Consider the following 57671-nt stretch of genomic DNA (forward strand, 5'->3'; position numbering starts at 1 on the left):
CCAGATGGGAATAGAAGATGGGCTGTAGATAAAGGGCTATCTAAGGAAAATGGATATATTTCAGGAATAGACCCTGGATTAGAACTTTTTACTTTGTGTAAAAATGCTGGGATAAAAGAAGTAACTTATTATGGTTTTACGGTTGATAATACTAAAAGGCCTGCTGAACAAAGAAAAGCATTTACAGAGGCTTGTATTAATGCTGTACAGATTCTTTCGAATCAAGATGCAGAATTACTTGTAGTAGGAAATACAAAGTCGGATATGTTTCCGCAGGAACTATTGCCTTATACAGTAAGAAAAACATTTGGCAATGGAGGGATGAAAGTTAACTTCTTAGTGAATTATAGTTGGAAATGGGATTTAGACCATCTTAAAGGTGCTAAATCTAGAAGTAATAATATCAATAATCAAATACAATCTTATGATGTATCAAGAGTAGATCTCATAATAAGATGGGGTGGCAGGAGAAGGCTAAGCGGATTCCTTCCTGTACAGTCTATTTACTCAGACTTTTATGTTATTGATGAATATTGGCCAGATTTTAAGCCAGAGCATTTCTACAATGCACTTAGCTGGTATAGTGATCAAGACATAACTCTTGGTGGATAAAATGGAATCATTAGTATAATAATTTGATTTAGAATTAGTAAATTTAAGGATATAAATATACTTAAGTTTATACACATAATAAAGTTGAATAGAGATAAATTTGTGGATAGAAATAAAAAATAGTGTGGATAATCTCAAACATAGGTGAGATTATCTGCACTATTTTACTACCTAGAAGAATATAAAATTTTAAGCTGTCATATCTTAGATATTCCAATAGGTTTATTAGCTACGTAAAAAGCTTATTCAACTGTGAATCTCTTTAATGAATACGAACAATTATGTTATGATCCTGAGCTGTTATTGCTTGTGCCATTGTTTGTGTTATTATTAGAACTATTATTGTTGTTTGTTGCTCCGTTGTTGCTATTATTATTTTGTCTTTGAGGCATATTTGCTCTTACTTTTTCCATAATCTTATCAGCTTGTGCTTGTGTTATTGTACCATCTGAAACTAGTTTAGTAAGTGGATTAAAGTTTCCCCTATTTCCTTTGTTTTGCCCGTTTTGATTATTTGATGCTTGTTGACCATTTTGGTTGTTTTGATTTTGTTGATTATTATTTTGTGTATTGTTATTAGCATTACCTTGACTATTACCATTGTTATTATTCTTCTGTCCGTTAGGTCTTTGAGTAGATGTAGTTAATGCCTCCAGAACCTTAGTTCCTTGATCTTTAGTGATAGTTCCATCAGATACAAGTGAGTTTACACTATCCTCCATTTGTTTCTTTCGTTCTTCTGAATTTGCTCCAAAGTTCCTTCCGTTTTGTTGCCCTTGTTGTCCTTGTTGATTTTGAGTAGCTGCATTAGCCTGTGTATTTTTATTAGAGCTACTACATCCTGTAAGCAACAATCCTGTGATACTTATAGCTGAAATAAGCATCACAAGTTTTTTAGATAATACGTTTTTTATCATGTTTTCACTCCTTAAATTTCCGTTATTTTAATTTGAATATTTTTATATAGACTGCTTGTCTAAAAAAATTATATTTTATTATTGTGTCAATTTGATGTGATGAGTTTGAACAAATTGTTACTAAAGACTAATTTGACGGTATAAAAATGCGGTTTGGTTAGAAAAAATAAATTTGGAAAAATAAAAAATATATATTGACGAACCTGTACGTACAGCATATAATTAAAACATAGACAAACTTGTACGTATAGGTTGTAACCAATGAAAATGTTTTTCTTGTTTTGAAAAGGACTTATTGAATGGATTTTTTATTTAAAGTCTATGTAATCATTTACTAAATTAAATTTTAAACATAAACTTATTTATATTAAGATGTCGGGGGGATTATATTATGGCTAAGTTTTCTAATGATGCAAAGCTTTTATTAGAATATGTAGGTGGAAAAGAAAATATATCAGCTGTAACACATTGTGCTACTCGTATGAGATTTGTACTAGCTGAACCTAAAGAGGCAGATGTGAAGAAGATTGAAAGCTTAAAGAGTGTAAAGGGAACTTTTACTCAAGCAGGTCAATTTCAAGTTATTATAGGTAATGAAGTATCTATATTTTACAATGATTTTGTTGAAGTAGCGGGCATAGATGGAGTAAGTAAAGAGCAAGCAAAAGTGGCAGCTAAGGGAAATATGAACTTTATGCAAAGACTACTAGCAAACCTTGCTGAAATATTTACACCACTTATACCAGCATTAGTAGTAGGTGGTTTGATATTAGGCTTCCGTAATGTAATAGGAGATATAAAGCTGCTTGATGGAGGAACTAAGACCATAGTAGAAGTATCACAATTTTGGTCAGGCGTACACTCATTTTTATGGCTTATAGGTGAAGCGATATTCCACTTCTTGCCTGTAGGAATAACATGGTCTATATCAAAGAAAATGGGTACAACACAAATATTGGGTATCATATTAGGTATTACTTTAGTGTCTCCACAATTATTAAACGCTTATGCAGTTGCAGGAGCAAAAGAAATTCCAGTTTGGAACTTTGGTTTTGCACAGGTTCAAATGATTGGTTACCAAGCACAAGTAATTCCAGCAATACTTGCAGGATTTTTACTTGCAATATTAGAGAAAAATATTCGTAAAGTCATTCCTGAATATATATCAATGATAGTTGTTCCGTTTTTATCACTTGTACCAACTGTATTAATAGCACATACAGTTCTAGGTCCAATTGGCTGGAAGATTGGTTCAGGCATATCATACGTAGTGTATAACGCTTTAACTTCTTCTTTTGGATGGCTATTTGCTGCAGTATTTGGTTTTGCTTATGCTCCTTTAGTAATCACAGGTTTACATCATATGACAAATGCTATAGATTTACAGCTTATGGGCCAATTAGGTGGTACAAACTTATGGCCAATGATAGCTTTATCGAATATAGCACAAGGATCAGCAGTATTAGCTATGATTTTCATAAATAGACATGATGAAGAAGAAAAGCAAGTATCTATACCAGCATGTATATCATGTTACTTAGGGGTAACTGAGCCAGCAATGTTTGGTATTAATCTAAAGTATATATATCCATTTTTAGCAGCTATGACTGGATCTGCAATTGCAGCAGTTATATCTGTTGGATCAGGAGTCATGGCAAACTCTATTGGAGTAGGTGGGCTTCCTGGAATTCTATCAATAAAACCACAATTCATGCTTACATTCGCTTTATGTATGGTTGTAGCAATTGCAGTACCTTTTGTATTGACAATAGCTCTTTCAAAGAGAAAAGCAATAAAAGATAAAGCTAGTTTAAACGGATAATAGAATTTGAAATTAAAGTGAAGATAGAGGTAGGAGGAGACTCCTTCCTCTTTAACACTTATTTTAAAGGAGCAGATTATATGAAGGACTTTAGAAAAAGCGTAATTTATCAGATATACCCTAAGTCATTTAAAGATTCTAATGGAGATGGAATAGGTGATTTAAGAGGAGTTATAGAAAAAATTGATTACCTATGTGAATTAGGAGTAGATTATATTTGGCTTACTCCATTTTATGTTTCTCCGCAGAAGGATAATGGATACGATGTTGCTGATTATTGTAGTATAGATAAAAGATTTGGAACGATGCAGGATTTTGAAAAGTTGGTTGAAGAATGCTCTAAAAGAGGCATAGGTGTTATGTTAGATGTAGTTTTTAATCATACCTCTACTGAACACCAATGGTTCAAAAAGGCTTTAAAAGGAGAACAAAAATATAAGGATTATTATATTTTTAGGAGACCAAAGGACGATGAGGAGCCAACAAATTGGCAATCCAAATTTGGAGGATCAACTTGGAAAAAGGTAAATGACGAATATTATCTCCACTTATTTGATGAAACTCAAGCTGATCTAAATTGGGAAAATAATTCTGTTAGAGAAGAAATATATGATGTAGTAAGATTTTGGATGGATAAGGGTGTAAGTGGATTTAGGTTAGATGTTATAAATTTAATTTCTAAGCCAGATATATATGAAGATGATCTTCAAGGAGATGGGCGAAGATTCTATACAGACGGGCCACATATACATGAGTATTTAAAAGAATTAAATAGTAGGGCTTTTGCAACCAAAGAAGGTATTTTAACAGTAGGGGAGATGTCATCTACTGATATAGATAACTGTGTAAGGTATTCAAATCCTGAGGAAACAGAATTATCAATGGTTTTTAATTTCCATCACTTAAAGGTCGATTATAAAGATGGTGATAAGTGGACACTTATGGATTTTGATTTTTTTAAGTTAAAAGATATATTTAATAGTTGGCAGCTAGGTATGGAAAAAGGTAATGGATGGAGTGCACTCTTTTGGTGCAATCATGATCAACCTAGGATAGTGAGTCGCTTTGGAGATGAAAAGAAATATCATAAGCAATCTTCAAAGATGCTTGCTACGGCAGTTCATATGCTTAGAGGAACTCCTTATATATACCAAGGTGAAGAAATTGGGATGACAAATCCACATTTTAATAATATAGAACTATATAAAGATGTAGAATCTATAAACTACTATCATATACTTAAGAAAAGTGGACGACATGAGAATGAAATATTAGAAATACTAAAAGCTAAATCTAGAGATAACTCAAGAACACCAATGCAATGGGATAGTAGTGAAAATAGTGGATTTACATCGGGAAACCCTTGGATATCCTTAAGTGATAATTATGATACGATAAATGTTGAAGATGCAATAAAAGATAAAAATTCTGTATTTTATCATTATAAGAAGTTGATTGAGCTAAGAAAAAAATATGAAGTTATATCACTTGGAAGCTATATACCTATGTTAGAACAACATGAATTGGTTTTTGCATATATGAGAGAATATGATGGACAAAAGCTTATTGTTATAAATAACTTTTATGAAGATGAATGTGTAGTGGACATGCCGAATATTTGCAATATAAAAGATTACCAAGTAGATATATTACTTTCAAATTATGATGATTCACAGGATTTAGATGAGCAAATAAAATTAAGACCATATGAATCTATAGTTTATCATTTGAAAAATAGGAATTGATTAAATAAATTTCGACATAGGGACCTCTTAGCAGTGTATACTTGTTGAAACTTGTATGTATAAGTGCTAAAATATTTACGGTGATATATATGGATAGTAAATACTTAGCTATATATAATGATATAGTTAATAAAATAGAAATTGGCAAGATGGAGCCAAACTCAAAGCTTCCATCTGAGAGTGAACTTATGGAGGCTTATAGTGTATCAAGAGATACCATAAGAAAAGCTTTAGCACTTTTAGAGACAAATGGATGCATACAAAAGATAAAAGGAAAAGGATCTTTCGTTCTTGATGTAAATAAGTTTGACTTTCCTATGTCTGGATTAACTAGTTTTAAAGAGCTTGCAGGAAAGATGGGAAGTGGCTCTAATACTGTATTAAGGGAATTAGAACTTGTAAGTGGAGATAATTTTATAATGAAGCAGCTGGAATTATCAGAGGCTGATGAAGCTTGGAAGGTAGTAAGAGTTAGAGAAATTGGCGGTAAGAAGATAATTCTAGATAAAGATTACTTCAACCAAAAGTATGTTCCAGAATTAACGAAAGAAATTTGTGAAAACTCTATATATGAGTATTTAGAAGGAATTCTAGGCCTCAAAATCAGCTATGCTAAGAAGGAGTTTACAGTTCAGCAAGCAACAGAAGAAGATAAAAAAGTATTAGATTTTGAAAACTTCAATATGGTAGTTGTTGTTAAAAACTATGTTTATTTAGAAGATACTAGTTTATTTCAATATACAGAGTCTAGACATAGGCCAGATAGGTTTAGATTTGTAGATTTTGCTAGAAGAAGATAAATGTGAGTAGTAAAAAAAGAGGTTCTGATTGCTCAGAACCTCTATATTTAAGTTATGAAATATTATTTGAATATTGTATTTACATAAGTTTTAATAAACTAAGGTAATTATCTTATTGCAACGCCTGCGCTAGCATTTCCTGTTATTACTGTAGCAAGTGCTGTAGAAGTTGCGTAGAATACCATTAATAATCGAGTTTGAGCTGTTACTGTCTCAGATAAAGTAACTATTCCGCTTGCATTTGTTCCTATAGTAACTATTCCAGTAGTAAGATCTGGCTTTAATTGTACAATTGCGCCTGGAACAGCAGTAAAAGTATTTGAACCTATAGGAGCACTAAATAGCTGAGCTGTAACGGTTGCTGGAGCTGTAAGAGTTAATGCAGCTGTAGTACTAAAATTTGCAGCCAAAGAAGTAATTAGTCCATCACGAGGAACTGTAAAAGCTTCGCTTAGAGTGGTGCCAAGCAATGGTAAGGTGTTACCAACAATTGCAACTCCAGGAGTTGAAGTTCCAAAGCCTATAAGTGAAGTTGTAGTAATAGCTCCAAGTAAAACAGTTGAAAGTACAGCAGGTATTAGACCTGATGAAAATGGAATCATACTTCCCCCAGTAGGTCTAGTATTTGTTTTGCGAACACGGGTAAGTGTAGGACAAGGACAACAGTGATGTTGATGATGATGATCATCTGGACAACCATGATCAGTTGGACAAAAATCAGATCTATTATAATCTTTATACATTGACATATCAAAAATCCCTTCCTTAAAAATATAATGATATAAATATATGAATGGAGTTTTATATATTTATATGTTTATATAGATTATGCTATATTATAGTATATAAATAGGAAGGCGAATTGGTGTATTAATTTGTCAGATAATCGTGAAAATAGTCGTTTTATTCATTCTTTAGGTATTTATCAAACCATTGCGTTATTTCTGTAAGCCTTCTAACTCTATGTCTAGGTTTGCCGCTTCTACTCAATTCATGATTTTCTCCCTTAAACATACAAAGCCTTGTTTCTACTCCATGGTATTTTAATGCAGTAAACATTTGAAGAGCTTCAGGAATCCAGCATCTATAATCTTCGTTTGAATGTAGGAATAGTGTTGGTGTTTTTACCTTATCTGCATATTTTAGTGGGGAGTGAAACCATACTTTTTCATAATCGCTCCAAGGTGTTGCTGCAGTTTGATCTGTTCCAAAGAAATAACCTATATCTGTAGTTCCAAAAAAAGAAGTCCAGTTTGAGATGCTTCTTTGAGAAGCAGCAGCCTTAAATCTATCTGTGTGGCCAATTATCCAGTTAGTCATAAATCCGCCATAAGAACCTCCAGTTACACCAACCCTTGACGAATCTATAAAAGGATATCTTTTTAATACCTCATCAGTAAATTTCATAATATCTTCATAATCTATAGTTCCATACTTTCCTCTAATATCAGCAAACTCATCGCCTTTTCCATCGCTTCCTCTAGGGTTACAGAAAAATACTGTATATCCTTCGCTAGCTAAGTATTGCATCTCGTGGAAGAATACTGTGCCGTATACTGTTTTAGGGCCGCCATGTATATCTAATATTGCAGGATATTTTTTGGTTTCATCAAAATCTACAGGCTTAATAACCCAGCCATCTATTATTATGCCTGGCTCTGTTTCAATACTTACCTTCTCTGGAGAAGAAATAGACTTTTCTGATTTAACCCAATCATTAAAAGTAGTCAATTTTTCAGCAGTATTATTAGCTACAGTATAAATTTCTTGAAGAGAATCAGTAGTCATTCCTATGAATAATACATCATCGTTATTTATACTTATGCCGTCAACAGTTCCATTTCCGTTAGTTAGAGTTTTTATATTTCCGTTAACATCTATCTTATTTAATAAAGAGTTATCATTTTCTGTTGTTATAAAATATAAGGATTCTCCTTCGATTTGCATTGTTACTGAACCAGCATATCTACAGTCTGAGCCTACAGAGTTATCTAAAGCTTTATCAAAATCAGGTGTAATACATTTTTGCACAAAATTATCTAATTCAATAGTATAGAACTTTGAATTTTCATTTATACCGTATTTAGACATATCTGTTGCTGCCACTATAAGTTTATTAGTAGATATAAAGTTTGCAAACCTATTGCTCATAGGCAATGTTTGAGGAACTACAGTGAACTTTTTTTCTTTTAAATCATATATCGAGATTATGTTTGTAAGTGGCATTTTATCTTTAAAATTATAGCTTAGTATTACAAGCTTATTTTTGATTGCATCTAAGTCAAAGAAATCAACATTTGTAGCTTCGTCTGTAATAGCTTCAACTTTTTGTGTTGCAGCATCAAATAAATATAGTCTTGTTCTTTGATTTCTAGTGAATCCACCTCCATTTAGCCAAAATGGTATTTCTTCAAGTATTTCATAATCTTCTTCTTCTTTTCTTCTGTTTAATTCTTTTTGTTTTTCATCAGAATTTAAATAAGCTAAATCAGTTTCATTAGGGCTATAATCTGAAGTAAATACGTAAAGGTTCTCATTAATTTGTTTTATAGAGTTTACAGATTTAGGGATAGTAAATAGTTTAACTGCTTCTCCACCATGGATATTAATCTTATAATATTGAGTGAACTCTTCTCCACTCTTAAGCTTTTCTTTATCCTTAGAATCTCTTTGGCCAGGGAAAATTATATTTTCAGAATCAAGCCATAAAAAGCTCTTTTCAGAATCAAAAGCTGTAAGTCTATATTTAGAATTGTTTTTTAAGTCAAGAACCCATAAATTTGACAGATATTTGTTATCCTCAAGATCTGCTTGGTGTACTACAAAGCAAGCATGGTTACCATCAGGTGAATGCTTTAATGAAGATAAAAAAGTATACTTAGTGAAATCATCAATTTTTATTTTTTCCATATATTAATCCTCCATTCAATTTATACCAGTAATACTTGCGAAAAAAGGGGAGAGTTACAGTAACCCTGCCCTTAATAAAATACTTTATTTAACTTCTACAATCCATCCTTCAGGTGCTTCTTTGTCACCAAATTGAATTCCCGAAAGGGTGTCGTAAAGTTCTTTAGTAATTGGTCCTACTTCTGTTTCACTATGGAATACATGAAGTTTATCTTTATAGAAGATTCCACCTATTGGTGTTATTACAGCTGCAGTTCCGCAAGCTCCTGCTTCTTTGAATTCATCTATATTATCTATAAAGACATCTCTTTCTTCAGCTTCTAAGCCTAAATATTCTTTAGCTAAATGAAGCAAGGAATACTTAGTTATGCTAGGAAGTATGGATGGTGAATCAGGTGTTATAAATTTATTATCCTTTGTTATACCAAAGAAATTAGCAGCTCCAACTTCTTCAATCTTAGTATGTGTTGCTGGATCTAGATAAATACAATCTGCATAACCACCCTTGGCTGCTAGTTCATGAGGATGTAGACTTGCAGCATAGTTTCCACCAACCTTAGCTGCACCAGTACCGTAAGGTGCTGCTCTATCATAATCTGAAATTATAAAGTTTACAGGAGTTATTCCACCTTTGAAATAAGCACCTACAGGTATGCAAAATACGCAGAATATATATTCAGGTGCAGGTTTTACCCCAATGTTATTGCCAACACCTATTACGAAAGGTCTTAGATATAATGTTGCACCAGTGCCATAGGGTGGAACAAAATGTTCATTTGCTTTAACAACTTGAATGCAAGCATCTATAAACTTTTCTTCAGATATTTCTGGCATTAATAATCTGCTACAGCTTGCAGCCATTCTTTTTGCATTTTGATCAGGTCTGAAAAGTTGGATTTTTCCTTCTTTAGTTCTATATGCTTTTAATCCCTCAAAGCATTGTTGACCATAATGTAAAGCTGTTGAAGCTTCGCTTATTGAAAGCATGTTATCCTCAACAAGTGCTCCATCATCCCATTTTCCGTCTTTCCATTTAGAAACATAACGGAAATCTGTTTTGATATAATTAAACCCCAATGTACTCCAATCAATATTTACTTCTTTAGACATTAAAAAGCCCCCTGTTCTATAAATTATACTTTTAAGTTCCTGTGATATAGATGAACTACTTAACACTTAAATTCATATTTTCAAATTATCTTACTAGAAACCGTAGGAGTTTTGAAAATATTTTTAGCATTGAAGCAATTCATCTTTAATTTTATCACTTTTAGTTACAATGTAAAATAAACTTTTTCCTTTCGAAGTAATTAAGATAGTTTTTGTCTAAATATGTAGTATAGTTACCAAAGCATACATTTTTTTAACTTAAAATAGGGATATTTCAACTAAACTGCGTGTTTTTTAACTGATTTGTAGTAAAAGTAGTTAAATTGTTTATTAATTATCAAAAAATATATTGATTTCAAGTAAATCCTCTAATATACTTAATTTAATAAAATAAAACTTATCGGAATAGTTGGTAATTTAAATTAATAAATTACAGAAGGTCTACGATTCATGGTTTTCGGTACTTATTGGCGAGCTTACTCAGCTAATCTGAGCGTAAATGTTAATTTCATAACAAAAATAATTTTGGGGAGGTCTAGCTATGAATATTAACAATAATGCTAATATAGTCTGGCACAATACCAGTATTAGCAGAGAAGACAGGGAACAGCTATTAAATCAAAAAGGCATTCTACTATGGTTTACTGGATTTTCAGGTTCTGGTAAATCCACAGTTGCAAACGCATTAAGTGTAAAGTTGCACAATGATTCTTATCTAACCTATTTATTAGATGGGGACAATCTAAGACATGGATTGAACTCAGGACTTGGGTTTTCTAAAGAGGATAGAATTGAAAATATAAGAAGAGTAAAGGAAGTATCTAAACTCTTTGTTGATGCAGGTGTTATAACATTAGCTACCTTCGTTTCTCCTTTTCGAGAAGATAGAGATGGTATAAGAGAGTTACTAGGAAAGAGGTTCATAGAAGTTTTTGTAGATTGTGATTTAGAAGTTTGTGAGGACAGAGATCCTAAAGGGTTATATAAAAAGGCAAGAACTGGACTTATAAAAGATTTTACAGGAATTGATTCACCTTATGAGAAGCCTAATAATCCTGAAATCACTATATATACACATAAGTCTTCTATAGATCAGTGTGTAGAGCAAATAATTGCTTATCTAAAAGAAAGAAAATATTTAATAACGAGCTAAAGTACTTGGGGGGCTAAAAAATGAATATTAAAAAAATCCTTGCTTCTGTAATGACATCTGTAATGGTATTGGGGCTTTTCGGATGCTCATCAAAAAGCGAAGACACGTCTAAAGTCAGAATTGGCTTTTTCTCTAATATTACTCATGCTCAAGCTTTAGTAGGAATGAATAATGGTGAATTTCAGAAGGCTATAGGAGATAAGTATAGCATAAGCTGGAAGTTGTTTAATGCTGGTCCAGATGAACTTCAGTCTCTTCTTGCAGGTAGCATAGATATAGGGTACATAGGCCCTGGACCTGCTCTAAATGGTTATATAAATTCTAAAGGAGCCATTCAAATTATTGCTGGAGCTTCTAGCGCAGGAGCAGTTCTAGTTGCTGCGAAAGATTCCTCTATAAAGAATGTAAAAGATTTATCAGGGAAAAAAGTTGCTATTCCTCAATTTGGTAACACTCAGGATTTATCCTTAAGAGCACTTTTAAAGGAAAATGGATTGAAAGAAAAGACATCTGGGGGAACAGTGGATATAGTACAGGCAGAAAATTCATTAATTAAAACTCTTATATCACAGCATAAGATAGATGCAGCTTTAGTTCCAGAACCATGGGGATCCAGATTGGAAAAAGAGGCTGGTGCTAAAGTGGTTGTTGATTATAAAGATGTTTGGAGAGGTGGAAACTACTCTGTAGCTGTGGTGGTTGTAAGAAAAGATTTCATGGAAAAACATCCAGATGTGGTTGAAAACTTTTTAAAGGCGCATGTTAAGATGTCTGATTATATTAGCTCAAATCCAGAGAAGGCTAAAACTGAGATAAATAAGGAGTTAGATAAGCTTACGAAAAAACCTCTTAAAAAGGATGTGCTTGATAAAGCTTTTACAAGGTTAGTGATTACTAATTATCCTATACAGGATTCTATAACCGAAATGGCGGCTATATCAAAAGGAATTGGATTTATAAGAGAAGAACCAGACTTAACTAATCTATATAATTTAGATACGTTAAATAAAGTTGTTAAGGAAAAGCAATAAGCGAAATAAATAAGAAGGGGGAAAAATGGTTGAGTCTTGTAATTGAAGGAGTAAATAAGAAGTTTAAAACTAAGCATAAAGAAACTTATACCTTAGATGATATTAATCTCACTTGTAATAAAGGTGAATTTGTGTGTATATTGGGGCCATCAGGTTGCGGAAAATCTACCTTACTAAATATCATTGCAGGCCTTGAAAGTCCAACTGAAGGAAAGATAAGTTTAAATGGTAATGAGATAAAAGGGGTGGGAGTTGACAGAGCTGTAATGTTTCAAGAATCAGCACTGTTTCCTTGGTTAAAGGTAATAGATAATGTTGAATTTGGAATGAAGATTGCTGGTGTTCCAAAAAAAGAGAGACGAGAGAGAGCTCTACATTATCTTAAAATGGTTCATCTAACTAAGTTTCAAAATTCATATGTTCATGAACTTTCAGGAGGTATGAGGCAGAGAGTAGCTCTTGTAAGAGCATTGACTTTAGATTCAGAAGTGTTACTTATGGATGAACCTTTTGCGGCTTTAGATAGTCAGACTAAGAACATACTTCAGACGGAACTTCAAAAGGTTTGGCTTGAGACCCAAAAAACAATAATATTCATAACTCACAGTGTTGAAGAAGCGGTGCTTTTAGGTAATAGGGTGATTGTTATGTCTGCAAATCCGGGGAAAGTTAAAAGAGAGTTTAAGATAGATCTCGCAAGACCAAGAAAAGTTGAAGATGTAAACTTAACTTATATAGCAGCACAGGTTATGGAGGAACTTAGAGAGGAGGTTGAGAGAATTGCAAGAGCTGAATACGACAATGATTGGAGTATTGAAAAAGGTAGCATTTTATATTCTTCTACTAGCGATATGGGAACTGGTATATAAGCTTGGAGTTGATGTTTTTGCTATATGGAAGCCATATACTTTTCCTTCACCTTTTGAGGTGTTTAAAAGTTTATTTAATTTAGTTAAGGATAATACCTTATTTACAGCAATATTAGCAAGTATGGGGAGACTTTTATTAGGTTATTTATTATCAGTAGTTATTGGTCTATCATTAGGGTTATTTATAGTTCGATTTAGGTATATAGGAGATAATATCAAAGCTTTAATTCTCGGATTACAGACTTTACCCAGTATATGCTGGGTGCCTTTTGCAATACTTTGGTACGGCATAAGTGAACAATCCATCATATTCGTTATAGCAATGGGATCAATATTCTCAATATCTATAGCAACTGAAGGAGCTATAAATAATGTATATCCTCTGTATATAAAAGCAGCAAAGACTATGGGTGCTAAAGGTCTTAAGTTATACATTAACGTAATTATACCTGCAGCACTTCCTGGAATTGTTGCTGGTATGAAACAAGGCTGGTCCTTTGCGTGGAGAGCTTTAATGGCAGGAGAAATGATCTCTTCTTCAAAAGGGCTAGGTTATGTGTTAATGGTAGGAAGAGATGTGGGAGATATAAGTCAAGTAGTAGCTGTTATGGTAGTAATAATTGGGTTAGGGCTTCTGCTAGATAAAATAGTATTTGGTAAGATTGAGGCAAACATAAGACAAAAGTGGGGACTTAAAACTGAAATATAGGCAATAAGGGAGGCTAAAAGTTGGAATTTAGAAAGGAAATACTTGAGACAGATGTGTTAGTAATCGGTGGGGGAACTGCAGGATGCTTCAGTGCTCTAACCATTACTGAAAAGTCTGATTTAAAAGTTATAATTACCGATAAAGCTAATATAAAGAGAAGCGGATGCCTTGCAGCAGGGGTTAATGCACTTAATGCATATATAGGAAAAGGTGAGACTGCTGAATCCTTTGTTGAGTATGTAAAACGAGATTCAGAAAATGTCATAAGAGAAGACCTGGTTTATAGTATTGCTAAAAGATTGAATGGTGTAACTAAGAAGATTGAAGATATGGGCCTTCCTATATTAAAGGATGAAGCGGGTAACTATATTCAAAGAGGTAAGAGAAGTGTAAAAATAAATGGTGAAAATATCAAGCCTCTTTTAGCTGATGAAGTTAATAAGATAACTAATATAACTGTTTTAAATAGAGTGAATATAGTTGACTATCTTATTAGAGATAATGAAGTAGTTGGTGCTATTGGATTCTCCTTAGATGAAAATGTTATATATAGTATTTATTCAAAGTTTGTAATATGTGCCACAGGAGGTGCAGCAGGAATATATAAACCTAATAATCCCGGTTTCTCAAGCCATAAGATGTGGTACAGTCCTTTTAATACTGGCTCAGGTTATGCAATGGGGATAAAAGCTGGGGCAGAAATGACATCTTTTGAAATGAGATTTATAGCTTTAAGATGTAAAAATACTATAGCTCCTACTGGAACAATCGCACAAGGAGTAAAAGCAGAGCAAATAAATTCTCTTGGAGAAAATTACGTATCAAAGTATGGAAGACCTAATACCCATATAAGACTATATGCAACAGTTATGGAAAACAAGATCGGAAATGGACCGTGCTATTTAAAGACTGAGGGTATCTCAGAAGAATTAGATAAAGATTTATTTAAGGCTTATCTAAATATGGCTCCAGCTCAAACCTTAAGATGGCTTGAGAGATCCACAGGCCCATCTAAAGAAAATGTAGAAATTGAAGGGACTGAACCTTATATAGTTGGTGGACATACTGCAGGTGGTTATTGGATAGATAAAGATAGAAAGACAACCGTAAAAGGTTTATATGCTATAGGTGATGTAGCTGGAGGAAGTCCTAAGAAGTATGTTACAGGATGTTTTGCTGAAGCAGAGATAGCAGCTGAGTCTATAATTAAAAATATTGAGGGCAAAACAACCTATAAATTAGATAGTGAAGATATAGAAGAAAAAATAAGTGTTATAAAGAGTTTCTTTGAAAATGAATATTCTGGGCACTCAATAAAAGAAGTTGAAGAAATGATGCAAACTGTGATGGATGAGTATGCTGGAGGTATATCAAAATCCTATATCTATAATGAAAATGAACTAAATATTGCAGGAGAGAAGATAAAAGAATTGATGAGCTTAGCATACACTCTAAAGGCTGAAGATTTACATCAGTTAATGTTTATCTTTGAAATAATAGATAGGTTATATGTTTCTAGAGTTTTAATTGAGCATCTAAGAGCAAGAAAAGAGACTAGATGGAGATGTTATCAGGAAAATGAGGATTATCCAAACAGAGATGATAAGCATTGGATGAAGTATGTAAATTCCATCTATAAAAACGGCACAGTAAATATTATATTTAGAGATTTAATTGGAAGGGATGAATCATATGAGCATAAGAATTGATAAAGACAAATGCATAAGATGTGGAAAATGTATAAAGGTTTGTCCTGGAAGTTTAATCTATAAAGATGAAGATAAAAAAGCTTATATAAAATATGAAGATGCCTGTTGGGGATGTACAGCTTGTTTAAAGGAATGCGGCAGTTCTGCGATCACATATTTCTTAGGAAATGATATTGGTGGAGCAGGTGGAGTGATGAAGGTAAAAAGAGATGGGCAGTACTGGCAATGGGAGATTACAGATATTGAAGACAACAATCATGTTGTAAGGATAAATACAAAAGAGTCCAATAAATATTGATACGAAGCTAATAAGTTTAACAAGTAGACTAGGGGGTTATTACATTGAATCATTTAGATAAGTTAGAAAATAAAAGTATTCATATATTAAGAGAGGCATATAGTGAGTTTAAAAACTTAGGAATGCTGTGGTCCATAGGTAAAGACAGTACTGTACTTCTTTGGCTTGCAAGAAAGGCTTTCTTTGGACATGTGCCAATTCCTCTTGTACATGTAGATACACATTATAAAATACCTGAAATGATACAGTATAGAGATAGATTAGCATTAAAGTGGAAACTTGATATGATATACGGAGAAAATAAAGAAGCTCTTGATAAAAAAGAGACATTTCCAGATGGTAATGTGACTAGATTAGAGTGTTGTAAAAGGCTAAAGACTGAAGCTTTAACTAACACTCTTAATGGAAGCTGGCCAAGATATAGAATGAATCATGATATCGGTAAATATGAAATTGATAAGAATACAGAACCTTTTACCGGAATAATTGTTGGGGTAAGAGCGGATGAAGAAGGAAGTAGATCAAAAGAAAGATATTTCTCGCCAAGAGATAAAAACAATGATTGGGATGTTGCAGAGCAGCCACCAGAATTCTGGAATCAGTATAAGACTGATTTTGCTCCAGGTACTCATGTAAGAATACATCCATTATTAGACTGGACCGAACTTGATATATGGGAATATATAAAAAGAGAAAATATTGAAATGGTATCACTGTATTTTGATCAAGGGGAAGGCAAGAGATATAGATCACTAGGATGCTATCCATGTACTACTCCTGTAGAATCTACAGCAAAAAATGTTGATGAAATCATAGAAGAGCTTAAGACTGGAAAGTTTGCAAATATAGCAGAAAGATCAGGAAGAGCTCAGGATAAAGAAGATGGCGGCGGATTAGAAGAATTAAGAAAGAACGGCTATATGTAGGAATGGGGGCTATTAAATGAGTTTTGTCAGAGAAGATATGAATATAGTAATTGTTGGACACGTTGATCATGGAAAGAGTACTATTATAGGAAGACTTTTAGCAGATACAAATTCACTGCCAGAAGGAAAGCTTGAACAGGTCAAGGAAAGATGCAGAAGAAATTCAAAGCCTTTTGAATATGCTTTTTTACTTGATGCATTAAAAGATGAACAAGAGCAAGGTATAACGATTGATGCAGCAAGATGTTTTTTTAAGACTGATAAGAGAGACTATATAATTATAGATGCACCAGGACATATAGAGTTTTTGAAGAACATGGTAACAGGTGCATCAAGAGCAGAAGTTGCTTTACTAGTAATAGATGCTAATGAAGGGATTCAAGAGAATTCGAGAAGACATGGATACTTGTTGTCTATGTTAGGCATAAAGAATGTAGTTGTATTAATTAATAAAATGGATCTAGTAGATTATAGTGAAGAAGTTTTCAATAATATAGTTAAGGAATATACGGAATTCTTAAACAAGATAGATGTAGAACCAAGATATTATATTCCTGTAAGTGGCTTCTTTGGAGAAAATATAGTGTCTGCATCTGAAAAGACCCCGTGGTATAACGGACAATCAGTATTAGATATTCTAGATGGTTTTGAAAAGGAGAAGCTTCCAGATGACAAACCTTTTAGAATGCCAGTTCAAGCTGTTTACAAGTTTACAGGTGATGGAGATAATAGGAGAATTGTAGCTGGAACTATTGAAACAGGACGCATTAAGGTTGGAGATGAAGTTGTATTCTATCCTTCTGGTAAAAAGAATAAAGTTAATTCCATCGAACTTTTTAATGCAGAGGCACCAGCAAGTGCAGGATCTGGCTCAGCTATAGGATTTACTTTCACTGAGCAGATTTATGTAAAAAGAGGAGAAATGGTTACTTTAGCAAGTGAACCTAAACCTAATGTTGGTAACAGGATAAAGGTTAATCTATTTTGGCTTGGTAGACAGTCAATGGTAAAAGGTAAAGACTATCTTTTAAAGGTAGGTACAGCGAAAGTTCCGGTAAGAATTGAAGAAATAACTAAAGTCATTGATGCATCAAATCTAGAAAATGAAGTAAAGGATTCTATAGATAGACACGATGTAGCTGAATGTATACTTAGAGCACAAAAACCAATAGCATATGATTTGTCTCATGAAATAGCTCAAACAAGCAGGTTCGTAATAGTAGATAACTATGAGATAGCTGGAGGAGGAATAATACTAAAGGATCTTGAAGATGATAGTGCATGGTTAAGAGATAAGGTTATAGTTAGAAATACTAAGTGGGAAAATAGTAGTATTTCAAAGGAAGAAAGAGCAGAAAAGTATGGACAAAAACAAGCTTTAATATGTATAACAGGACAAAAGGATGTAGGCAAGAAAGCCATAGCAAAAGAACTTGAAAGAAAACTGTTTAATGACGGCAGAATTGTTTATTTCCTTGGTATAAGTAATGTGTTATATGGAGTAGATGCAGATATTAAACACACAGAAAATGATAACAACGAAGAACACTTAAGAAGATTATCTGAGGTGTCAAATATTTTAGTTGATTCAGGGGCTATTCCTATTGTGACAGCAGTAGAACTTGGCAGAGATGATATTGAGATAATTGAAACAGCTGTTGATTCTGATAAAATAATAAAGGTTTGGGTAGGAGAAGAGGTAACTACAGATATTGAATACAATCTTCATATAAAAGATTATGATACAGTGGATGTAGCGGTTATAAAGATAAAAACACTTCTACAAGATAGAGGCATAATATTTAAACCTTTTTAAGCAACATATCTAAAAATGCAAAGGATATTCATCTTTTGCATTTTTATTTTATTGTACTAATAAATACCACATGTTAGACATGGGTTTCTAAAAAGCTTATAGCTATGGCGAGAATAAATAATAATGACTTTATAGGAATTATTTTGAGAAAACATCACTTTCATTTATAATATAAATAAATGATTTCATAAGATTAATGATGACATAATATTGGGTGAGATAACAGTATTTATATATTGGGGGCTGTTTAAAATGATAAAAAAGATGATTTCCACAATGGTTAGGCTTTTTTTTGGGCTTTTTCTATATGCCTTAGGACTAGTCTTGGCTATAAACTCTAATATTGGACTATCCCCATGGGATGTTTTTGGTCAAGGAATATCAAAAACCTTAAATATTACTATGGGACACGCAACCATATCGGTGGGTTTTGTTATCGTACTGATAAACTTTATCTTAGGAGAAAAAATAGGTTGGGGAACTATATTTAATATGATATTCATAGGAGAGTTCATGGATTTGTTAATGCTTAATAGAATAATACCAATTAGTACTAATTTAGTTGTTTCAGTTATGATGATGTTTTGTGGTGTTATGGTTATAGCACTAGCTACTTTTCTTTATATAGGGGCAGGATTAGGTGCTGGACCAAGAGACGGCCTCATGGTTGCGTTGACTAGAAAGACAAGAAAATCAGTTAGAGTAGTAAGAAGTGTTATAGAAATAAGTGCACTAGTGGTTGGATATTTACTAGGAGGCTTTGTAGGAATTGGTACACTGATAATGGCATTTTCGGTTGGTCATGCAGTTCAGTTTATTTTTAAGTTATTTAAATTTGATGTATCTAAAGTAGAGCATAGATATATTGTAGACGATATTATTTTGGTAAAAAATAACCTTTAATAAAAAATAAGTAAAAAATTAAGGTAATACAAATATGCAAAAACATGAAAATTTATGCATAATACTGATGATTTAAGCTTTTTTAGGATGATTATATATATCATCCTTTTTTATTTAGATTTTAATATAGTAAAATATACAATAAATCAGGGTTATACAAGAAAAAGTACACTTTGTAAATAATTAGTATTTAGAGTAGTAAATAAAAGAATTTTTGAGAATCAGTGATTAAAAGTTAATAAATAAGATATAAATTATATTAATTGGCATATATGAATAGAAAACGACAAAAATATATAAGATTTTCATTTGTATAATTATAATATAGTATTTATAATTTATGAGGTGCTTTAATCAATTATACTGATAAAGTATTTAAATAACATGTTATATTTGAAAAATTTATTGAGTGTAAAATATATAAATGGGGGTATGGACTTGAACATATTCAGACGTAAAACAATTAATGATTTTAATGAAGCAACAGAGCATAGTGGTCTTAAAAGAAAACTTACAGCTTTTGATTTGGCTGCTTTAGGTATTGGTTCAGTAGTTGGAACTGGTATATTTGTAGCTACAGGACAAGGTGCTAAGATTGCTGGACCAGCTGTCACAATATCTTATATAGTTGCAGCTATAGTTAGTGCTTTATGTGCACTTACTTATTCGGAATTGGCATCAATGTTTCCTGTTTCAGGTAGTACATATTCATACTCCTATGTTGCTTTCGGTGAGATAATAGCTTGGATAATAGGATGGGATTTGATATTAGAATACTTAGTTTCTGCATCAGCAGTTGCTTCAGGGTGGTCGGGAACCTTAATTGGGATACTAAAGGATTCAGGTATCGTTATTCCCACTGCATTAACAAAGGCTCCAATAAGTGGTGGTATAGTTGATTTACCTGCAGTGATCATAACTCTTGTAATTACTTGGGTTTTATATATAGGAGTTTCTGAAAGTGCTAAGATAAACAATATAATAGTAGGAATTAAAATATTCGTAATACTTGTGTTTGTAGTATTAGGTATAACTCATATAAATGTGGCAAACTATCACCCTTTTGCACCTTTTGGAACAAAAGGAATAATGACAGGGGCATCAATAATATTCTTTGCATTTATAGGATTTGATGCTGTTTCAACTGCAGCTGAGGAAACTAAAAATCCAAAGAAGGATGTACCTATGGGACTTGCTATATGTTTAATAGCGGTAATTGTTCTATATATTGCAGTATCCTTGATACTAACAGGGATAGTACCATTCAAGAGTATAGATATTAATAACGCTTTACCAGGTGCATTATCTACTATAGGGATAACTTGGGGATCTGCTTTAGTTGGTGTTGGAGCTGTAATAGGAATGATTTCAACTTTACTTGTAACTCTATATGGACAAGTAAGAATATTCATGGTTATGTCTAGAGATGGATTACTTCCAAAAAGATTCGCAAAGGTAAATAAGAAGTTTGGAACACCAGGCCTTTGTACTGTAATAACAGGTATAATAACTGCTATTATGGCAGGGTTCTTACCGCTAGATATTATAATGGAACTTTGTAACATAGGAACTTTATTTGCATTCGTTCTAGTTTCTATAGGGGTTGTAGTTTTAAGAAAGTCTATGCCGGATATAGAAAGAAAGTTTAAATGTCCAGGAGTGCCATTTACTCCGATATTAACAGTTATATTCTGTGGATATCTTATGTCTTTCTTACCTATCCAAACATGGATAAGATTTGTAGTTTGGCTTTTGTTAGGATTAATCATATACTTCATTTATGGATATAAGAACAGTAGTTTAAATAAATAGTTATTCAAAATACACTATATCAATACTTAAAACAACAAATTAGTATTGGATAGTGTATTTTTATCCAATAAAATTCAGATTGAGACAAGTAAAATTCAGTATATAAAAACAATTAAATGATATATTTTCCATTGTAAAAATTGCTAAATGTCTTGAAATAAAGTAAAATTAATAAGGACATATTAAACTCTTAGAACAAAAAAGAAAGTAGCATATAGGGGGAGAAAAATGAAAAAATTAATTGCATTCTTATTTACATTTTTATTAGTTTCTTTTGGATTAGGACACAATGCTTTTGCAGCAACAAATGATGATAATTCAGACATTCTTGCAAAGATTCAGCAAACTAATCAACAAATTCAAGTTTTAATTGATAATGCTCAAATAAAGGGTTCAGAAATAAATCAAGAACTCGATAAAAAAGTAGTAGAGTTAGAGAACCAAAAGGCTAATTATGAAGGACAACAGGATAAGATAGCTGAAATTGATAAAGAAATTGTTAAATTAAGAGAAGAAGCTAACAAAGAGATAGACAAGCTTTGTTTAGATTTATATAATGAAACTGAGGACTTAGCTAATGCAATGGTATCAGAGGCTAGAGCTGCAGGAATTGATGTTGAGAAGGAATACTTTGACTATAATATTGGCGGGAAAATTATTGCTATAGATCCTGTTCAGGTAGTTGATTAAATATTAATAATAAGTTAGGCTATTTAGTCACTATCTAGTATTTATATGGAACTAATTTTGGGAGGAATTATGTCTGGAATATTTTTTAATTATAAAGGTGATTATATAGAAAAAGTTTTAAGTAATAAAAGTGAACTGGCTCTATTAGCAAATGGTGGACAAACAGAAATAATGCTTCAACGAATTGAAAAAAATACTACCTTTTATATATATCCAGGTGATAATTCTGAACTTATGGAATTCTTTTATTTATTAGAAGGTGAAGTAGCACTACAGCTAGAAGATAAAATAGTTAAGCTTACAGGAGGCGATTATTTTATCTCTAAAGATTTAAAAGATAAGGCCTTTTTTAGAACTGAAACTGATGTATCTATGCTTTATGTTAGTAATGAGCAAGTTTTTCATCTTATGAGTGTTAAGATGAAAAAGTTGTCACAGATGAGAGAAGCTGTTGAAAAGAAAGATATGTATACACATGAGCATGGCGAAAGAGTAAAAGAATATGCTATCAAAATAGGTGAAAAACTACAATTATCCAATACAAGAATGACTTGTCTAAATTTTGCAGCTGGTTTCCATGACTTAGGAAAAATAAATGTTCCAGATGAAATTCTTAAAAAACCAGGTAGACTTACAGCAGAAGAGTTCGAATATATAAAAAAGCATCCTAAGGATGGTGAAGACATAGTGAAGGGCACGTTCATACAAGAAGCTGCGCTTGCAATCGGCCAGCATCATGAGAGATTAGATGGAAGTGGTTATCCTTTAGGGTTAAAGGGCAAGGAGATTTGTATGGAAGCTCAAGTTGTAGGTGTCGCAGATTCTTATGATGCTATGACCTCTGATCGTCCTTATAGAAAAGGGATGGAGCCAGGTGAGGCTTTAAGGGAACTTAAAGCCTTGGCAGGGAAACACTACGATGAGTTGATTATATCTAAGTTAGAAGAGGTACTTAAAGAAGAAGGTTTAATATAAAAAATACATCTAAGAGTTTAATAAAAAATTTTGCTTAATAAATAATAGAAAGGCAGTTTAAGCTGCCTTTCTATTATTTTTACTTTATAGAGAGATTGAATTGATAATTACTAGTTAAAAAGAGTTCTTTGTGGTAATATAAGCATAGAAAAATTGAAAGGGTTGTTGATATGAGTAAGATAGTAGTACTAGCAGAAAAACCATCAGTAGCTAGGGAAATTGCAAGAGTTTTAAAGTGTGGGAAAAAAGGTAATGGATATTTAGAAGGAGAAAAATATATAATTACTTGGGCATTGGGACATTTAGTTACCCTTGCAGATCCAGAAGCTTATGATGATAAATATAAAAGTTGGAAGCTAGAAGATCTTCCTATGCTTCCTGATCATTTAAAACTTGTGGTTATAAAGCAAAGTGGTAAGCAGTTTAATGCCGTTAAAGAGCAATTAAATAGAAAAGATGTAACTGAAATTGTAATAGCAACTGATGCTGGACGTGAAGGTGAATTGGTTGCAAGATGGATTATAGAAAAGGCTAGAGTTAACAAGCCTATAAAAAGATTATGGATATCATCGCAAACAGATAAAGCTATATTAGAGGGCTTTAGGAGTCTAAAACCAGGATCTCAATATGATAATTTATATAAAGCAGCTGCTTGTAGAGCAGAGGCAGACTGGGTTGTAGGTCTTAATATAACCAGAGCACTTACATGTAAGCATAATGCACAGCTTACTGCAGGTCGAGTTCAATCAGCTACTTTAGCTATGATAGTAAATCGTGAAGAAGAGATAAAGAGCTTTAAACCAAAGGATTATTTTACTATAAGTGCAAAAGCTAAAGGATTTACTCTCAGCTGGAGAGATAAAAATAACAATGGTAGTATTTTTGAAGAGGATAAGGCAAATAAAATAATTTCAGCAGTTAAAGGAAAAGAGGCTAATGTAATTGATGTTATTGAGAGCAATAAGAAGCAATTTGCTCCTGCACTTTATGATTTAACTGAGCTTCAGAGGGATGCCAACAGAATATTTGGATATTCAGCAAAGCAAACTTTATCAATAATGCAGAGATTATATGAGAATTATAAGATACTTACTTATCCTAGAACAGATTCAAGATATATTTCCAGTGATATAGTGGCTACTTTGCCAGAAAGACTTAAAGCTATTTCTATAAGTAATTATAGAGCTGCTGCCACTGAGATTTTAAATGGTAAGATAAATGCTCATAAAGGCTTTGTAGATAACAGCAAGGTAAGTGATCACCATGCTATTATTCCTACAGAAGAAAAAGTTAATCTAGCTGTGCTAAGCAGTGAAGAAAGACATATCTATGACTTAGTTGTTAAGAGATTTTTAGCTGTCATGTTGCCTCCATATGAGTATATACAAACTACAATAACAGCAGATATAAGCGGAGAAACCTTTGTAGCTAAAGGTAATGTTATAAAATCTAAGGGTTGGAAGAAGGTTTATGATAGAGTAGATGATCTTGCAGATGATGAAGATGAAAAAGATAGCCAGGAACTACCTGCTGTAAAGAAAGGGGATAAACTTCCTATACTATCAGTGGATAGCAAGAAACAGCAAACTAAACCACCAGCAAGATTTAATGAAGGTACTTTACTTTCAGCTATGGAGAAGCCTCATAAGTATGTAGCTGTAGATAAGGTCTCTGCTAAAACTCTAGGTGAAACTGGTGGTATAGGAACGGTTGCCACAAGAGCAGATATAATAGAAAAATTATATAACATGTTCTATATTGAGAAGAGCGGAAAAGACATAATTCCAACCTCAAAGGGAAAACAGCTTATAGAATTAGTGCCAGAGGAACTTAAATCTCCTTTAATGACTGCTAAGTGGGAGCTTGAGCTTGACCTTATAAGTAAGGGCAAGAAAAATCCTAAGGTTTTCACAGAAGAAATGAGAGACTATGCAAAAGAGTTAGTTCAAGATGTTAAAGGAAGTAGTGATAAGTTTAGACATGATAATGTTACTGGTAAGAAGTGTCCTGACTGTGGCAAGTATATGCTAGAAGTAAGTGGAAAGAACGGGAAGATGCTAGTTTGCCAGGATAGAGAATGCGGCCATAGAGAAAACTTAAGTAAGTTTACTAATGCAAGATGTCCAGAGTGTCACAAAAAGCTGGAGCTTAGGGGCCAAGGGGAAGGGCAGATATATGTATGTGCTAATACTAACTGTAGTTTTAGAGAGAAAGCGAGCTCTTTTAATAAGAGATTTGACAAGAAATCAGATAAAGTAAATAAAAAAGAAGTTTCAAACATAATGAAGAAGATGAAGAAAGAAAGCGATGCTCCTATAAACAATGCTTTCGCAGATCTTATGTCAATGTTTGGGAAAGAAGAATAGTATATACTTGAAGCTAATGGTTAAGTTTAGTACTTTAATGAACAAAATCAAGAAATATAGGCAAATATCAAGGTATTCTTAAAGATATAAGTTTTGAAATTATATTGAACAGCAATTATTATTAACTTATATTATGGTTGGAATTTATATTTAGGAGATGAATTTCATGTCTGAATCCTTTGGTAATGGAAGTAATAAAAGACCTATATTAAAGATACCTTATTCAATTTTAGAGAGAGTATTAGAAATAATTTCAATTGCGGCTATAGTTGTGGTAATAGGAATGCTTACAGCTTGCTGGGATAGAATACCACAGCATATAGCTACTCATTTTGGAATAACAGGAGAGCCTGATGGCTGGGGAAGTAAGAATACTTTACTTATAATGCCTATAATATCAATATTCTTCTATGTGTTATTGACAACATTGAGTAAGTTTCCCCATGTTTTCAACTATGTAGTGGATATAAATGAGATAAATGCAAGAGATCAGTATAGTAATGCAAGAAGGCTCATGATTTTTATAAAAACTGAGTTGCTGGTATATCTTTCAATAATGCAGTATAATTCTTTAATGGTAGCATTAGGTAATACAAACAACTTAGGAATAGTGATCTTGCCATTGTTTATTTTAACTATCTTTGGAACTGTAGTTTATTTTATTAAAAAGTCATTAAACTACAAATAATTATTTAAATAATAAGCATGACAGGCTGTAAAACAATTTTGTTTTACAGCCTTTGTACGTTTAAAATGGAGAAGTTGCCTTCAATTAAGAATTTTTAACTATAAATATTAAAAATTTTCATAAATAGAAACCACAAAACAAATAGCTTGATTTATAATATTATTAAGGAATAAAATTAATTTAGATCGTATTAATATATAAATAGAGATTAAACATTACAAAGATGAATACGATTACTTATATTTTAGGAGGGTGTAAAATGAATAAGAAAGGTTTGAAGATAGTTACTATAGGGGGAGGGTCAAGCTACACACCAGAATTGGTTGAAGGTTTGATTAAGAGATATAATGAACTTCCTGTTACAGAATACTGGTTGGTGGACATTGAAGAAGGAAAAGAAAAATTAGAGATAGTAGGTAATTTAGCTAAAAGAATGGTAGAAAAAGCTGGAGTTCCGATGGAAATCCATATGACTTTAGATAGAAGAGAGGCATTAAAGGATGCTGACTTTGTTACAACTCAACTACGTGTAGGCTTACTCCCAGCTCGTGCTAAGGATGAAAGAATTCCTTTAAGTCATGGATTTTTGGGACAAGAAACTAATGGAGCAGGTGGATTGTTCAAGGCATTGAGAACTGTTCCAGTTATACTTGATATTGCAAAGGAAATGAAAGAGCTTTGCCCAAATGCATGGCTTATAAACTTTACAAATCCTGCCGGAATAGTTACGGAAGCATTATTAAGATATGGAGAGCATAAAAAAGTTATTGGAGTATGTAATGTGCCAATAGGACTTGAGTTCTCAATAGCAGCATTGCTTGGTGTGGAGCACTCAAGAATAAGAATAGATTTTGCTGGTCTTAACCATATGGTTTACGGTGAAAGAGTTTACTTAGATGGCAAAGATATAACTGATGAAGTTATGGAAAAAATGCTTGATCCAAACAATGAAAGTCCAACTATGGCAAATATAAAAGCAATGCAATGGGAACCTGAGTTCATTAGAGCATTGAAACTTATACCTTGCCCATATCACAGATATTACTATAAAAGAGGCGATATGCTTAAGGAAGAACTAGAAAGCTATTCTAAAGGACAAACTCGTGCTGAAGTGGTGATGCAAGTTGAGAAGGAATTGTTTGAACTATATAAGGATGTTAATTTAGCTGTAAAACCTGAACAATTATCCAAACGTGGAGGAGCTCATTATTCAGATGTTGCATGCAATGTAATAAATGCAATATATAATGATAAGGATACTGTGATAGCTGTAAATACAAGAAATGGCAATACTTTGAGCAATTTTGATGGGGATTCTGCCGTTGAAGTAAGTTGTTATGTTGGAAAAGAGGGACCAAAGCCTGTTGAAACAGTAACTGATCTTCCAATTGTAGTACAAGGACTTACTGCACAAATTAAAGCTTTTGAAAGATTAGCAGCAGAAGCTGCATACACTGGAAATTATGACACTGCTTTATTGGCGATGGTTACTAATCCTTTAGTTAGTGATGATCTAAAAGGTAAAGAATTATTAGATGAAATGCTAGTTGCTCATAAAGATCATTTACCTCAATTTAAACAAGTTATAGATAAATTAGAGAATAAATAAGATAATATAGTTAAAGATAAAAGTGCTCAAGCAAATAGCTTGAGCACTTTTATCTTTAATTTCAATACTAACATTAAATATACAAATCATATATTATACTATTATTGCCTAAAAAGGTATATAATATATATTAAGGTGTTTTGTGAGAGGTGATATAAAGTATGATAAAGAGCTTATTTTTAGATAGGAAAACACTAAAAGAACTAGATTTTAGCATCATAATTACTGTTATACTAATTGTTTTATTTGGAGCATATAATATTGCTACTTGTAGTAGTAAAGGAAATCAACAGGTGAAGTGGCTTATATTATCTTTAGCCATCTCTTACATAGTATTGTTAATTGATTATGTAGATTTAAAGATATATGTGAAGATATTTTATTGGTTGTGTATGATACTGCTTTTATACACACTTTATTTTGGAAGAACAATAAATGGGGCAACAGGGTGGATTCATGTTGGCTTTTATATACAACCAGCAGAGATAGCTAAAATTGCACTGATTATGATGCTTGGTATAAAGCTTGAGGATATGGAGTTTAAGGTCAATAATATAAAAAATCTTATAATACTAGGTATATATTGTGCTATTCCAATGGTACTTATAATTAAGCAACCAGATATGGGAATGACAATGGTACTTTTTTTTATAGTATTAGGAGTAGCTTTTGCAGCAAAGCTTAATCTTAAGATTTTAGCAGCAGGAATTTTAATTGTGATCATATCTGTAGTTGGTATATGGAACTCAGGACATTTTATTAAGGACTACCAAAAGGGAAGAATAATTGCTTTTTTAGATCCAGAATCTTATGCATTAGGGGATGGATATCAATTACTTCAAGCAATGACTGGTGTTGGTTCAGGAGGATTTTTTGGAAAGAAGTTTACTGTTGAAAATCAAGCAAATGCTAATTATGTGGCAAATAATGTGCCAGAGCCTCAAACAGATTTTATATTTGCAGTTACTACAGAAAACTTTGGAACTGTAGGAGCAATTGTACTGTTAAGTCTTTATGGATTTTTGATATACAGAATTATAGCGATAGCTAAAAAAGCTAAAGATGGATTTGGTATGATTTTTTCAGTAGGAATGGCTACTTACTTTACCTTTGCTATTTTACAAAATGCAGGTATGTCTATAGGTATTATGCCTATAACTGGAATAACCTTACCACTCACTAGTTATGGTGGGAGTTCACTTCTTACTACTGTTGTATCAATTGCTTTAGTTTTAAACATAGGAATGAGAAGAAAGAAGATAGTTTTTTAGGTACATCCATAATTGAAATAACTGAAAGGGAAATATATAATATAGACATTTAGGCTATGTCTGTACAATATATTTCCCTTTTTAAATGATAAGTAAAGTAAAAAATTTCAATCTACTATATTTCAATAGTTTTATTAGCCATTGTCAACAATAAGTATATTCTAAACGACACCTCTTAAACCTATATCATCTGCGGCTTTTTGCATACCTTTTATTGTTTCTTCTATAATTTTATCTATTTCTATACCTAGCTTTTCTGCACCTTTTGTTATAACCTCTCTATTAACTCCAGCTGCAAAACCTTTTTGTTTCCATTTCTTTTTTACAGACTTAACTTCTAGATCTAAAACACTTTTACTAGGTCTAAGCAAGCAGGTTGCTGTTATAAGACCTGTAAGCTCATCAGTAGTATAGAGAATTTTCTCCATGGTCTCTATAGGCTCTATATCATTAACTAGACCATAGCCGTGGCTTTGAATAGCTCTTATATAAGCTTCAGGCCAGTTTCTTTCTTCAAGGATTTCTCTTGCTTTAAAGCAGTGTTCTTCTGGATACATCTCATAATCCAAATCATGAAGTAATCCGATAATTCCCCATTTTTCAGGGTCTTCATTATAAATTTCTGAAAAATGTCTCATTACAGCCTCTACTGATAAAGCGTGTGTTAATAGACTTTCAGTTTTATTAAATTCTTTTAGAAGAATTAAAGCTTCTTCTCTGGTTGGAGTTTTTGCTGACATTGTAAATCACCCTTTCTTAGTTGCTACAAATAAGCAGTTGTTATTAAAAAAATTAATTTATATAAAATACTAGTAATACTACAAGCATTTGTCAAGTTTTTCAAGAAGATTTTATGAATGTGATAAAAAAGAATGTAGATAATAAAAATGAGTTGTAATCTATACTGTCTAAATATTATTGCAACACATATAGTTTTAGGATCACAGAGGAGGGCAAAATGTGTAGAGAGGCGAAATTACTTTTAGTAGTTAGTACAATTTTTACATTAGGTATGGGATTATCAGGTATATTTGCTAATATATTTTTCTGGAGAGAAACCGGAAATTTTATTGTAATTGCAATATATAATTTAATGCATTATATATTTACGCCTGTATCTTTCATAATTGCAGGATATATAGCTAAAAAGAAAAATGGAATATGGGCCTTAAGAATAGGATTGTTATTATATGCTGTGTTCTACGTATTGATATTGTTAATAGGGAAAAATGGAGTTGGAGCTATATACTTTTTAGGTGTTATATATGGATTTGCTTGTGGTTTTTATTGGCTAGCTTTTAATACTTTGAGTTTTGATTTTACCTGTCCTACTAATAGAGATACCTTCAATGGTTATAATGGTAGCTGCTGCGGATTTGCCAGCATAGTTGCTCCTATAACTTCAGCATACATAATAAGTAGATTTCAGGGGATAAAAGGGTACACTATAGTCTTTGCTATAACTTTAGCTTTGTTTATAATATTGATGTTTATAAGTTTCACCTTAAAGTGTAAAAATTGCGGCAGTAAATTAAACTTGAGGGTTGCTTTTTTAAAAAATAATAATGATTGGGCGATGATTCGAAAAGCTACTATGTGTTGGGGCTTTAGAGATGTTATTATAGTATTTATAGTGAACTTGTTAATTTTTCAAAATACAGGCAGTGAATTATCACTTGGTAAGCTGTCGTTGATAGGTGCATTTATTTCATCATTATCTTATATGCTGGTGCAAAGAATAATAAAGCCTAAAAGGCGAAGAATGGCAATATTTATTGGAGGTATGTCAGCTCTAATAGGTGCTTTGTTGATTTCTTTTAGAATTAGTTATATTACATTACTCATTTATATAGTTATGGATTCATTCTTTTTGCCGTTCTTCATGATTCAATTATCGTCTACTACCTTTAATGTAATAGATAAATCTCATGAAGGAGACTTGAGAGTGGAGTATATGATAAATAAAGACATAGTACTTAATTTGGGAAGAATAATTAGTACTATTATTCTTGTAGCTTTACTTTCCATGTTTAAGCATTATAATGTTTTAAATATATATTTAATTATAATAGGGACTACACCATTGATATCAGGATATTTTTTGTCTAGATTAAAAAATATTTTAGATGGGAAGATAAAATAAGATTCATTTAAATTTTGGGGGGATTTTTTTGGAAAAATCTATAGTAATATGTGCATATGGCAATGTAGCAGTGGAACTTTGTAAAATATATTTTCATATCTGTAAATTAACCTTTGAAATTACATAAGTAAAGAGGTACTATTTAATTAAGGAGTGGTTGATGTGTTTAGTGCTGAAAATATTGCGAATTTAAACGAACTAGAGTTAGACTTATATAAGTATGTAATTGAAAATATGAATAAAGTAATGTATATGAGAATAAGGGAATTAGCACAAGAAACTCACGTTTCCACAACTACTATACTTAGGTTTTGTAGAAATATGGGATGTGAGGGGTTTTCTGATTTTAAGGTTAAGTTAAAGATGCATGTGAAAGAAAACAATAGTAAGATTCTTGATAATAGCATCAACGCTATAGAAGAGTTTATGGAAAGATCTTTAAATGGCGATTTGGATGAAAGTATATTGAAAGCTGCTCAGCTTATAGCTGATTATAATAATGTAATCTTTATAGGAATTGGGAACTCAGGCTTTATAGCAGGGTATGGAGCGCGATATATGTCAAGTTTAGGAAAGTTTGCGATGCATATAGATGATCCTTATTTCCCACTTATAGGGGAAATGGTCAGTAATAGTGTAACTATAGCACTGTCTGTTTCTGGTGAAACTGATTCATCTTTAAGACTTGTTAATCTATTAAAGTCTAAAGGAAGCAAGATTATTTCAATAACAAACAGAAAAAGTTCAACTTTGTCAAAGCTTTCCGATGTTAATATATCATATTACATAAGTACAGAAAATTTTTTAGATAATGCTTTAGAGTATAGAGATGTTACTTCTCAAGTACCTACTGTATATATAATCGAAGCATTAGCTAGAGAAGTCAATAGATTGTTGCTTTAAATAACAGCATGTTTCCTATATGTATCATTTTACAATTTGAGTTATATATAACAAAATTGTTTTAAACCTTTACATAAATATTGAGAAATTATATAATAATTTATATAGAGTATTTTAATATTCTAATTTGTATATTTAATTCTAAAAATTAGAATTAAAGAATAGTATATAAAAGGTTTATACAAAATACATATACAAAAATGTATATAGTACAAGCTGTATATTATCTTTATAAGACTAGTTAGGTTTATTTTATAAATATATCTTAGGAGGAATGTAGATGAATACTTATGTAGCAGAACTAAATTGTGCACAGTTAAAGCAGTTGGTGGAGTTTTTTGATAATTATCAAGATGATAATATAAAATGCACCATTAAAGAAAATGTAAGCAAAATTAAGGCAACAATGGATGTAGAAACAAGTCTTCCAAAAGATAAGTTGGAATCATACTTAAAAACAACATTTAAGAATAAGTCAAAGTTTGGAATGGCATTGTATTTCGCGATATATGTAAAATAATGAACTAAAGAGGATGTATAATAACATCCTTTTATTTTTTACCGCATACGAAAATATAAATTTAAATATGAACTGGTTTATCTATATATAACTTCAAGCAATTTGAATAGGTTTTTAGGTAATACAGTAAAAAAACAAAACTTATTCGCCTGCCAGAATTTCTTCACGTACGTTCGAAAAAGGCAGATGCGTTAAAAAACTCACTGAAGAAGGGCGCTTCAGCAATTTTTTATGTAACAACATGTTTTTTTTAGTTACAATTTTACAAAACAATATGCTTGTTACATAAAATTATAAAACATTTACATAAGGAAATTTACGAATATATAATTGACTTATACCATTTTGTTTGGTTCTATTAGGGGGGATTTTATGAAGAGGATACTTATTGTTTGTGCAGCGGGGATGTCTACCAGTTTATTAGTTAACAAAATGATGAGTGCTGCAAACGATAGAAATATAGATATAGAGATATTTGCTTTACCCATCTCGAAGTGCGCCAATGTAGGCAGTACAGTAGATGCAGTTCTTCTTGGTCCTCAAGTTAAGTTTTTAAAGGGACAAGTTGATAAGATAATAAAAGGCAGAGTTCCTGTTGTTGTAATTGATATGAAGGACTACAGTATGATGGATGGTAAGGTAGTTCTAGATAAAACTCTAGCTCTACTAAAATAGAATTTTTAAAAAACAAAATATTCGTCTGTCGAGGTTTATTGTTTATCTTCAAAAGGTCAGATGGTCAAAAAAATCACTAAGAAATAGCTTAGCGATTTTTTTTATTTACATGTTTACGAAACAAAAAATATTTAAGGGTAAATTAGATGTAAAAAAATGAAGAAAAATGTCGATAATTAATTATATTAAACCTCAGGAGGACATTTTATGACTAAACTTAAGAAAAACAAAGGAATATGGAATTTAAAACTTAGAAGCATTCGTGTAAAGTTAGTACTTATGTTAATTTTTATTTGCCAAGTTCCTTTAATAACATTTGGGCTTTCAGCTTATAACAAATCAAATAAAATACTATTTGATAAGCTTAAGACTACTACTAATCAAGAATTAGAATTAGTTGATGGATCAATTGATAATTACTTTAAAGGCATTATTTCAAATACTACGATGCTTTCTAATAATGTGGATTTTAAAGAAATTATGCTTCAGCCAGAATATGAGGGGGATGCTCTTGGAATAGAGAAAGAATTAAAAGAAAGTAACGAAGATATAGAACAAGTAATATTTTCTACTGTAGATAAAAAGGTTATAAGATACCCTGAACGTAAGGTAGATCCTAACTATGATCCAACTGTAAGGCCTTGGTATAAAGGCGCAATAGAAAATGAAGGCAATGTAACGTTCTCTCAACCTTATAAATCTACTACAGGTAACTTTGTTATATCAGTATCCAAGACTGTAAGTAATAATGGCTCTGTAGTAGGAGTTGTTTCAGTAGATATAGATTTAAGTAACATATCTAAAGGGATGGGAAAGATTAAGATTGGAAATGATGGCTATGTATTTATAAGCGATGCACAAGGATTAATGATATCACATCCAGATAAATCACTGTTAGGCGGAGATATTAATACAAAGCTTGGTTATTGGGAAGAGGTCAAGAAGAATCCTAGGGGCTTTACCCAGTATGAAGATAAGGGAGAAGAGACATTTGTAAGCTATAATACCAATGCTATGACTGGGTGGAAGATAATGGCATCTATGAAAGAGAGCGAATTAAAGAATGATACAAATCCTATCACTAAGCTTCTTATAGCCTTTTTCATTATAGTTCTACCTATAAACATACTAGTAGCATCTTTATTTAGTAGAGTTATTAATAAGAGTATAAAGAAGTTAAAAGAAGTATTTAATAAGGCATCATCAGGAGACTTAACTGAAAGAATTAACATTAATTCAAAGGATGAGTTTGAAGAGTTAGCAGACAGCTTTAACCAAATGACTGATGGGATATGCATTTTAATAGGGAATGTAAAACAGTCTTCAGACACGATTAATAAGACATCAGTATCAATTGCTTTAATGAGTGATCAGACTGCAAATGCCATAGATGATATAGCGAAAACTATTGACCAAGTTGCCTCAGGAAGTACTGAGCAAGCTAGGGACATTGAAGATGGAGTATCAGATTTACAATCATTGGTATCTAAGCTTCAAGAAATAGGTGATCAAGCACGAAGTATGTATAAGATATCTGGAAATACAGATGAAATGACTAAAGATGGTTTAGTTGTAATGGATATGTTATCTACTAAATCTTTAGATACCGAAGAGGCATCTAATAAGATAGAAGTTGCAGTAAAAGATATGAGTGAAGCTTCAAGTAATATCAAGGCTATAACTAAAAGTATCAATGAAATTGCTGAACAAACTAATTTATTAGCATTAAATGCAGCAATTGAAGCTGCTAGAGCTGGCGAAGCTGGTAAAGGATTTTCTATAGTAGCTGATGAGATAAGAAAACTTGCTGAGCAGTCAACTGTAGCAACTAAAGATATTGAAGTGCTTATAGATAAAGTAGATGATAAATCAAAAGTTGCTGTTATAGCAGTAAGTAATGCGAAGGCAACTATAAAAGAACAAGGAGAGGCTGTAAATAAAACTAAGATTACCTTCAAGGATATAGCTGATGCAATTAACAACTTAGTTATCATGATTAATAGTGTCCAGTCATCCATTGAGGGTATTAATAAAGATAAAAATTCAATAATGGAGAAAATGCAGAATCTCTCAGCAATATCTGAACAAACAGCCGCAAGTACGGAAGAAGTTTCTGCAGCAACGGAAGAAGTCTCTGCCTCTATGGACGAGTTCAGTGACAATGCTAAAAATCTTAAGATTTTGTCAGAAAACTTAGAAAGTGATATAAATAAGTTTAAAATTTAGTATTAATAATATTTATTGAAAATAGAAAAAGTTATATAATAAATAATTGGGAAAATCAGCATAAGTGTATATTTATGCTGATTTTTTTGTGATTACAACAGCTTATGTTTATTTAATAATAATTATTATGCATTCTGAATTTTAATAAAAAATTTTTTTATATTAAATAATTAATTAAAATTATTTCTTTCCAGTTATTAAAAATATTGTTATAATGTCGATATATATATGTAAATGTTGATATAAGTCTAAATGTATTATTTTTGTAAGGGGATTTTTAATATATTATTAAGGCTGTATAGTGAAAAGTTATGGTTTGAATAGGAAAACAATACTTGAATTGTGTATCAAATTTAAGTTTAAAAATTAATAGCTAGTTTGCACTTAGGTTTTTATCAATATAAGCACAGTTATATATTTTTAAGGGGGAGAAATAATGAAAAAAGATCAACAGCAAAAGAAAAAGGGAAATGATGAAAAGCGGTTTAAGTTTAGGAGCATAAGAGTGAAGCTCATACTTATGATGATCTTCATATGTCAAATTCCTTTAATTACTTATGGGGTAGTAGCATATAAAAAATCTTACGACATAATTTTGAACAAGTTTAAGGTTACAACGAATCAAGAGGTTGGTCTAGTAAATCAATCATTAGATAACTATTTTAATGGAATTGTTTCAAGTACAACTATGCTTTCCAATGATTATAACTTAGCAAATTTAAGCATTCATCCAGAAAGCGAGGAGTATGCAAAAGACGTAATAAAGCAAGTAAAAGAAAGCAATGGAGATATCGAACAAATACTTTTTTCTACCACTGATAAAAAATTAATATCTTATCCTGAAACAAACTTCGCGTCTGATTATAATCCTACCGAAAGAGGTTGGTACAAAAATGCTATGGAAAATAAGGGGAAGGTTTCATTTTCAGAACCTTATAAGTCTTTAGGAACAGGCAATAATATAATATCTGCTTCCAAAGCTGTAGTAAAAGACGGTGCTATAGTTGGAGTAGTTACCATAAATATAAACTTAAGTACTTTAGCTAACAATATGTCAAAGATAACTTTAGGTAATGAGGGTTATGTATACGTAAGTGACAAAAATGGTATCATGATAGCTCACCCTGATAAGACACTTTTAGGAAAAGATGATACAACTAAGCAGACATATTGGAGTGAAGTGAAAAACTCCAAGAATGGATTAGCTGAATACATATACACAAAAACAGGGGAAACAAAATTTGCAAGTTACATGACTAATGATATTACTGGTTGGAAGATAATGGCTTCAATGAAGAAGAATGAAATAAATACTGACACAAAAGTATTAAATAGTCTTCTTTATATGTTTTTAGCTGGTGCCTTAATTATAAATGTAATAGTAGCATTTTTATTTAGTGAGATGATTAATAAAAATATTAAGAAGTTAAGATTTGCCCTAAATGGAGCTGCAAAGGGTGATTTGACTAATGAGTTAGCTATTAATTCTAAAGATGAATTTGAAGATTTAGCAGAGAGCTATAATGAAATGAGTAAGGGTATAAGTGCGCTTATTGCAAACGTGAAAAATTCAACTGATACTATAAATAAAACTTCTATAGATCTTTCGACTATTAGTGAGCAAACAACAAATGCAATTGAGGATATAGCTAAAACTATAGATCAAGTTGCTAGTGGAAGCACTCAGCAAGCAAGAGATGTTGAAGCAGGAGTGTCTGAGCTTGAAGCTTTGGTTAAGAAACTTCAAAGCATATATGAACAAACAACTAATATGACTAGGGTATCAACTGATACAGATAAGATGACTAAAAATGGATTAGTAGTTATGGATGCACTTTCAGATAAGTCAATGGATACAAGTAAAGCATCAGATAAAATAGAGTTAGCGGTTAAGGATATGAGAGATTCATCTTTAAATATTCAAGAAATAACAAAAACTATAAATAGTATTGCAGAACAAACAAATCTTCTAGCGTTAAATGCAGCAATTGAAGCAGCAAGAGCTGGAGAAGCAGGACGAGGATTTTCAATAGTAGCTGATGAAATTAGAACTCTAGCAGAGCAGTCTACTCAATCAACAAAAGATATACAAGCACTTATAGAACAAGTTAATGAAAAGTCAATGATTGCAGTAAAATCTGTTACTGAAGCTAAAACTACAATAGAGGAACAAGGCAATGCGGTAAAAGAAACCAAGGAAACCTTTAATGAAATATCTAAAGCTATTGATAAGTTAGCTATGATGATTGGTACTGTTCAGCAATCAATAAATGGCATAAATAAAGATAAGGATTCCATAATGGATAAAATGCAGAATATGTCTGCTATATCAGAAGAAACTGCTGCAAGTACAGAGCAAGTTTCAGCAGCGACTCAACAGGTATCTGCAAGTATGGATTCATTTAATGAAAAAGCAGCTAATTTGAAAGAATTATCTAATGGGTTAGAAGAAGATGTAGATAAATTTAAAATCTAATAAAGGATGTACAACCTTGATCCGAAGTTTATTTCGAAATGAAGTGGTTCATCTATACAATAAATGAGAAGCTTAGTGTTGCAATAATTAATTGCAGTACTAAGCTTCTTTGTTTAATTTGTGGAAAAGTATAGAGTTTTAAGCTTAATTACTTCAAAGGAATTTTTATTATCAACTTTGTTAAGTAGGCATATTATATTATTGATTATTTTATAAGGGATTGATGAAACTTGAATAGAAATATAGAAACACATAAGACTAGTATAATAATACTTACTTACAACAATATAGAATATACAAAAAAATGCATAGATAGTATAAGAAAATTTGCAGATCATTTGGATTACGAAATTATAGTTATAGATAATAATTCTTCTGATGAAACTAAAGATTGGTTGAAGAGCTGTGATGATATAAGATGCATATTTAATGAAAGCAATATGGGCTTTCCAAAGGGCTGTAACCAAGGAATAAATATTGCAACAGGAGATAGTGTTTTGTTATTAAATAATGATGTTATAGTTACTCCAAGATGGCTCAATAATCTATCTTTGGCCTTGTGGAGTAATGAGAGTGTAGGGGCAGTTGGTGCAGTAACTAATAATTGCTCTTATTATCAGACCATACCTACAACATATACTAATTACGATGAACTTATTGAATTTGCAGATAAGTATAATGATTCAGATGAAAAGAAATGGGAGCAGAGGATTAAGTTAATTGGTTTTTGTATGCTTATAAAAAGGTCGGTTATAAACGAAGTAGGATTACTGGATGAAAGATTTACACCAGGAAATTATGAGGATGATGATTATTCATATAGAATAATAAAAGCTGGATATAAGCTTTTGTTATGTAAAGATACCTTTATTCACCATTATGGCAGTGTTTCTTATAAAAAAGATCAAGGTAGCACAAATAATATAATGTATGAAAATTACAGAAAGTTTATTGAGAAGTGGGGCTTTGATCCAAGCAGTATGACGCTTATAAGATATGAGTTTTTAAATAAAATAATTAAGATCGATAATAGCACAATGAATATACTAGATATTGGTTGTGGATGTGGAGCAACTTGTCTAAAAATACGAGACGAGTATAGAAATGCAAGTCTCTTTGGAATAGAAAAAAATACTGCAGCAGCCTCTATTGCCAAAACTTTTATGAATGTAAAGGTAGGAGATGTAGAAAACATTGAATTTGACTATGAGGAAAAATTTTTTGATTACATCATAATAAGTGAACTAGTTCAATATCTTCATTATCCAGAAAGACTTTTGAGTAATATTAAGAAATATCTAAAACCAGATGGACATTTAATATTGCTAGTTCCAAATGCTATGTATTTTTCAAAGATAAAACAATTGATTAATGGTAGTTGGAGATATGATGATGGATGTTTAGGTGGCGAAAGTGCAAGTTTCTTTACTTTTAATGATTTATACAAGCTTCTTGTTGATTGTAGGTATTATAACATTAAGGCAGAAGGTATACTACAACAAACTAATAAAGAAGATGAGGAGTTTATAGAGATACTATTATCTATATCAAAACCAGATATGAGAATTCAGTACGTATCTTCTAGATATATAGTTTTAGCCGATAATAGTGAGTATAGTATGGACCGAAAATTAGCCTATATACTTAGGCGAATAGAATATGATGTTGATGGTGAAGAAAGTGTAGAAAAAATTGCTCAATTATTTTCTTCTAATAGGCTTTCAATGGAAGATATAGATAGAGCTATTGAGAAGCATATAATTTTAAAAAATAAGTTAAGAAGTATCATGAAAAAGATATATTTGGAGGAAAAAAGATGAATGATAAAAAAGTTGCATTTATAACCTCTGTGAATGATGAAGAATTATATGAAGAATCAAAGTTTTATGTGGAGCATCTAATAATCCCTGAAGATTCGGAAATTGAAGTAGAATTTATTAAAATTAAAGATTTCAACTCAATAACAAGTGCCTATAATGAAGGAATTAGAAGGTCAGATGCAAAGTACAAGATTTTCATGCATCAAGATGTATTCATAGTGAATAAAAACTTTATACAGGATATCTTACACATATTTAATCTAGATAAAAATATAGGAATGATTGGTATGGTTGGGTGCAAGACAATTCCAGTTAATGGAGTGTGGTGGGAAGCAAGTGACTGCTTAGGCAAGGTTGCAGACAGTCATATTGGAAGTATGGAGATCATCAATTTTCACGAAGTAAAAGATATATATGAAGAAGTAGAAGCTATAGATGGGTTAATTATGATAACACAGTATGATATACCTTGGAGAGAAGATATATTTCAAGGTTGGCACTTTTATGATGTATCTCACAGTCTTGAATTCAAGAGGAATGGCTATAAGGTTGTAGTTCCAAATCAGCAGTCAATCTGGTGTATACATGATTGTGGAAGAATAGAATTAGATTTTAGTTATGAAGATGGTAGAAAAAAGTTGCTTGATGAGTATGCAGAAGATATAAATACTCTAAAAGTTACCTAAACTATTTGGGAGGAGATATGTTTAAGAAGGTTTTAATATTGGCACCTCATACTGATGATGGTGAATTAGGCTGTGGAGGAACCATTGCAAAGCTTATAGAAGAAGGTTCAGAAGTATACTATGCAGCATTTTCTGTATGTGAACTTTCAGTAAGAAAAGGTGTTCCTACTAATATATTAGAAATTGAAGTTAAAAAGGCTACTAAAACCTTAGGTATAAAACCGGAAAATTTATATTTATATCCATATAAGGTTAGGACTTTTTCTGATAGCAGGCAGTCAATATTAGATGATTTAATAAAGTTAAGAGAATTGCTAAAACCAGATTTAATTTTGCTGCCATCATCAAGGGATATACATCAAGACCATCAAACTATTACAAATGAAGGCATCAGAGCTTTTAAAATGTTCACTGTGCTAGGCTATGAGATGATATGGAACAACCTTTCTTTTGATGCACAAGCCTTTTTTGTTCTAGAAGAAAGGCATATATTAAGAAAAATAGAAGCCTTAAGATGCTATGAATCACAGAATCATAGGAATTATATGAAAGAAGATTTTATTAGAGGTATGGCTACTGCCAGGGGTGTACAGATAGGAGAAAAATTTGCAGAGGGGTTTGAAGTTATAAGATTGATAAATAAATGATAATTCTACTAGCTATATGCAGTTAGAATATTTTTAAATGGAGGGTAAAGATGAACTTAGATGCCCATAATAAGAGGATTATGTTAACAGGCGGAGCGGGTTTCATAGGCTCTAAGCTATGTGAGACTTTTGCTAAAGACAATAAGTTATTAATTTATGATAATCTAAGAAGAAATTCCATTAAGGATACCAACTTATTAAATGAAGACTCAATTACTTTAATGCAAGGAGATATATTAGACTTAAGATGTTTAGAAAGGGTAGTTAAAGATTTTTCACCAGATATAGTCATACATTTGGCTGCAATTGCTGGAGTAGATACAGTTATTAGCAATCCAGTGGAAACAATGAAGGTTAATATGTTAGGAACCTTTAATGTATTAGAAGCGATAAAGAATTATGCAAAACAGATAAGCAGATTTATAGATTTTTCAACTAGTGAGATTTTTGGTAGCAATGCCTATAGGGTGGATGAGGAATGTAACTCAAAAATAGGTCCAGCTGGAGAGGCTAGATGGACTTATTCTGTTAGTAAGCTAGCAGGTGAACACCTTACTCATAGTTATTACAAGCAATATGGACTAAGGGCTGTAACAGTAAGGCCTTTTAATATATATGGACCAGGACAAGTTGGAGAAGGAGCCATTCATCAGTTTATACTTAAGGCTATCAAGAATGAGGAAATACAGATTCATGGTGATGGAGATCAAATAAGATCCTGGTGCTATATTGATGACTTTATCGAAGGGATACGATTATGCTTAAACTGTGATGCTGCAATAGGTAATTCTTTAAATATAGGAAATCCTAAAGCTACTATAACAATAGAAATGTTAGCCAAGCTAATAAAACAACTAGCTAATTCTAATTCAAGTATTGTATATGTACAAAAATCATATGCAGATGTGGAGTTAAGAGTTCCTAGTATTGATAAAGCAAAAAGACTTCTAGGGTTTAATCCTAAAATTGACTTAGTTAGCGGATTAAAGAAGACTATTGAATGGTATAGAAGTTTAGAAAATTAAATAAATATAAGGGTGATAAAATAACAATAACTCTATATTGTGTTCTTATAAGGTTCCTAGCTTAACTATTAATTTATCCAGGACTGAAAGTTACTAAAAATTAGCCTTTCGAACAAGTGTAAATTAAGTTTAGACATAGGAACCATTTAATACATATTTACTTAAATCGATAAAATAGAAGTTTATAGGTTTTTGTATATATTGTATAAGTCAGAGCATATTAAATCCATATCATGATATTTTTCAACGTATAATCTACCTTTAATTCTTAAATCTTCGGCTCTGTCTCTATTGATGAGAAAGTCCTCTATGATTTCTTTTATATTATCTGGATTTGCAGATATTACAGGTAAATCCTTTGGATATTTTTCTTTCATAAAGTCACTTATATAGCATATAACTGGCTTGCCCATGGCCATAGCTTCTATACAAAAGAGACCATAACTTCCAGTTAAAATTTGATCTATTATTAAATCAGCTTTTGCATATATTTTAATAGCCTCTTCATGGGATATTCCGTTCACTAGCTTAAAATCAAAATCATAGTATTGCTTTAGTTCTTCAACTGCACTCAATATATAGGGAGTTCCTTTAAATTCAGGAGAAGTAGGTGCATGAACGATTAAAGGTTTATCATTTTTAGTTGGTTCAACAAGCCTGTACTCGGACAGATCAACAGCAGGCATAATATAATGGATGTTAGTATGGAAGTCTTTTACGTATTCTGCTAATTCATAATCTACTATGCAGTCTGATACGTAGTAGGAGATAAACTCCAAATGTCTTTTAATCTGTTCTTCATCCATGTTCTTTACCTTTACATATCTATTTACCTTTACTGCTTTAGAGTACATTCTCACATCAGAACCCCAGTACTGCATTACAACCTTCTTTCCTAATTCTTTTATTAAAGGTAGATCACTATGATCTAAAGTTAAGCTTGTTCCAAAAAAAAGATGAAATACATTATTTTCTGGTATAAGTTCGGAAGCCATTTTTTTAGTCTCTAGATCAGCAATATTAAGATCTTCAATTGAAGCTAGGGCTAATGTATAGTCATTTGTATAACCTAGATAGCTAGGATAATAATTTATAGATTTAGCATTATAGCCTAAATTTTTTAATCCTTTTACAGAAGTATGCATCTGGTTAGCTATTTCCATAGATCCAAATAGTATATTAAGAGTACTAAAGTCATCTTTTAGATTGATTTTGAAATCTATAGAAGGGTTAAATAATTTTGATTTGCAGAAATATTTTAAAGCTTCAGTGGACTTGTGATTCTTATTTAGAAGATTTCCTATAGAAAAATTTAATAGGCCATTCTTTTCGTCAATGGATAAGCCTTTGTTAAATATAAGACCAGCATTTTCGTCCTGATCTTTAAGCATCAATAAATAGCCATATAAATAATAACCATCAGGATCATTGGGTGATGACTTTACATAATTTTCTGCCAGTGAATAAGCTTGGTCTATATTATTTTGCTTGATATATAACTCTATGGTTTGTTTTGATTTTATTGCTTCAGTATTCATTTTATACACCTTCTATTTTCCTAGGGTTTTCAACCATTTGAAGTAATAATTGAGTCCCTGTTCTAAGTTTGTATTTAATTTATAATTTAAAGTAGAGCATAAATGACTGTTAATACCAACTAAATCTTCTACATCAGTCTCTTTATAGAAAAAACGTAGGTTTTTCTTACCTGAAATCCGTGATATTACTTTACAAAGTTCTTCAATTGAAATAATATCATCCCCACATACATTGAATATTCCTGATACATCATTTTCAACAAATTGTTTAATGATATCTATTAAGTCGGAGATATATATAGGATTTATTTTAGGATTTCCATTTTTATTTAGTAAAATAGTGTTATTATTCAAAATATCATAAAACAAATTACTTATTAACCTTCCTTTTTGTCCTTCACCGTATGGGAAAAATGGTCTTAATATTACAACATCTAGTTTGTCTTTATACAGCTCACAAACTTTCTCTGAAAAATATTTACTTAATAGATAAATTCCTTCTGGGTTACAAGTGCTGAACTCTGATAAAGGTTTTTTACTATAGCCATATATACCACCTGAGGAGAGAAAAATAAACTTTTTTACAGAATTCTTAACACAGAACTCTAATAAGTCTATAGTAGATTTAACGTTGACATCTATATATTCATAAATATCAGCACTGTTGCTGTTTACTATGGAAGCGCAATGAATTACCGTGTATGGGTGTGGAACCGTAATATCATCTAACCTAGTTTTTAAATCCCAATATATATTAGAGCACATTGGGTTCTTATTCCTTCCTAAGTTTGTGATGCTATATATACTACTCAATGAATTTACTAAGTGTGTTCCTATAAAACCAGAACCACCGGTTATTAACAACTCTACATTTTTAATAGTCATAAAATCTCCTTACAGGAATTTATAAAGAACAAAAGTTTTTTTTCTTCATATTATATGGAGATGATTGTAAATTGACCCATATTAATGCTGGCTTAACCATAATAAGTTAAGGAGATAAAGTTAAAATGTTTACTTATAAAGAATATGAGTTACTTATAGAACTAATGAAGCAAGTGAATATAATATACACTTTTAAAACACTACCAGAGAACCCTTCGTCAGGAATAATACTAAGGCATGATATAGATTTTGATATTGATACAGCTTATACTCTATCGACAATTGAAGAACAAAAAGATGTAAGAAGTACTTATTTTGTCCTTATAAGCTCGGAACTTTATAATACTAATTCATCTAAAAATAGAAAGCTACTACACAGTATGCATGATAAAGGTTTTGAGATAGGATTGCATTTTGATCCACTTGTATATGGCAATTTGGATGATGAAAAGATGCAAGTCAACATGAAAAATGAGTGTAACATTCTTGAAAATATTATTAATGATAAGGTACATTCTGTAAGTTTGCATCGTCCATCTATATATAATGTATATCCGGTGTTTCAAGGATATAAGAATGCATACAGTGAAGAATTCTTTAATTCTGAACTATATATATCAGATTCATGTAAGGATTTTAGAGGAAAAGATATATTTGAGTTTATAAAAAAAGGGAAAGAGAATTTAATCCAGGTACTGCTACATCCGATCCATTTTGGAAAAATAGAGGCGACTTATATACAGGCACTTAATAAAATATTTGAAAGAAAAATTAGTGAGCTAGATTGTGATATGAGATTGAATAAAAAATACAACGAGGAAATAGGGATAAAAAAGTTATTAGATTGTTTTTGTCAATATGAATAGGGGTAGGAGAAGTTATGAATAAGAAATTTTTTTTTAATAGTTACGACTTAATGAATATAGATGATTGTTACGGGAAGATAAACAGAAACATTAATATTTATAATGTTTCAACTTCAGGAAAGCCTAGGGATAATAGCCTGATATTTATAAGTAAAATTGATAAGGTTTCATTAATGAATATGAGATTTATAAATGAAAGTATTATATTGATAAGTGATGCTGTAAAGCAATCTCTTGATGAAGATAAGATAAGTATTGATAAAAATAATATAGTTATTATCGTGGAAAGGCCAAGGTTGGAGTATGCGAAGATTCTCAATTATATATTAAAAAAAGAAAACAAAGTACTACAGGGATATAGGCTGAATGAAGAGGGCTATGTCATAGGGGAAAATGTAAAAGTAGGTGAAGAAACTCAAATAGAACCTCTTGTTTTTATTGGACATAATTGCAGTATAGGGGAAAGATGCATTATAAAAAGTGGAGCGAAAATAAGGGACAATGTTATCGTAGGAAATGATTGTATTATAAAAGAAAATTCGGTTATTGGTGATGAAGGATTTGGAATGGAGAGAGATGAAAAAGGAAGTCCTTTCCGGATACCACATCTTGGGGGAGTAGTACTAGGGAATAACGTGGAGGTTGGAGCTCTAGTTTCAGTTGCTCAAGGTACAATTGAGCCTACGGTTATAGAGGACAATGTTAAGATAGATGACTGTGTATTTATTGCTCATAACTGTAGAATAGGAAAAGGTTCGTATATAATTGCTAATTCAGAGATCAGCGGCAGTGTGACTGTTGGAGAAAATAGTTGGATAGGGCCAAATACATCAATAATTAATGGGATTAGCATAGGAAGTAATGTAACCGTTGGTATAGGAAGCGTAGTTTTACGAAATGTACTGGACAATGAAGTGGTGGCAGGAAATCCTGCTGATACTATTGAAAATCTAAAAGCTTTAAAGAGAATTAAGCAGAAACTTTTGAATGAAACAAATATTTAATAATTAGACGCTGTTAAAGTGAAATTAAACATATCAAATAATTAAAATAGAACGGTAATGCGTCTAATATGATGAAGATAAATATCTTAAAGAACATATTTTTTCAGTAAGCATAATATATAGTAGAATTTGATGTAAAATGTTGACAATTTATAAATGAAGGAGTTATTAAAGTGACTAGTGAATCTATTCTTGCTGAAAAGATTGGCAACAAAAGTGCAGTTGTGGGAATTGTAGGATTAGGATATGTAGGTCTTCCTCTGGCTGTTGAAAGTGCTAAAAGTGGATTTAAGGTTATAGGTTTTGATGTGCAAGAAAGAAAAGTTCGCATGATAAATGAAGCTGTTAATTATATAGGAGATATAGTTGATACTGAACTTAAGGATTTAGTTTCTGAAGGAAGATTAAAAGCAGTAGTAGATTTTAATTTCGTAAGTGAAGTGGATATAGTACTGATATGTGTTCCAACGCCATTAGATAAATATCAGCAACCAGACATTAGTTATGTAAAAAAGTCTACAGAAGCTGTAGCTGATTTTCTGCATAAAGATATGATTGTTATTTTAGAGAGTACCACATATCCAGGAACAACAGAAGAACTAATACGTCCTATACTAGAACAAAGGTCTGGGCTGACTTGTGAGAAAGATTTCTACTTGGCATTTTCACCTGAAAGAGTAGATCCAGGAAATGAAATTTATAAAACAAAAAACATCCCTAAGGTAGTAGGTGGTATGGGAACTAAAAGTTCAGTGATTGCTGAGAAGTTTTATAAGAGTGTGCTTGAAGGTGAGGTTATTACAGTGTCTAGTCCAAGAGTGGCTGAAATGGGAAAAATACTTGAAAATACTTATAGAAACATAAATATTGGTTTGATAAATGAGATGGCTATTATCTGTAATAAGATGAATGTAGACATTTGGGAAGTAATAGAAGCAGCTAAAAGTAAACCTTATGGTTTTCAAGCATTTTATCCAGGCCCTGGGTTAGGTGGACATTGTATTCCGCTAGATCCTTATTATTTAACTTGGAAGGCACGAGAATATGATTATCATACTAGACTTATAGAAACCGCTGGTGAAATAAACAATTATATGCCTAGATATATAGTGCAAAGATCTTGTGAAATATTAAATAGATTTAATAAACCTTTGAATAAATCAAATATATTGGTACTTGGGATAGCTTACAAAAGTGATATAGATGATTATAGAGAAAGTCCTGCTCTTAAGGTTATTGAAATCTTTCAAAGCCAAGGTGCAGAAGTTAATTTTTATGATCCTTATATTTCAGCGTATGAATTTAAAGGTAAAAAGTACAAAGGTGTTGAGCTGACAGAAGATATATTAAATAAATCAGATTTAGTTGTAATTACTACTGATCATAAAAGATATGATTATATCTTTATTCAGAAAAACTCTAAGAGGATATTTGACACTAGAAATGCAATGAAAGATCTTAAAGATAGGCAGAATATAGAGCTTCTATAGCGGATTTAGAGGGAGGATTGTTATGAAAAATCATATAAGCCTCTGTATGATTGTAAAAGATGAAGAAAAATTATTACCTATATGTTTAAAAAGTGTAAAGGAATTAGTGGATGAGATCATAATAGTGGACACAGGATCAACAGATAGAACAATAGAAGTAGCAGAGAGTTTTAATGCTAAGGTATATAGCTTTAATTGGAATAACGATTTTAGTGAAGCGAGAAATGAATCTCTAAAGTACGCCACAAAAGATTGGATATTAATAATGGACGCAGATGAAGAACTTTATTCTGGAGATAAAGAAAAACTTAGAGCATTATTAAGTAGTGAATTAAAAGAAAATGCTATTTATTTTTTTCAAGGCATAAGTTATTTAGGTGAAAAGATTGATGAAGGTAATATCACCGTTAGTTTAAATCCACGTTTGTTTAAGAACAATAGGGGTATTCATTATGAGGAGCGAATTCATAATCAACTAGTGTATGTAAGTAATGAAGTTAATGTAATAGAAGAATCTATAACGATACATCATTATGGATATTTAAATGAGAGAATAATTTCAAGGAAAAAACGTGATAGAAATATTCTGATTTTGCAGGAACAAATAAAAAGAAGCCCTAAGGATGGATTTGCCTATTTTAATTTAGGAACCGAATATTATTCCTTGGGAAATACTGAGAAGGCATTAGAGTGTTACTATAAATCTTATGAACAATTCGATTGTAACTTAGGGTATAGTCCTAGACTTATAATTAGAATAGCTCTTGTTAATTATGAGTTAAAGAAATTTAATGAAGCTCTTAAATTTATAGATATAGGAATAAAATACTTTGAAAATTATACAGATTTATATTTTGTAAGATCATTAATTTATAAAGAATTGAATGAAACTAGTATGCAGATTGAGGCTCTTAACAAGTGTGTTGAATTAGGTGAAGCTCCAGCTAAGCTTAGATATTTAAGTGGTACGGGAACTTATGGCGCATATAATGAGCTAGCAAATGTATATTTAGAACTTAAGGACTATGATAAGGCGTATTTATGGTTTGTGGAGGTTATTAAATCTAAACCAGATTATATTGTACCTTTATATAATGTTATTAATATATTAAAAAAACAGCAGACGGAGGATGAGATTAAGGCTATAGTTGAAGCACTTTTTTATGACTATCCTAGTGCTTATTATATTATCGCAGAAGCTTTTTTTCATGAACAATATTATGAGATTTCTCTGTATTATACTGAAAAGTGCATTACCTCAGGTGTAGATAATAGCAATATTATGGAACTTAGAGATAAATGTATGAAAGAAATTAATAACTATAAGGATTTTAATAAAGTTAATGCTATAAATAAAGGCAAGCTTGAGGTAGAGTAAAATGAAAAATGAAGTAAGTCTGTGTATGATTGTTAAAAATGAAGAGAAATACTTACCTAGATGTTTGAATAGTGTTAAAGATATAGTGGACGAGATGATAATTGTAGACACAGGTTCTACAGATAGGACTGTAGAAATTGCTAAGGAATTTGGCAGTAATGTTTATTTCTTTCAATGGAATAACAACTTTAGTGAAGCTAGGAATGAATCTTTAAGACATGCTACTAAAGATTGGATTCTAATAATTGATGCCGATGAAGAGATTTACAAGGAAGACCAGGAATTATTCAAGATCCTTTTAAATAGTAAATTAGATGAAGATGCAATTTATAACTTTCAAGGAGTAAGTTATTCGGGTAATTCAATTAATGAAAATAATAGAACTATTAATTTAAATCCAAGATTATTTAAGAATAATAAAGGAATTCATTATGAAGGGGCAATTCATAACCAACTAATATATAATGAGAAGAATTATAACGTAATTTGTGAGGATGTAAAAATACATCATTATGGATATCTAAATGAAAGAATCATATCAACGGGCAAGAGAAATAGAAATCTTACCATTTTAAAAGATCAGTTTGAAAAGAATCCAAATGATAAGTTTATTTGTTTTAATTTAGCCAATGAGTATGCTGCATTAGGTGATTTGAATAAAGCTTTAGAATTATACTATAAAGCTTACGATAATTTTGATCCCAATACTGGATATAGTGCCATGCTAGTAATAAGAATGGTATATCTAAATTACGACATAGGAAAATACGATGAGGCTTTAAGAATTATAGATGAAGGCACTAAATATTATACTAACTGCACTGACTTGTATTTCTTGAAATCACAAATTTATAAGGTTTTAAGAAAACCTATCTTGCAAATTAAGGCGTTGGAGAAATGTATAGAAATAGGAGATGCCCCTGCTCAGTTAAAGTTTTTTTCTGGAACCGGAGGATTTAAGGCTTACTATGAATTAGGTAATATATATTTGGAGTTAAGAGATCTTGATACTGCTTATAACTATTATGTAAAAACTATGCAGAGCGAGCCTGGATTTATCACTCCTATATATGATATTGTCCATATATTTAGACTTCTAAATATAAAATTAGATGAAATAAGAAGTGCATTAGAAGAGCTTGAGTCTGCTACTAGCTTAGATTATTCTATTCTAGCAGATGTATTTTTAGGAGAAGGTTATTATGATTTAGCTTTAGAGTTTATAGAAAAATATGAGATGAGCAATGAACTCATAGATGCTATGAAGGTGCTAAAAGGAAGATGCTTTGTTAGAACAGGAAGATTTAAAGAATGTATTTCTATAGATAAGGTCACTGAAGATAGCGATGGATATATAGAACTTCAGATATGTAGAACTCTAAGCTATGTGTTGATGAAAGATTACAATAATGCTAAGAAATTAATACAAAATATCAGTTGTTCAAATATGAGGGATTATAGCCAAAAGGTAGTAGAAGTATTTAATCAGCTAATAAATATATTTGAAGATAAAACAGCTACTGTAATTAATAAAGACGAGAATGAGACATCATACATGGACATAATAATAGAAATTTGTGAGATAATGCTAGTTAACAAAAGATATGACGAACTGGCAATAGCAGTAAACTTGGCAAATTTGGTTGATAACAGATTTGCATTATTAAGATTAGGAAAGCTTTATTTTAAATATGGATATATTGAATTGGCTAAAAAGGAGATATTAAGATCAATCAAAGAGTTAGAAGTATATGATACTGAAGGGCTCGATATATTAAAGGCTTAAAAGCATAAAACTCCTTATCAATAGTGCAAAAGAAAATTTATTGATTAAATGATAGGGAGTTTTATAAATAATATAAAATAGATATTAATCTGAGTATGAACCTCCTAGTATGATAGTTTCATAATCATTAGGTTCAGGTTTAGGAGTTACAGCTATATTATAGGTTTTATCAATATGGAGAGGTGTGTTCTTTCCAGTATTATCATACTCATCAACAACGTAATAATTGTCAGTGTAACCAGTTAGATGCCTTTTTACGGCAACATTCACTACAGCATTATATTTTGCGTTGGCAGCTACTGTTCCTGTAACCTGTACTTGTTCTATTATAGGAATACCATCACTGTGAGGGGTGGGAGTAGTGCATGTGGAGCGCTGAGGAATTGGAGTGAAACTAACTTTTAAAAATGGAATTAAATAATTATCCTTACTTATAGCAGATCCAAATGATGCAATAGTATTTTTGCTTTTAGCAAACAGTTGGACACAAGTGCTTCTCTTAGGATTATTTATCCAACCTGAAACAAAATAAGTCAGTGGTATTTTTACTGAAACCTCAGTGGCAATAGGATAAAAATATTTTACTGAGAAGGGGTCTGCTTTAGGTCGGTTTTTAAAAGTGGTATAGGTGCTGAAATAGTCACAAGGATAAATACCAAATACCTTAGTTACATCATTATAGAAGTTATCAGTTTTAAATAATGTGAGTTCAGCATAATTTACTGATATATTACTTGGTAATGGAGATAAGTCAAAAAAGAGATAACTAAAATAGCTAGACGTTGTATCATTACCTACTATTATAGTATCTCCATTTATATTGCCATCTGGAAGTTTATTTGTTATAGTAATACTTTTGCTTGCAGGAATTATAATGCTAGCCATTAAATTCACCTCTTTCCCTAGCTATATAAAATATGGAGCCAGATAATGAAATATCTCACTCCATAATTATATTAATATTTTTAAATAACATGAAACAAAATCTAAAGAATTTAAAAATATTAAGAAGAAAGTGAGTTATTGGTAAATGGCCCCATTGAGATCAATAAATTAAAATACTAAGGTGTTTGTGATAATCCCCATGTTACTGTAATAGTATCCCCAGTTTCTGTCTTTGGAACTATAGTTAAAGTAGTTGTAACGTTATAAGCTGTATTGATAGAGCTTGTATTACTTAAAGGAAGAGTCTTTTTATAGTTTGTTAGAGTTCTGCCTAAAGAAGAAGTAGAATTTATATCAGATACATTTATTGTAAGATAACCGACATAGCCTGGAATAAGAGTTCCAGTAGCTTGTACAGTGTATATGGTCCCTGTTTTTGGGGTATCAAAATTCAATGAAGAATCAGCCAAAATAATCAGCTCCTTTGTTTAATTGTTACTTGTAAAATAGTATTTTATACTAATAATATATGAATTAAAAATCGTAATGTGATAAGTTTCATTGAATAATGTTATAAAAAATTTATCTTTTTGTAAATAATGGAAAATTAATTTGTATTTTTGTATCATTGGCTAGACTTTATACACCATAAGCCGCTATAAATTAAATTTTAAGCGGCTTATTTTCATTTATAGAGTAATCTCATCCTATAACAATTCATTACAGTTTCACCTAACTTATCTAAAAGCTTAGAGTTTACATAAGCGCCTACAAAGGCACCTACAGCAGGAAGCATCTGTAGCAGTTTAGCTAAATCTATATAATCTCTATATTCTTGTTGGAAGGTCTTCCAGTCAAATTCGTTTATATCAGAAGGCAAGGATCTTGAATATTCTTGCCAGTTTTCAATCTCAGAGAATATCTTATTTGAATGATTCTTACTTGAAAAGGCTAATTGGAATACATGAAGAATAAATAGTCTCTCCTTATAGTCCCTTACATCAAAACCGTATATAGAAGCTACATCAAATAAAAACTTAAATTTTATAGTGAGTAATAGTGGAAAATCAGCAAGACCTACAAAAAAACCACCAGCACCTGTTCCAGCACCCTCTATCATAGCTGTGGTTTTATATGTTTCAATTTTCTTTCTTACTAATTCTTCTCTGTCATAAAAACTCATGTTATTATATGTTTTTTTTGTTATAAACTCTGAACCAGATATAACCGCTTTAGAGATATTCTTTATAGCCTCTGTCATGATAGTGTGATATTTGTCTGGAAGTATGCTGTTTATCTTTTGCTGACTTTTCCTAGTTAAGTTATCTATAACTGTTGGTTTTTTATTCACTTTAACTTTCCATTGATTCACTTCAGATTTTGCTTGATCTATATAGTGTTTCATATAAAATTAATCTCCTTTATAACATAGCTTATGCTGGGTAGAATAACACATAGATTTGAGAATAAAAAGCGTTTGTTAAGTATAATATTAAAAGGTTATACCTATATAATATTAAATATTCATATTGATGTTAATACTTGGGTTAGAAATACTATAAAATATATAAATTTAAAACAAAAAGATATTTTTTTGGGCGATGTTAAAACAATATTCTTATACATAAATTTTTTATTAAAATTAATAAGTATAAACCTTTACAACAATATAAATAAGTGGTACGATTTAAGTAAGCAAAAGTTAATAAAATAAGCATATGTTAGGGTGATGCTATGACAAACAGAGAGCAAGAAATATTACAGATAATAAGAAAAAATCCTATGATATCTCAAAAAGAGTTAGCGAATATCTTAGGTATCACTAGGTCTTCGGCAGCGGTACACATAACTAATTTAATAAAAAAAGGCAGTATATTAGGAAAAGGATATGTGGTAAAGGAAAATCAATATGCTACAGTTGTAGGAGGAGCCAACATAGATCTTCAAGGCTTTCCTAGCAGTAAATTGATATACAAAGACTCTAATATCGGTGTGGTCAAACATTCTTTAGGCGGAGTTGGAAGAAATATTGCTGAAAACATGGTTAGGCTTGGAATTCATACGAAGTTTTTATCAGTAGTTGGTGATGATGTTTACGGTCAAAAGATTATTGATGAAGGAAGACATATCGGAATGGATATTAAGGAGATAATGGTGGCTCAAGGGCAAAGTACCTCTTCTTATCTATCAATTTTAGATGAAACTGGAGATATGGCAGTTGCAATATCTCATATGGATGTTATGGAGAAACTTGATGTTAATTACTTGATAAGTAAAAAGCATGTGTTAGAAAACTCAGAAGTTACAGTAATTGATACAAATCTCAGTGAAGATGTAATCAAATATATAGCAAGTAACTATAAAGAAAGTAAATTATTTTTAGACACTGTTTCTACTGCAAAATCAATGAAGGTTAAAGACATAATAGGCGTATTTCATACTATAAAGCCTAACAAATTAGAGGCTGAAATCTTAAGCGGTATAAAGATAGAAGATGACAGCAGTTTGAAAAAGGCAGGCAGATATTTCATAGATGCAGGAGTGAAAAATGTATTTATAAGTCTTGGTTCAAAAGGTACTTATTATACTGACGGGAAGCAAGATGGATACATTGAAGGAAAAGCTATAAAGGTAATAAATGCAACTGGAGCTGGAGATGCATTTATGGCTGGACTTGTATATGGAGAGCTCAATGATTTAAGTATAAAACAAAAGGCCATATTTGGTAATGCTGCAGCGATACTTGCACTTAGTCATGAAAATACTATAAACCCTAATATCACAGCAGATAATATATATAAGTTAATTGAGGAGGAATTTTAATTATGTTAGAAAAATATTTAGATATTAATCCAGAGGTTAAAAAGGCTTTAGAAGAAGGTAGACCAGTAGTCGCATTAGAATCTACTATAATATCACATGGTATGCCATACCCACAAAATGTTGAAACTGCATTAGCTGTTGAAAAAATTATAAGAGATAATGGTGCAGTTCCAGCTACAATAGCTATACTAGGTGGGGTTTTAAAAGTTGGTTTAACAGAAGCTGAAATAGATCATTTAGGTAAAGCAGGAAATGTTATAAAGACTTCAAAAAGAGATATACCTTTCATAATTGCAAAAAAAGCTGATGGAGCTACAACAGTTGCTTCAACTATGATAATAGCAGCTTTAGCAGGAGTAAAGGTATTTGCTACAGGTGGAATAGGTGGCGTTCATAGAGAAGCTCAAGAAACTTTTGATATATCAGCGGATTTACAAGAATTTGCTCATACAAATGTAGCTGTTGTTTGTGCAGGCGCAAAATCAATACTTGATATAGGTTTAACATTAGAATACCTAGAAACTTATGGGGTTCCTGTAGTTGGATTTAAGACTGAAGAGCTTCCGGCCTTCTATACAAGAAAGAGTGGCTTTGGAGTTGATTATAAGGTAGAAAATGAAAAGGAACTTGCTGAAGCAATAAAAGCTAAGTGGGATCTTGGACTTAATGGTGGAGTAGTAATAGCTAACCCTATACCAGAGCAATATCAAATGGATTACGATACTATAAATAATGCTATAGAGAATGCATTAAAAGAAGCAAAGGAAAAAGGAATAAAAGGAAAAGAAAGCACACCATTCTTACTTGCTAAGGTTAAAGAAATTACAGGTGGAGCATCTTTAGATTCAAATATTAAGCTTGTGTTTAACAATGCAGAAGTTGCAGCTAAGCTTGCAGTAGAATTATCTAAACTTTAATAATATTCTTAAAAATAAACTGATACTAAAAAGAAATTAATAAATTTATAATAGAACTTCCAGTCTTATAAATACTAATATAAAGCATTTGAAAGACTGGGAGTTCTATTATATAAATGTATAAGTTTGTACTAAGATGGCAATATGCTTATGTTGGCAGTATATTTTAAAATAAATAAACAAAATTTTTTTATAAAAATTATAAAAAGTTTTTATTTCGTAACTTAAGTTACCGATTAATGTAGAGTAAATTAGTATAATTTGAAATGTAGAGAAGAGATCAAACAAATAAATGCCACTTCAATTAGTTATATGGAAGCTGGTACGAAAAATTTAAAATAAATAAATTAATCGGAGGTTACGTTCATGAGTATGTTTTGTTATCAATGTCAAGAAGCAGCTGGCTGCAAAGGATGTACAATAAAAGGTGTATGTGGTAAGACTGAAGATGTAGCAAAGTCACAGGATTTATTAATATATGTTGTTAAAGGTCTTTCTGTTGTAGTAAACGAAGGAAGAAAAGTTGGAGTTACAAGCAAGAAGGCTGATAACTTTATAGTTGATAGTTTATTTGCAACAATAACAAATGCAAACTTTGATAGAGATGTATTTATATCAAGAATAAGAGAAGGTTTAGCTTTAAGAGAAGAATTAAAGGTTGAAGTAGCTAAAGCTGGTGGAAATGTTGGAGTAACAAATGAAAGCTGGTTAGCTAAGATGCTTTCTTTCGTTGGATTAAAGAGAGAAGAAGAAAGCAAACTTCCAGAAGCAACAACTTGGTTTGGTGCTAATGTTGATGAATTCAATGAAAAGGCTGAAACTGTAGGCGTTCTTTCAACAAAGGATGAAGATATAAGATCATTAAGAGAATTAACAACTTACGGATTAAAAGGTATGTCTGCTTACGTAAAGCAAGCTAGAGCATTAGGTTTTGAAAATGATGACGTTGTTGCTTTCATGGCTCAAGCATTAGCTGAATTACTAGATGATACAAAAACAGTTGATGATTATGTAGCATTAGCTTTAAAAGCTGGTGAAGTTGGTGTTTCAGGTATGGCGTTATTAGATACTGCTAACACTAAGACTTATGGAAATCCTGAAATAACTAAGGTTAATATAGGAGTTAGAAATAACCCTGGTATATTAATAAGCGGACATGATTTAAGAGATTTAGAACAATTACTTGAGCAAACAGAAGGAACTGGAGTAGACGTTTATACTCACAGTGAAATGCTTCCAGCTCACTACTACCCAGCATTCAAGAAATACACTCACTTTGCAGGAAACTACGGAAATGCTTGGTGGAAACAAAATGAAGAATTCGAAAAATTCAATGGACCAATACTTATGACTACAAACTGTATAGTTACTCCAAAGGATTCATACAAGGACAGAATATACACTACAGGTGTAACTGGATTCCCAGGGGTTAAGCATATAGATGCAGATGCAAATGGAGTTAAGGACTTCTCAGCTTTAGTTGAACAAGCTAAGAAATTACCTACACCAACTGAAATAGAAACAGGAGAAATAATCGGTGGATTCGCTCATGAACAAGTATTTGCTTTAGCAGATAAGGTTGTTGATGCAGTTAAGAGTGGAGCTATAAAGAGATTCTTCGTAATGGCTGGTTGTGACGGAAGAGCTAAGAGCAGAAGTTACTACACAGAATTTGCTGAAAAACTTCCAAAGGATACAGTAATCCTTACAGCTGGATGTGCTAAATACAAATATAACAAATTAAACTTAGGTGATATCGGAGGAATTCCAAGAGTTCTAGATGCTGGACAATGTAATGACTCATACTCATTAGCATTAATAGCATTAAAGCTTAAAGAGGTATTCGGATTAGCTGATATTAATGAATTACCAATATCATACAACATAGCTTGGTATGAACAAAAGGCTGTTATAGTATTATTATCTTTACTTCACTTAGGAGTTAAGAATATACATTTAGGACCAACTCTACCAGCATTCCTTTCACCAAATGTAGCTAATGTTTTAGTACAAAACTTTGGTATCGGTGGAATAACAAATGTTGATGATGACATGGCTATGTTCCTAGCACAATAATTAAAAATTAAGTATTAATCTCATGCAGTATACGAAAATTTAAGTATCCCCTTAAATTTTAGACGAGATCTCCCCGGATCCTCGTGAATAATAATCTCACCCTTTATAAAAGGAAGACTATGATAAGTAGTCTTCCTTTTTTGCTGTATAGAAAACTATAA

48 protein-coding genes (1 of these 48 running past the window's edge) are annotated in these 57671 nt (G+C 31.5%); 38 read left to right on the top strand and 10 right to left on the bottom strand.

Annotated features, from left to right (window positions below; all coding sequences use genetic code 11):
- A protein-coding gene (uppS, locus tag J3477_RS20010; RefSeq protein ID WP_206871746.1) for a polyprenyl diphosphate synthase crosses the window boundary here: on the top strand, positions 1-612 show its 3' portion. 30 nt of this gene lie to the left of the window's left edge; the window shows 612 of its 642 coding nt (coding positions 31-642); its start codon lies beyond the left edge, outside the window; the stop codon is at positions 610-612.
- Between the two features lie 284 nt (positions 613-896).
- Here the strand turns inward: uppS and J3477_RS20015 are convergent, their stop codons facing one another.
- Positions 897-1529 carry a hypothetical protein gene (locus J3477_RS20015; protein ID WP_206871748.1) on the bottom strand — a complete coding sequence of 211 codons (633 nt, stop codon included), beginning with the start codon at positions 1527-1529 and terminating at the stop codon, positions 897-899.
- A gap of 391 nt (positions 1530-1920) precedes the next feature.
- Here J3477_RS20015 and treP point away from each other — a divergent pair, with 391 nt between their 5' ends.
- The 3 genes from treP to treR all read left to right on the top strand — a co-directional run bounded on the left by treP (position 1921) and on the right by treR (position 5896).
- Positions 1921-3351 carry a PTS system trehalose-specific EIIBC component gene (gene treP, locus J3477_RS20020; protein ID WP_206871750.1) on the top strand — a complete coding sequence of 477 codons (1431 nt, stop codon included), beginning with the start codon at positions 1921-1923 and terminating at the stop codon, positions 3349-3351.
- Positions 3352-3431: 80 nt separating this feature from the next.
- The gene (treC, locus tag J3477_RS20025; protein ID WP_206871752.1) at positions 3432-5096 is read left to right on the top strand and encodes an alpha,alpha-phosphotrehalase; all 1665 of its coding nucleotides are present in this window, start codon (positions 3432-3434) and stop codon (positions 5094-5096) included.
- A gap of 89 nt (positions 5097-5185) precedes the next feature.
- Positions 5186-5896: a trehalose operon repressor gene (gene treR, locus J3477_RS20030; protein WP_206871754.1), complete on the top strand. Its 711-nt coding sequence runs from the start codon at positions 5186-5188 to the stop codon at positions 5894-5896.
- A 107-nt stretch (positions 5897-6003) separates the two neighbouring features.
- On the opposite strand, the gene J3477_RS20035 is transcribed toward treR, so the two are convergent.
- The 3 genes from J3477_RS20035 to J3477_RS20045 form a co-directional block, all read right to left on the bottom strand.
- The gene (locus tag J3477_RS20035) at positions 6004-6645 is read right to left on the bottom strand and encodes an exosporium glycoprotein BclB-related protein (RefSeq protein ID WP_206871756.1); all 642 of its coding nucleotides are present in this window, start codon (positions 6643-6645) and stop codon (positions 6004-6006) included.
- A gap of 154 nt (positions 6646-6799) precedes the next feature.
- Positions 6800-8806 carry an alpha/beta hydrolase family protein gene (locus tag J3477_RS20040; protein ID WP_206871757.1) on the bottom strand — a complete coding sequence of 669 codons (2007 nt, stop codon included), beginning with the start codon at positions 8804-8806 and terminating at the stop codon, positions 6800-6802.
- A gap of 84 nt (positions 8807-8890) precedes the next feature.
- Positions 8891-9916 (bottom strand): branched-chain amino acid aminotransferase, encoded by a 1026-nt coding sequence (locus tag J3477_RS20045; protein ID WP_206871759.1) that lies wholly within the window; start codon positions 9914-9916, stop codon positions 8891-8893.
- A gap of 541 nt (positions 9917-10457) precedes the next feature.
- On the opposite strand from J3477_RS20045, the gene cysC reads away from it, so the two are divergent.
- The 16 genes from cysC to J3477_RS20125 all read left to right on the top strand — a co-directional run bounded on the left by cysC (position 10458) and on the right by J3477_RS20125 (position 28741).
- Positions 10458-11069 (top strand): adenylyl-sulfate kinase, encoded by a 612-nt coding sequence (gene cysC / locus J3477_RS20050; protein WP_206871761.1) that lies wholly within the window; start codon positions 10458-10460, stop codon positions 11067-11069.
- A gap of 20 nt (positions 11070-11089) precedes the next feature.
- Positions 11090-12100 (top strand): aliphatic sulfonate ABC transporter substrate-binding protein, encoded by a 1011-nt coding sequence (locus J3477_RS20055; RefSeq protein ID WP_206871763.1) that lies wholly within the window; start codon positions 11090-11092, stop codon positions 12098-12100.
- A gap of 29 nt (positions 12101-12129) precedes the next feature.
- A complete protein-coding gene (locus J3477_RS20060; RefSeq protein WP_206871765.1) occupies positions 12130-12969 on the top strand; it encodes an ABC transporter ATP-binding protein in 840 nt (279 codons plus the stop codon).
- Entirely contained in the window at positions 12902-13678 is a 777-nt protein-coding gene (locus J3477_RS20065; protein WP_206871863.1) for an ABC transporter permease, read from the top strand. The genes J3477_RS20060 and J3477_RS20065 overlap by 68 nt, the downstream gene beginning before the upstream one ends.
- A gap of 20 nt (positions 13679-13698) precedes the next feature.
- Positions 13699-15387 carry an adenylyl-sulfate reductase subunit alpha gene (locus tag J3477_RS20070; protein ID WP_206871768.1) on the top strand — a complete coding sequence of 563 codons (1689 nt, stop codon included), beginning with the start codon at positions 13699-13701 and terminating at the stop codon, positions 15385-15387.
- Positions 15371-15685, top strand: coding sequence for a 4Fe-4S dicluster domain-containing protein (locus tag J3477_RS20075; protein WP_206871770.1), 315 nt, complete (start codon positions 15371-15373; stop codon positions 15683-15685). The genes J3477_RS20070 and J3477_RS20075 overlap by 17 nt, the downstream gene beginning before the upstream one ends.
- A 44-nt stretch (positions 15686-15729) precedes the next feature.
- Positions 15730-16611 carry a sulfate adenylyltransferase subunit CysD gene (gene cysD / locus J3477_RS20080; protein WP_183279440.1) on the top strand — a complete coding sequence of 294 codons (882 nt, stop codon included), beginning with the start codon at positions 15730-15732 and terminating at the stop codon, positions 16609-16611.
- 16 nt (positions 16612-16627) lie between these two features.
- Positions 16628-18427: a GTP-binding protein gene (locus J3477_RS20085; protein WP_206871772.1), complete on the top strand. Its 1800-nt coding sequence runs from the start codon at positions 16628-16630 to the stop codon at positions 18425-18427.
- A gap of 252 nt (positions 18428-18679) precedes the next feature.
- On the top strand, positions 18680-19330 hold the full coding sequence (locus J3477_RS20090) for a YczE/YyaS/YitT family protein (protein WP_206871774.1): 651 nt from the start codon (positions 18680-18682) through the stop codon (positions 19328-19330).
- Positions 19331-19768: 438 nt separating this feature from the next.
- Positions 19769-21142: an APC family permease gene (locus tag J3477_RS20095; protein WP_206871776.1), complete on the top strand. Its 1374-nt coding sequence runs from the start codon at positions 19769-19771 to the stop codon at positions 21140-21142.
- A 228-nt stretch (positions 21143-21370) separates the two neighbouring features.
- A complete protein-coding gene (locus J3477_RS20100; RefSeq protein ID WP_206871778.1) occupies positions 21371-21832 on the top strand; it encodes a hypothetical protein in 462 nt (153 codons plus the stop codon).
- Between the two features lie 69 nt (positions 21833-21901).
- Positions 21902-22807, top strand: coding sequence for an HD-GYP domain-containing protein (locus J3477_RS20105; RefSeq protein ID WP_206871781.1), 906 nt, complete (start codon positions 21902-21904; stop codon positions 22805-22807).
- Positions 22808-22977: 170 nt separating this feature from the next.
- Positions 22978-25173 carry a DNA topoisomerase III gene (locus J3477_RS20110; protein WP_206871782.1) on the top strand — a complete coding sequence of 732 codons (2196 nt, stop codon included), beginning with the start codon at positions 22978-22980 and terminating at the stop codon, positions 25171-25173.
- A 166-nt stretch (positions 25174-25339) separates the two neighbouring features.
- Positions 25340-25861 (top strand): DUF1648 domain-containing protein, encoded by a 522-nt coding sequence (locus J3477_RS20115; RefSeq protein ID WP_206871784.1) that lies wholly within the window; start codon positions 25340-25342, stop codon positions 25859-25861.
- A gap of 259 nt (positions 25862-26120) precedes the next feature.
- Positions 26121-27470, top strand: a complete 1350-nt coding sequence (locus J3477_RS20120) for a 6-phospho-beta-glucosidase (protein WP_206871786.1) — start codon at positions 26121-26123, stop codon at positions 27468-27470.
- A 161-nt stretch (positions 27471-27631) separates the two neighbouring features.
- Positions 27632-28741 (top strand): FtsW/RodA/SpoVE family cell cycle protein, encoded by a 1110-nt coding sequence (locus tag J3477_RS20125; RefSeq protein ID WP_206871788.1) that lies wholly within the window; start codon positions 27632-27634, stop codon positions 28739-28741.
- A 161-nt stretch (positions 28742-28902) separates the two neighbouring features.
- Here the strand turns inward: J3477_RS20125 and J3477_RS20130 are convergent, their stop codons facing one another.
- Positions 28903-29481, bottom strand: a complete 579-nt coding sequence (locus tag J3477_RS20130) for an HD domain-containing protein (RefSeq protein ID WP_206871790.1) — start codon at positions 29479-29481, stop codon at positions 28903-28905.
- Between the two features lie 218 nt (positions 29482-29699).
- On the opposite strand from J3477_RS20130, the gene J3477_RS20135 reads away from it, so the two are divergent.
- The 10 genes from J3477_RS20135 to J3477_RS20180 all read left to right on the top strand — a co-directional run bounded on the left by J3477_RS20135 (position 29700) and on the right by J3477_RS20180 (position 41862).
- On the top strand, positions 29700-30884 hold the full coding sequence (locus tag J3477_RS20135; protein ID WP_206871791.1) for an MFS transporter: 1185 nt from the start codon (positions 29700-29702) through the stop codon (positions 30882-30884).
- A 162-nt stretch (positions 30885-31046) separates the two neighbouring features.
- A complete protein-coding gene (locus tag J3477_RS20140; RefSeq protein ID WP_183279427.1) occupies positions 31047-31787 on the top strand; it encodes a MurR/RpiR family transcriptional regulator in 741 nt (246 codons plus the stop codon).
- Positions 31788-32067: 280 nt separating this feature from the next.
- Positions 32068-32307 (top strand): hypothetical protein, encoded by a 240-nt coding sequence (locus J3477_RS20145; RefSeq protein WP_183279426.1) that lies wholly within the window; start codon positions 32068-32070, stop codon positions 32305-32307.
- Positions 32308-32679: 372 nt separating this feature from the next.
- On the top strand, positions 32680-32982 hold the full coding sequence (locus J3477_RS20150) for a PTS sugar transporter subunit IIB (RefSeq protein WP_206871793.1): 303 nt from the start codon (positions 32680-32682) through the stop codon (positions 32980-32982).
- A 207-nt stretch (positions 32983-33189) separates the two neighbouring features.
- Positions 33190-35208: a methyl-accepting chemotaxis protein gene (locus J3477_RS20155; RefSeq protein ID WP_206871795.1), complete on the top strand. Its 2019-nt coding sequence runs from the start codon at positions 33190-33192 to the stop codon at positions 35206-35208.
- 436 nt (positions 35209-35644) lie between these two features.
- Entirely contained in the window at positions 35645-37684 is a 2040-nt protein-coding gene (locus J3477_RS20160) for a methyl-accepting chemotaxis protein (RefSeq protein WP_206871796.1), read from the top strand.
- Positions 37685-37914: 230 nt separating this feature from the next.
- Positions 37915-39504 carry a bifunctional glycosyltransferase family 2 protein/class I SAM-dependent methyltransferase gene (locus J3477_RS20165; RefSeq protein WP_206871798.1) on the top strand — a complete coding sequence of 530 codons (1590 nt, stop codon included), beginning with the start codon at positions 37915-37917 and terminating at the stop codon, positions 39502-39504.
- Positions 39501-40190 carry a glycosyltransferase family protein gene (locus J3477_RS20170; RefSeq protein WP_206871799.1) on the top strand — a complete coding sequence of 230 codons (690 nt, stop codon included), beginning with the start codon at positions 39501-39503 and terminating at the stop codon, positions 40188-40190. Before J3477_RS20165 ends, J3477_RS20170 begins: the two co-directional genes overlap by 4 nt.
- Positions 40191-40207: 17 nt before the next feature.
- The gene (locus tag J3477_RS20175) at positions 40208-40837 is read left to right on the top strand and encodes a PIG-L deacetylase family protein (protein ID WP_206871801.1); all 630 of its coding nucleotides are present in this window, start codon (positions 40208-40210) and stop codon (positions 40835-40837) included.
- Positions 40838-40887: 50 nt separating this feature from the next.
- Positions 40888-41862: an NAD-dependent epimerase/dehydratase family protein gene (locus tag J3477_RS20180; protein ID WP_206871803.1), complete on the top strand. Its 975-nt coding sequence runs from the start codon at positions 40888-40890 to the stop codon at positions 41860-41862.
- A 182-nt stretch (positions 41863-42044) separates the two neighbouring features.
- Here the strand turns inward: J3477_RS20180 and J3477_RS20185 are convergent, their stop codons facing one another.
- Both J3477_RS20185 and J3477_RS20190 read right to left on the bottom strand, forming a co-directional pair.
- A complete protein-coding gene (locus tag J3477_RS20185) occupies positions 42045-43400 on the bottom strand; it encodes a glycosyltransferase (RefSeq protein ID WP_228731327.1) in 1356 nt (451 codons plus the stop codon).
- 12 nt (positions 43401-43412) lie between these two features.
- Positions 43413-44285, bottom strand: coding sequence for an NAD-dependent epimerase/dehydratase family protein (locus J3477_RS20190; protein WP_206871804.1), 873 nt, complete (start codon positions 44283-44285; stop codon positions 43413-43415).
- Between the two features lie 125 nt (positions 44286-44410).
- Here J3477_RS20190 and J3477_RS20195 point away from each other — a divergent pair, with 125 nt between their 5' ends.
- The 5 genes from J3477_RS20195 (at position 44411) to J3477_RS20215 (ending at position 50809) form a co-directional block, all read left to right on the top strand.
- Positions 44411-45151, top strand: coding sequence for a polysaccharide deacetylase family protein (locus tag J3477_RS20195; RefSeq protein ID WP_206871806.1), 741 nt, complete (start codon positions 44411-44413; stop codon positions 45149-45151).
- A 14-nt stretch (positions 45152-45165) separates the two neighbouring features.
- Positions 45166-46155, top strand: coding sequence for a UDP-3-O-(3-hydroxymyristoyl)glucosamine N-acyltransferase (locus J3477_RS20200; RefSeq protein ID WP_206871809.1), 990 nt, complete (start codon positions 45166-45168; stop codon positions 46153-46155).
- A 173-nt stretch (positions 46156-46328) separates the two neighbouring features.
- Positions 46329-47645 (top strand): nucleotide sugar dehydrogenase, encoded by a 1317-nt coding sequence (locus J3477_RS20205; protein WP_206871810.1) that lies wholly within the window; start codon positions 46329-46331, stop codon positions 47643-47645.
- A gap of 22 nt (positions 47646-47667) precedes the next feature.
- Complete coding sequence (locus J3477_RS20210; RefSeq protein WP_206871812.1) at positions 47668-49023, top strand: tetratricopeptide repeat-containing glycosyltransferase family 2 protein; 1356 nt, start codon at positions 47668-47670, stop codon at positions 49021-49023.
- A gap of 1 nt (position 49024) precedes the next feature.
- The gene (locus tag J3477_RS20215) at positions 49025-50809 is read left to right on the top strand and encodes a tetratricopeptide repeat-containing glycosyltransferase family 2 protein (RefSeq protein ID WP_206871814.1); all 1785 of its coding nucleotides are present in this window, start codon (positions 49025-49027) and stop codon (positions 50807-50809) included.
- An 84-nt stretch (positions 50810-50893) separates the two neighbouring features.
- Here J3477_RS20215 and J3477_RS20220 read toward each other — a convergent pair whose 3' ends face one another.
- The 3 genes from J3477_RS20220 to J3477_RS20230 form a co-directional block, all read right to left on the bottom strand.
- Positions 50894-51694 (bottom strand): DNRLRE domain-containing protein, encoded by an 801-nt coding sequence (locus J3477_RS20220; RefSeq protein ID WP_206871816.1) that lies wholly within the window; start codon positions 51692-51694, stop codon positions 50894-50896.
- 176 nt (positions 51695-51870) lie between these two features.
- Positions 51871-52164: a hypothetical protein gene (locus J3477_RS20225; protein ID WP_206871818.1), complete on the bottom strand. Its 294-nt coding sequence runs from the start codon at positions 52162-52164 to the stop codon at positions 51871-51873.
- 215 nt (positions 52165-52379) lie between these two features.
- The gene (locus J3477_RS20230) at positions 52380-53099 is read right to left on the bottom strand and encodes an EcsC family protein (RefSeq protein WP_206871820.1); all 720 of its coding nucleotides are present in this window, start codon (positions 53097-53099) and stop codon (positions 52380-52382) included.
- A gap of 329 nt (positions 53100-53428) precedes the next feature.
- On the opposite strand from J3477_RS20230, the gene J3477_RS20235 reads away from it, so the two are divergent.
- The 3 genes from J3477_RS20235 (at position 53429) to hcp (ending at position 57510) form a co-directional block, all read left to right on the top strand.
- The gene (locus J3477_RS20235; RefSeq protein ID WP_206871822.1) at positions 53429-54517 is read left to right on the top strand and encodes a PfkB family carbohydrate kinase; all 1089 of its coding nucleotides are present in this window, start codon (positions 53429-53431) and stop codon (positions 54515-54517) included.
- Between the two features lie 2 nt (positions 54518-54519).
- Positions 54520-55434 (top strand): pseudouridine-5'-phosphate glycosidase, encoded by a 915-nt coding sequence (locus J3477_RS20240; protein ID WP_206871823.1) that lies wholly within the window; start codon positions 54520-54522, stop codon positions 55432-55434.
- A gap of 366 nt (positions 55435-55800) precedes the next feature.
- Complete coding sequence (gene hcp / locus J3477_RS20245; protein ID WP_206871825.1) at positions 55801-57510, top strand: hydroxylamine reductase; 1710 nt, start codon at positions 55801-55803, stop codon at positions 57508-57510.
- Positions 57511-57671: the final 161 nt, after the last annotated feature.

It is taken from the genome of Clostridium zeae, from assembly GCF_017312485.1.
GTDB lineage: Bacteria > Bacillota > Clostridia > Clostridiales > Clostridiaceae > Clostridium_AR > Clostridium_AR zeae.

What these genes read in the sequence shown, in the direction of transcription:
- J3477_RS20015 (WP_206871748.1), bottom strand. Translation starts at nt 1,529, where the DNA reads ATGATAAAAAACGTATTATCTAAAAAACTTGTGATGCTTATTTCAGCT.
- treP (WP_206871750.1), top strand. Translation starts at nt 1,921, where the DNA reads ATGGCTAAGTTTTCTAATGATGCAAAGCTTTTATTAGAATATGTAGGT.
- treC (WP_206871752.1), top strand. Translation starts at nt 3,432, where the DNA reads ATGAAGGACTTTAGAAAAAGCGTAATTTATCAGATATACCCTAAGTCA.
- treR (WP_206871754.1), top strand. Translation starts at nt 5,186, where the DNA reads ATGGATAGTAAATACTTAGCTATATATAATGATATAGTTAATAAAATA.
- J3477_RS20035 (WP_206871756.1), bottom strand. Translation starts at nt 6,645, where the DNA reads ATGTCAATGTATAAAGATTATAATAGATCTGATTTTTGTCCAACTGAT.
- J3477_RS20040 (WP_206871757.1), bottom strand. Translation starts at nt 8,806, where the DNA reads ATGGAAAAAATAAAAATTGATGATTTCACTAAGTATACTTTTTTATCT.
- J3477_RS20045 (WP_206871759.1), bottom strand. Translation starts at nt 9,916, where the DNA reads ATGTCTAAAGAAGTAAATATTGATTGGAGTACATTGGGGTTTAATTAT.
- cysC (WP_206871761.1), top strand. Translation starts at nt 10,458, where the DNA reads ATGAATATTAACAATAATGCTAATATAGTCTGGCACAATACCAGTATT.
- J3477_RS20055 (WP_206871763.1), top strand. Translation starts at nt 11,090, where the DNA reads ATGAATATTAAAAAAATCCTTGCTTCTGTAATGACATCTGTAATGGTA.
- J3477_RS20065 (WP_206871863.1), top strand. Translation starts at nt 12,902, where the DNA reads ATGATTGGAGTATTGAAAAAGGTAGCATTTTATATTCTTCTACTAGCG.
- J3477_RS20075 (WP_206871770.1), top strand. Translation starts at nt 15,371, where the DNA reads ATGAGCATAAGAATTGATAAAGACAAATGCATAAGATGTGGAAAATGT.
- J3477_RS20085 (WP_206871772.1), top strand. Translation starts at nt 16,628, where the DNA reads ATGAGTTTTGTCAGAGAAGATATGAATATAGTAATTGTTGGACACGTT.
- J3477_RS20090 (WP_206871774.1), top strand. Translation starts at nt 18,680, where the DNA reads ATGATAAAAAAGATGATTTCCACAATGGTTAGGCTTTTTTTTGGGCTT.
- J3477_RS20100 (WP_206871778.1), top strand. Translation starts at nt 21,371, where the DNA reads ATGAAAAAATTAATTGCATTCTTATTTACATTTTTATTAGTTTCTTTT.
- J3477_RS20105 (WP_206871781.1), top strand. Translation starts at nt 21,902, where the DNA reads ATGTCTGGAATATTTTTTAATTATAAAGGTGATTATATAGAAAAAGTT.
- J3477_RS20110 (WP_206871782.1), top strand. Translation starts at nt 22,978, where the DNA reads ATGAGTAAGATAGTAGTACTAGCAGAAAAACCATCAGTAGCTAGGGAA.
- J3477_RS20115 (WP_206871784.1), top strand. Translation starts at nt 25,340, where the DNA reads ATGTCTGAATCCTTTGGTAATGGAAGTAATAAAAGACCTATATTAAAG.
- J3477_RS20120 (WP_206871786.1), top strand. Translation starts at nt 26,121, where the DNA reads ATGAATAAGAAAGGTTTGAAGATAGTTACTATAGGGGGAGGGTCAAGC.
- J3477_RS20125 (WP_206871788.1), top strand. Translation starts at nt 27,632, where the DNA reads ATGATAAAGAGCTTATTTTTAGATAGGAAAACACTAAAAGAACTAGAT.
- J3477_RS20130 (WP_206871790.1), bottom strand. Translation starts at nt 29,481, where the DNA reads ATGTCAGCAAAAACTCCAACCAGAGAAGAAGCTTTAATTCTTCTAAAA.
- J3477_RS20135 (WP_206871791.1), top strand. Translation starts at nt 29,700, where the DNA reads ATGTGTAGAGAGGCGAAATTACTTTTAGTAGTTAGTACAATTTTTACA.
- J3477_RS20145 (WP_183279426.1), top strand. Translation starts at nt 32,068, where the DNA reads ATGAATACTTATGTAGCAGAACTAAATTGTGCACAGTTAAAGCAGTTG.
- J3477_RS20150 (WP_206871793.1), top strand. Translation starts at nt 32,680, where the DNA reads ATGAAGAGGATACTTATTGTTTGTGCAGCGGGGATGTCTACCAGTTTA.
- J3477_RS20155 (WP_206871795.1), top strand. Translation starts at nt 33,190, where the DNA reads ATGACTAAACTTAAGAAAAACAAAGGAATATGGAATTTAAAACTTAGA.
- J3477_RS20160 (WP_206871796.1), top strand. Translation starts at nt 35,645, where the DNA reads ATGAAAAAAGATCAACAGCAAAAGAAAAAGGGAAATGATGAAAAGCGG.
- J3477_RS20170 (WP_206871799.1), top strand. Translation starts at nt 39,501, where the DNA reads ATGAATGATAAAAAAGTTGCATTTATAACCTCTGTGAATGATGAAGAA.
- J3477_RS20175 (WP_206871801.1), top strand. Translation starts at nt 40,208, where the DNA reads ATGTTTAAGAAGGTTTTAATATTGGCACCTCATACTGATGATGGTGAA.
- J3477_RS20180 (WP_206871803.1), top strand. Translation starts at nt 40,888, where the DNA reads ATGAACTTAGATGCCCATAATAAGAGGATTATGTTAACAGGCGGAGCG.
- J3477_RS20185 (WP_228731327.1), bottom strand. Translation starts at nt 43,400, where the DNA reads ATGAATACTGAAGCAATAAAATCAAAACAAACCATAGAGTTATATATC.
- J3477_RS20190 (WP_206871804.1), bottom strand. Translation starts at nt 44,285, where the DNA reads ATGACTATTAAAAATGTAGAGTTGTTAATAACCGGTGGTTCTGGTTTT.
- J3477_RS20195 (WP_206871806.1), top strand. Translation starts at nt 44,411, where the DNA reads ATGTTTACTTATAAAGAATATGAGTTACTTATAGAACTAATGAAGCAA.
- J3477_RS20200 (WP_206871809.1), top strand. Translation starts at nt 45,166, where the DNA reads ATGAATAAGAAATTTTTTTTTAATAGTTACGACTTAATGAATATAGAT.
- J3477_RS20210 (WP_206871812.1), top strand. Translation starts at nt 47,668, where the DNA reads ATGAAAAATCATATAAGCCTCTGTATGATTGTAAAAGATGAAGAAAAA.
- J3477_RS20215 (WP_206871814.1), top strand. Translation starts at nt 49,025, where the DNA reads ATGAAAAATGAAGTAAGTCTGTGTATGATTGTTAAAAATGAAGAGAAA.
- J3477_RS20220 (WP_206871816.1), bottom strand. Translation starts at nt 51,694, where the DNA reads ATGGCTAGCATTATAATTCCTGCAAGCAAAAGTATTACTATAACAAAT.
- J3477_RS20230 (WP_206871820.1), bottom strand. Translation starts at nt 53,099, where the DNA reads ATGAAACACTATATAGATCAAGCAAAATCTGAAGTGAATCAATGGAAA.
- J3477_RS20235 (WP_206871822.1), top strand. Translation starts at nt 53,429, where the DNA reads ATGACAAACAGAGAGCAAGAAATATTACAGATAATAAGAAAAAATCCT.
- J3477_RS20240 (WP_206871823.1), top strand. Translation starts at nt 54,520, where the DNA reads ATGTTAGAAAAATATTTAGATATTAATCCAGAGGTTAAAAAGGCTTTA.
- hcp (WP_206871825.1), top strand. Translation starts at nt 55,801, where the DNA reads ATGAGTATGTTTTGTTATCAATGTCAAGAAGCAGCTGGCTGCAAAGGA.